Source organism: Curtobacterium sp. ODYSSEY 48 V2 (assembly GCF_023712625.1).
Lineage (GTDB): Bacteria > Actinomycetota > Actinomycetes > Actinomycetales > Microbacteriaceae > Curtobacterium.
This window is the reverse complement of the sequence record NZ_JAMAXX010000001.1, coordinates 1-57,671: the sequence shown is the minus strand read 5'-3', so window position 1 is coordinate 57,671 and position 57,671 is coordinate 1. Positions and strand designations below refer to the sequence as shown.

Sequence of the window (57,671 nt, the reverse complement as noted above, 5' to 3'; positions counted from 1 at the left end):
CCTGGTGTGCGAGGGGCTCGACACGGTCGCCGAGCTGAGCCTCGACGGCGTGGTCGTCGGCACCACCCGCAACATGCACCGGCGGTACCGGTTCGACCTCAACGACGTGCCGGGTGCCGCGGGCGACCGCGAGCTCGAGCTGCTCTTCGAGTCGCCGTACCGCGAGGCCGGCCGGGCCGCCGCACGCGCCGGCTCGATGCCGGGACCGTACGACGAACCGTTCCCGTACATCCGCAAGCAGGCCTCGAACTTCGGCTGGGACTGGGGCCTGACCGCGGTGACGAGCGGTCCGTGGCGTCCGGTCGCGATCGAGCGCTGGTCGACGGCGCGGCTCGCCGAGGTGAAGCCGCTGGTCGACGTCGAGGCCGGCGAGGGCGTCCTCGACGCGCACGTGCGGGTCGAGCGGTCCGGGATGAACGACCTCGACCAGGACGGTGAGGACGACGACCTCGTGCTCGTCGTCACGGTCGCCGGCCCGACCGTGGACGGCGGGACGACCCGACAGCGCTCCCGGGCGCAGCTGACCCCGAAGGACGACGAGACCGTCGTCACGGTGCGCGTGCCCGAGGTGCGGCGCTGGTGGCCGCGCGGCTACGGCGAGCAGCCCCGGTACGACGTGACCGTCGAGCTGCAGACCGTCGACGGCGAGGTCCTGGACCGTCGGACGGCGAAGACGGGCTTCCGCTCGGCCCGGATCGACACCGCGGACGACGCGATCGGCAAGCCCTTCACCGTCGTGGTGAACAGCACCGTCATCGACGTCCGCGGCGTGAACTGGATCCCGGACGACGTCATCGTGTCGCGGGTGGACCGCGCGCGGACCGCGGACCGGCTCGGCGTCGCCGCGGACCTCGGCGTGAACCTCGTCCGTGTGTGGGGCGGCGGGGTCTACGAGTCCGACGACTTCTACGACGTCTGCGACGAGCTCGGCCTGCTCGTCTGGCAGGACTTCGCGTTCGCCTGCGCGGCCTACCCCGAGATCGAGCCGATCCGCAGCGAGGTCGTCGCCGAGGCCCGGGACAACGTCGCACGCCTGGCCGGCCACCCGTCGCTCGTGGTCTGGAACGGCAACAACGAGAACATCTGGTTGCACGACGCGGACGGCTGGGCCGAGGAGCTCGGTGACCGCGGCTGGGGGCTCGACTACTACCTCGACCTCCTCCCGACGATCGTCGACGCGGTCGACCCGTCGCGCTTCTACACGGTCGCCTCGCCCTGGTCGGGTTCCGAGACCCTGCCCGCGAACGACGTCGACCACGAGACGCACCACTCGTGGGACGTCTGGAACCGGCTGTCCGACGACCACTACCGCGACTCCGTCCCGCGGTTCGTGTCCGAGTTCGGGTGGCAGGCACCGCCCGCCTGGCGCACCCTCCGCGACGCGGTCACGGACGAGCCGCTGCGCGTGGACTCGCCCGGTGTCGTGCACCACCAGAAGGCCGACGACGGCATGGGCAAGCTGGCACGGGGGATCGAGCCGCGCTTCGGCGTCGTCGATCCGGCCGAGTTCGACCGCTGGCACTACCTGACGCAGCTGCAGCAGACGCGGGCCGTCGCGACCGGCGTCGAGCACTGGCGGACGCACTGGCCGCGGAACACCGGGGTCGTCGTCTGGCAGCTCAACGACCTGTGGCCGGTGGCGTCGTGGTCCGCGATCGACTCCGCGGGGCGGCTCAAGCCGCTCGCCCACGAGCTGCGTCGGCTGTACGACGACGTCCTGCTGGCGATCCGGCCCGTCGTGCGTCCGTCCGCTGACGACGACGCGGTTCCGACGTCGTCCGGAGACCGGCCTGGAGGCGCGGACCACGACGCGCCGTCGGCTCACGGGGACGGGACGGTCGGGTCCGGTGGACTGGCGGACACGCTGTCGCTCGGGGTGTCGCCCGGGTCGTTCGGGCACTCGCCCGTCGAGATCGCGGTGCGCTCCTCCCGTGGCGGTCGCGACAGCGTGGTACGTGTCCGGCGCATGCACGTGTCCGGCAGGATCCTGGCGGAGGTCACGCTGCCCGTGCGACTGGCGGAGGCCGGTGTCGCCGTCATCGACCTGCCCGAGTCAGTCGGCGTCCTCGACGACCCGACCCGCGAGCTCGTGGTGGCGGACATGGACTGGCGTCGTGCGGTCTGGACCGCCGCACCGGACAAGGACGTGCAGTGGGAGCCGGCGCGGTACGGCACGACGGTCGCCCCCGCGGCCGACGGTGACGGACACGACCTGGTGGTCGAGGCCGAGTCGCTCGTGCGGGACCTGCTCGTCCAGCCGGACCGCATCGCTCCGACCGGCACCGTCGACCGCGGTTTCATGACGCTGCTGCCGGGGGAGCGCGTGGGCTTCCGGGTCCGCGGGCTGTCCGACGCCGAGGCTGCTCGCCTGACGGAGGGCGCGGCGCTCTGGTCGCTCACGGACGCTGTGCTGCCCACGACACCTCACACTCTGCACTGATATACTGGCCGGGTCCGGTGTCACCGGACCCGGCACGGAACGCCCCTGCCGGCCATCGTCCGGAGGTGCTGGATGTCTCTCGCAGTGCGTCGGCCGATGACGAGCACGCCTCGACGAGGTGTCCCTGCGGGAGCATCGCACCGGTTCTCGCTCGTCGTCGGCGCGCTCGACCTCGGGCTGCTCGTCGTCGCGTTCGGCGTCGCGCACGCCCTCCGGTTCCCGTGGGAGGGGCCCTCCCTCACGACCAGCCCCGGCTGGACCGAGGTCGTGACGGCCCCCGCGATCATCCTGCTCTGGACTGCCCTGCTCTCCGGCTTCCGGACGCGCGACCCCCGCATCGCCGGCGTCGGTGGTGAGGAGTACCGACGGCTCGTGACCGCGAGCCTCGCCGCCGCCGCAGCAGTCGCCGTGATCGCCTACGCGGTCCGTCTCGACATCGCGCGGGGGTACGTGGCGATCGCGTTCCCGCTCGGCCTGGTCCTGCTCGCGCTCGGGCGCAAGGCCGTCCGCACGGTCATCGCCCGGCGCCGGGTCCAGGGGCGGCAGCTGCTCGACGTCCTGCTCGTCGGTGACCTGGACGACGTCCGGTACGTCGGACGACGCATCGCCGCAGCCCCCGCCGCGGGCTACCGGGTCGCGGCCGTCGTCACGGACTGCGCCGAGGTCGGCACGGAGGTCTCCCTCGGCGATGACGCCTCGCAGGTCGTCGGCGGGATCGACGACGTGCTCGACGTCGCGACGTCGACCGGGGTCGCCGCCGTCGTGGTCACCGGTGCGATCCGCGGCGGGCACGAGCGGCTGCGTCGTCTCGGCTGGCAGCTCGAGGAGCGCGGCGTCGAACTCGTCGTCTCCTCGCCGCTGGCCGACATCGCGTCGGGTCGTGTCCACGAGCGACCCGTGGACGGCTTGCCGCTGATGCACGTGGAGACGCCCGACTACGGGTGCCGTCGGGGCAAGCGTCTGCTCGACGTGGTCGGGTCCGCCGTCGGCCTGGTCGTGCTCGCGCCGCTGCTCGCGGCGATCGCCGTCGTCATCCGGCTCGACGACGGAGGCCCGGTGTTCTTCCGGCAGCGCCGGGTCGGCCGGGGCGGGCAGGAGTTCTCCATCCTGAAGTTCCGCACGATGTGCGTCGACGCCGAGGCCCGGATCGCCGAACTCGACGCTGCCAACGAGGGCTCGGGGCCCCTGTTCAAGCTCCAGCGAGATCCTCGGGTGACGCGGGTCGGTGCGTTCCTTCGTCGGACGTCGCTCGACGAGCTGCCGCAGCTGTGGAACGTCCTCGCCGGGTCGATGAGCCTCGTCGGCCCCCGCCCCGCGCTGCCGAGTGAGGTCGCGGTGTACGAGGACTTCGCCGACCGGCGCCTGCTCGTCACGCCCGGCATGACCGGACTGTGGCAGGTCAGTGGTCGGTCCGACCTCGACTGGGTCGAGGGCGTGCGGCTCGACCTGCACTACGTCGAGAACTGGTCGTTCGTGCACGACCTCGTGATCCTCGCCAGGACGATCCCGTCCGTCCTGCGGTCCCGCGGCGCCTACTAGCCGCCCCACCGACGCCGGCCGCGCCTTGACCCGCGGCCGGAACGGCGCACCCCCGGAGAGCAGCGGCCTCCGGGGGTGCTGCCATGTCGTCCGGTGCAGCCTGTGCGAACGGTGTCCGTTCCCGCTCCCGCCTGGGCTTCCGGTCGGGTGCGGGTTACGATGATCGGACGACGGACTTCCGCCCTCCCGGTCGACGATGACCGGACGGGCGTCGCCAGACCCAGAACAAGGAGACATGATGCTCGGAAACCTGACGGGGATCCACCTGCTGATCATCCTCGGGATCATCATCCTGCTGTTCGGTGCGACCAAGCTCCCGGCGCTCGCCAAGGGCCTGGGCCAGTCGATCAACATCTTCAAGAAGGAGATGGGCGACGACAAGAAGAAGAACGAAGACGGCACCGTGAACACGGCGACGACCGGTCCGACCGTGCAGAACACGGCGCAGCCGACCGCGCAGCCCGTCGTCAACCCCGGCCCCTCGGTGCAGCCCGACGTGCACTCGACCGCCGAGCCCAAGAACTAGGACACCCAGCCCCGTCCTGTCGGCAGCCCCCGCGACCACTCTGGTCGCGGGGGCTTCGGCGTTCGGGCGACGTCCTGCTCCGGCCCTGGTCCTGGTCGACGTCAGGACGTCGTGGTCGGTGGATCGTCGAGTGCTCGGGCGGCACGTCGGGTGAGCGCCTCGAGGGGACCCCGACGACCGGAGCGGTGGACGAGCAGTGCGGCGACGACGGCGGCCACGAGGAGGACGACGAAGGGTCCCCACCCGCCGAGTGCCGGCAGCGGGTCCGGTTCGCCCGATCGCGACCAGACGCCGACGGCCAGGACGTGCGCGCAGTAGAGCGTCAGCGCGAGACGGCCGACGGCGCTGAGCGGGAGCAGGACCGTCGGGGCGTACCGACCGAGGAGCCCGAGCGCAGCCAGCACCGCGAGGGCGATGCCGAGGGCTCCGACGAGCTCGAAGGTCGACCCGGCGTGCGGGGTGACGTCGAGCAGGCGTGCCCAGTCGATCCGCGGGAAGGTCGGGTTCTGGGCGACGATGCCGGGGCCGCCCTCCGGGACGGCGGGCGCCACCGGCGCGGAGCCGCTGCCGCTGCCGCTGTCCCCGCCTCCGCCGACGGGGATCATCGTCCCGACCGGTCCCGTGATGCCGAGTGCGGTGCCGATCGCGGCTCCGGCTCCGTACCCGGTCGCGGCGAGCCCGACACCCACCAGGAGCACCCGGCGCAGGACGTCGGCGCGGTCGAGCCCGAGTCGAGCCACGAGCACGCCCGCGAGGACGACCCCGAACCACGACACGGCGGGGTACCCGGTGAAGAGCAGCCCCGCGGTGCTGCTGCCGCCGGTCATCTCGACGACGGCCTGTCCGACGAGGGCGAGCACGGGACCGACCACGAGGGCGAGCACGGCGGCGAGGACGACCCAGCGGAGCCGGAGCCGCAGGAACGGCAGCGCGGCGACGAACAGCACGGCGTAGGTCGGCAGGATGACGAGCACGCCTCCGGGCACCAGGGTCAGGAGCCCGCCGATCGCCAGGAGCGTCGCGGCACGGGCGAGGACGTGCCGTCGGTCGCGGACCCGACCGGCCGGCCCCGGACCTGTGGTGAGCAGGACCAGGGAGGCCCCGGCGCAGAGCGCGAACAGGACCGAGGAGCGACCGTTCACGAGGTCGGGCCAGCTCGACGGATCCGTCCAGTCGAAGAGCGTGTCCGCCGCTCCGACGTGGGCGGCGAACATGCCGAGGACGGCGAGCCCGCGAGCGGCGTCGAGGCCGGCGAGACGTGGACGAGTGGGGGCGTTGACATGTTGCATGTCGACGATGCTCGCGAGCGCGCTGTTTCGTCGGCGCAACCGGTCGCCGGATCACTCCGACGAGGAGGATGGGGCGCATGACCGCTCCGGCCGCAACGGCCCCGCTCCGTGACGACCGCCGGGTGGTCCTCCTGGTCGCGATCCTCGCGTCCTTCGTCGTCGGGCTCGACTCGAGCGTCGTCAACGTCGCCCTGCCCGCGATCCGCCGGGAGCTCGGTGGTGGTCTCGTCGTGCAGCAGTGGACCGTCGACGCCTACCTGGTCACGCTCGGCTCGTTGATCCTGGTCGCCGGCTCCCTCTCGGACCTGTTCGGCCGGGTCCGGATCATCCGGTGGGGCCTGGTCGTCTTCGGCGTCGCCTCGGTGGTGTGCGCGATCGCGCCGACGGGCGAGGTCCTGGTCGTCGCCCGGGCGTTCCAGGGTGTCGGTGGGGCGCTCGTGACCCCGAGCGCCCTGGCGCTCATCGTCGCGGCGTTCCGGGGCGCCGCGCAGGCGAAGGCGATCGGGTCGTGGACGGCCTGGTCGAGCGCCGCGTCCATCCTCGGGCCGGTCGTCGGCGGGCTGATCGTCGACGGCATCGGCTGGCGCTGGATCTTCGTGGTGACGGCCGTGCCGATCGCGGTGACCATCCCCCTGGTCCGGCGGATCTCCGGCGACGTGGTCACCGGCGACCGTCCGCGGGTGGACGTGATCGGCGCGGTGCTCGCCGTGGTCGGGGTCGGCGGTGTCGTCCTCGGCCTGATCGAGCAGGAGCGCCTCGGGTGGGGCGCGCCGGTCGTCGTCGCCGCGCTCGTGCTCGGCGCGGCGTCCCTCGTGGCCTTCGTGCCGTGGGAGCTCCGCGTGACCCGGACCGCCGGCTCGCCCCTGGTGCCGCTGGAGCTGTTCCGCGCGCGCAACTTCACGGTCGGCAACCTGGCGACGCTCTCGATCTACGGGGCGCTCGGGATGGTGTTCTTCGTCGTGACCCTGTTCCTGCAGGAGGTGTGGGACTTCCCCGCGTGGGTCGCCGGACTCGCGACGTTGCCGCCGACGCTGATGCTCCTGGCGCTGTCCACCACGGTCGGTTCGTTCTCCGGCCGGTACGGTCCACGGTGGTTCATGGCTGCCGGGCCAGCCGTGGCCGCGGTCGGCGCGCTGCTGATGCTGCTCGCCGGCGACGACCCGGCGGGCTACTGGTGGTCGGTGCTGCCCGGGCTCGTGCTGATCGGCGCGGGGATCGCGACCATGGTGACGCCGTTGACGAGTGCCGTCCTCGGATCGGTGCCGCAGGCGGAGGCCGGTGCCGGGTCCGCCGTGAACAACGCGGTCGCCCGCATCGCCGGGCTGGTGACGGTGGCCCTGGCGGGCGTCGTCCTGGGTGGCGGGGTGAGCGTCGACGGGTTGCACCGCGCGATGGTCGTGATGGCGCTGCTGCTCGCCGCCGGAGCCGTCGTCAGCGCGGTCGGGATCCGGAATGCACCGCTGCGCTCGTAAGTTGAGTGCAGTAGACTCAAGTACACCACCACCGCACGGAAAGGACGGACCGCATGGCGAACCTCCAGGGCGCCCCCGACTCGCAGGAACGGCAGAAGACCGCCCTCGAGCAGTACGGCGTCGACCTCACCGCGATCGCGCGGAGCGGCAAGCTCGACCCGGTGATCGGTCGTGACGCCGAGATCCGCCGTGTCTCCCAGGTGCTGACGCGGCGGACCAAGAACAACCCCGTGCTCATCGGTGAGCCCGGGGTCGGCAAGACCGCCGTGGTCGAGGGTCTCGCGCAGCGCATCGTCGCCGGCGACGTCGCCGACTCGCTGAAGGACAAGCGGCTCGTGTCGCTCGACATGTCCGCCCTCATCGCCGGCGCGAAGTACCGCGGCGAGTTCGAGGAGCGGCTCAAGGCCGTCCTCAAGGAGATCGACGACTCGGACGGTCAGGTCATCACGTTCATCGACGAGCTGCACACGCTGATGGGGGCCGGCGGCGGTGAAGGGTCCGTCGCGGCGTCGAACATGCTCAAGCCGATGCTCGCCCGCGGTGAGCTGCGGCTGATCGGCGCGACGACGCTCGACGAGTACCGCGAGTACATCGAGAAGGACGCCGCGCTCGAGCGCCGCTTCCAGCAGGTGTTCGTGGGGGAGCCGAGCGTCGAGGACACCGTGGCGATCCTCCGCGGACTCAAGGAGCGGTACGAGGCGCACCACAAGGTGACCATCAACGACTCCGCCCTGGTCGCCGCTGCGAGCCTGTCGAACCGGTACATCTCGGGGCGACAGCTCCCCGACAAGGCGATCGACCTCATCGACGAGGCCGCCAGCCGACTGCGCATGGAGATCGACTCGAGCCCGGTCGAGATCGACGAGCTCAAGCGCAGCGTGGACCGTCTGCGTGTCGAGGAGTTCGCGCTGAAGCAGGAGAAGGACGACGCGTCGAAGGCGCGGCTGGCGACCCTGCGCGCGGAGCTCGCCGGGCGCCAGGAGCGGCTCGACGAGCTCGAGCAGCGGTGGCAGGCCGAGCGGGCGAGCCTCAACCGCATCGGTGAGCTCAAGCAGCAGCTCGACGAGCTGAACATGCGCAGCCAGCGCGCGCAGCGGGAGGCGCAGTACGAGACGGTGTCGCGCATCGAGTACGGCGAGAAGCCCCGGATCGAGGCCGAGCTCGCGGCGGCCGAGCAGGCCGAGAGTGCCGACCGCATGGTGAACGACAGCGTCACGGACGAGGACATCGCCGCCGTGATCGCGCAGTGGACGGGCATCCCGATGGGGCGCCTGCTGCAGGGCGAGACCGAGAAGCTCCTGCACCTGGAGACCGAGCTCGGCCGTCGGATCATCGGGCAGCGCGCCGCGGTGTCCACCGTGTCCGAGGCGGTGCGTCGCACCCGCGCCGGCATCTCCGACCCGGACCGCCCGACGGGCTCGTTCCTGTTCCTCGGCCCCACCGGCGTCGGCAAGACCGAGCTCGCCAAGGCGCTCGCCGAGTTCCTGTTCGACGACGAGAAGGCCCTCGTCCGCATCGACATGAGCGAGTACGGCGAGAAGCACTCGGTCGCTCGGCTCATCGGTGCCCCGCCCGGGTACGTCGGGTACGAGGCCGGCGGGCAGCTCACCGAGACCGTCCGGCGCCGCCCGTACTCGGTGGTGCTGCTCGACGAGGTCGAGAAGGCGCACCCCGAGGTGTTCGACGTCCTGCTCCAGGTGCTCGACGACGGACGCCTGACCGACGGGCAGGGGCGCACGGTCGACTTCCGGAACACGATCATGGTCCTGACGTCGAACCTCGGATCGCAGTTCATGACCGACCTGACGCTCACGGACGAGCAACGGGACGAGGCCGTGCGTGAGCTCGTGCAGCAGGCGTTCCGGCCCGAGTTCGTGAACCGTCTCGACGACATCGTCGTGTTCCAGGCGCTCACCACCGACGACCTCGGCCAGATCGTGTCGCTGTACGTCGACCGTCTGGCTCGTCGTCTGTCGGACCGCCGACTCGAGCTGGCCGTGACGCCGGCGGCGCGCAGCTGGCTCGCCGACCGCGGCTACGACCCCGTCTACGGGGCGAGGCCGCTCCGCCGCCTCATGCAGCGGCAGATCGACGACCGGTTGGCGCGGGCGATCCTGTCCGGGGACGTCCGCGACGGGGACACCGTCCGCGTGGACGTCGCCGCGTGCGGCGACGAGCTGACGGTCGAGCCGTTCGAGCTCGCGGAGATCGTCGAGGAGTAGGTCGCGTCCGCCCTGCGGCAGGGTGCGGCCGGGAGGCCCGGTGTCGGTCCGTCGGACCGGCACCGGGCCTCCCGGTCGTTGCGTCGCCCTCGGCAGCGTTACGGCCGCGAAACAGTGCACGCGCGACGGTGGTCGCATGGAACCACAGACCGTCGAAACCGTCCCCCTGTTCATCACCCGATCCGCGGAGACGACCGAGTTCGTCGTGCGGTTCGACGAACGGCGGGGGACCGTCCACCTCGACTCAGCGGATTCATAGACATCGCATGTGAAATGTCGAATGTGCGTGTACTCGTGGTCGACGATGAGACCTCCCTGGCCGATCTCGTCGCGAAGGGACTCTGTCGCCAGGACATGGCCGTCGACGTCGCCCACCGGGGCGACGAGGCGGACGAACTCCTGTCGGTGAACGACTACGACGTCGTCGTGCTCGACCGCGACCTGCCGGGTCTGCACGGGGACGAGGTCGCGCGTCGACTCGCGGCGAGGGGTTCGCTGACCCGGATCCTCATGCTGACCGCCGCGACCACGCTGGCAGACCGCGTGCACGGGCTCGAACTCGGTGCGGACGACTACCTCGCGAAGCCGTTCGAGTACCCGGAGCTCGTCGCCAGGGTCCGTGCGCTCGGGCGGCGGAGCGTCGCGCCGGTCGCGCCGGTGCTCGAGCGGGACGGGATCGTCGTCGACTCGAACCGGCGCATCGCCACCCGCGACGGCCGACCGCTCGACCTGACGTCGAAGGAGCTCGGCGTGCTCGAGGTGCTGCTCCGCGCGGACGGTCGCATCGTCTCGTCCGAGGAGCTGCTCGAGAAGGTCTGGGACATGAACATCGACCCGTTCACGGCGGCCGTCCGGGTGACCCTGTCGAAGCTCCGCAAGAAGCTCGGGCCGCCGGACCCGATCCGGACCGTCCCGGGGTGCGGGTACGCACTGTGACGCGGCTCTGGAGCATCGGCGTCCGGACGACCGTCGGATTCGCGGTCTCCGCGATGGCCCTGACCACGGGCGTGCTCGTGTTCGTCGCGCTCGCGTCCCAGTGGTCGCTCCGCGCAGCCACCGAGTTCCGACCGACGGCGCTGTCCTCGGCCGCGACGCCGTCGGTCGGACGTGATCCGCACGTCGACCCCTCGGCGGTGCCCTCCGGTGCGGTCGCCTTCGTGCAGGTCGCCGCCGAGCAGCAGTGGCAGTGGTCGGCGGTCGGCATCGCCGTCGCGGGGGTGCTCGCCGGTCTGCTCGGCTGGGTCCTGAGCCGCCAGGTCCTGCGCCCGATCGACCGGATGGCGCGCACCGCCGACCGGATCTCGGCGTCGACCCTCCACGAACGCATCGCGCTCGACGGTCCCGACGACGAACTCCGCAGGCTCGCGCGCACGGTGGACGCCCTGCTCGACCGGCTCGAGGCGGCGTTCGCGAGCCAACGGCGGTTCGTGGCGCAGGCCGCGCACGAGTTGCGCACGCCGCTCGCGGTGCAGCGCGCGTCGGTGCAGATCGGGCTGCCCGACGACGCCACCCCCGCCGAGCTCGCGGCGGTCCGGGCGGAGCTCCTCGAGCAGAACCGTCGCACCGAGCACCTCGTCGACTCGCTCCTGGTGCTCGCCGAGGCGGAGCGCGGACTCGAGGACCGGTCGACGGCGGTCGACCTCGGTGCCGTCGCCCGTGACGTCGTCGCGCAGGCCGCCGGTGCTGCGCGTGACGCCGACGTCACGCTCGTCGTCGACGAGCAGGACGTGCCCCGCGGGCTGACCGGCGAACCGCTGCTCGTCCGGCAACTCGTCGGCAACCTGGTCGACAACGCGATCGAGTACAACGAACCGGGCGGCACGGTCCTCGTCCGCACAGGCGTGCACGGGGTGACGGTCGAGAACACCGGGGTGCTCGTCGACCCGGACGAGGTCCAGCACCTCACCGAGCCGTTCCGTCGCGGGGAGCACCCGGGCTCGAAGCGGCACAGCGGCCTCGGACTGTCGATCGTCGCCGCGATCGCGGACGCGCACGGCTGGTCGCTCCGGCTCGAGCCCCTGCCCGACGGCGGGCTCCGCGCCGTCGTCGGTGTTTCGTCGGTGTAATCGGCGGGCAGCCGTCCCCGAAACACCGCGTCCGGTGTCCTGGATGCATGAACCACACCACCACACCGCCTCGCCACCGGCTCCTCCGGTTCGCCGTCGTCGGTGCGCTCGTCCTGGCCGCACCGCTCGCACTCACCGCGTGCTCCGGATCGTCCGGATCGCCCGTGGAGGAGTCCTCCGCCTCCGGTGGTCTCGGCACGAAGTGGGGGTCGTGCATGCGCGACGCCGGCTTCGACGTCGAGGACCCGACGGACGAGACCGTCAGCACCGGCGCGGTCATCACGCCGCCCGGGGTCGACCAGGTCCGCTTCGCACAGGCCGCGCAGACGTGCGGTCGGCAGATCGGGGTCGGCGGCGCCAGCTCGGCCGAGAAGGACAAGTGGAAGCGCCAGTACGCAGCCGTCGACTCCTGCATCCGCGAGACCTACCCCGACGCTCCGGCCCAGGAGCCCGGGAGCCTCGACTACGGCGATCTCTCCCAGGACCCGGCGTTCCAACAGGCCTGGGACGACTGCATGGCGAAGCACGCGCCGGACACGCAGTCCGTCCAGCAGTGACCCTCCGCCGAGACCGATCGACCACGACCGTACGGAGCACGACATGACGACGACGACCATCCGAACCGGGATCGCAGCAGCGGTCCTCCTCCTGACCGGCGTCCTCGCCGGCTGCTCGTCCGCGGACGCGGGCGGTGCCACATCGGCCGCCACCCCACCTGCCGGCAGCACCGACCACGCGGTCGCGTCCTGCATGCGCGACGCCGGCTACGACGTCACCGACGAGGACTTCCGGTTCCTCCCCGCGAAGGGTGACACCGAGGGGCAGCAGGCCGCTCTCACGAAGTGCCTGCAGGAACACGACCCGGCGCAGGCCCGTGACATCGAGGCGAGCGAGAACGATCCGGAGGTCCGGGCGATCGCGGAGAAGGTCGGGAAGTGCATGCGCGCCGCCGGGTACGCCGACTACCCCGACGACGCACGGGACGCTGCCTCCTACGAGGCCCCGGCGGGTGACGCAGCCTTCGGCGACCGTCTCCTCACCTGCTACCAGGACGCGGGCGCAAAGGTGGCGACGAAGTGACCCCCGCCGCGAAGCGCGCGACGATCGCCAGCGCCTGCTTGGCGGCGGTGTTGGCCGCCGGGGTGGGGACGTGGGCGGTCGTCGGTGGCACCACGACGGAGTCCTCGGCTGCCGAGACCCGTCAGCAGCACGTGACGGCACCCGTCACGAAGGGCGACCTGACCGACTCGAAGGTCTTCGCCGGCACCCTCGGGTACGGCGCGTCCACCGGTGTGCCCGGTGCTGCGGCGGGCACGGTGACCTGGTTGCCCGAGCCGGGTCAGGTCATCGAACAGGACCAGCCGCTCTACGCCGTCGACGAGCGCCCGGTCCGGGCGATGTACGGATCGACACCGCTCTGGCGCTCGCTCGAGTACGGCCAGCGCGGCGCGGACGTCCGGCAGCTCAACGAGGACCTCGCCGCACTCGGCTACGACGTGGCGGTCGACGACCGGTTCGGCCGGCGCACCCTCGCCGCCGTGCAGCGCTGGCAGAAGGACCGCGGACTGACGGTGACGGGGACGGTGACGAAGGACGACATCGTGTTCGTCGACGGCCCGGTGCGCGTCGACTCGATCGCAGCGAAGCTCGGACAGCCGGTCGGCGGGGACGTCCTCGAGGTGACGAGCACGAAGCGCGTCGTGAACGCCTCGGTCCCTCAGGCGAACGCCCAGCGGTTGGCGGTCGGCACGAAGGTCCGCATCCGGATCAACGGCAGCGGTGACCCGATCGACGGCGAGGTCGTCGACGCAGAGGCAGCCCAGTCGGACACCGGCGGCAAGAGCGTCGACGCCACCATCGCGTTCGACGCCGGTGACCGCGAGGTCCCCGCCGCGGCCACCGTCCAGGTCGAGGCGCCGGGCCAGACCGAACGGGACGTGCTCTCCGTGCCGGTGCAGGCTCTCACCGCGACCGGGCGCTCCGGGGAGTACGCCGTCGACGTCGCCCGCCGGGACGGCACGACGAAGCGCGTCGCCGTCACGGTCGGACTCGTCGCCGACGGGCGGGCAGCGGTCACGGGAGACCTCCACGAGGGCGACGAGGTCGTGGTGCCCTCGTGAGGGCCACGCTCCTCGACGCCTCGTCGTCCGACGGTCCGGTGCACGCGGACCCGGTCGTGCACCTGCGGGGCGTGTCGAAGTCGTACGGTGACGTCCGGGCGCTCCACGACGTCTCGCTCGACGTCGCGGCGGGCGAACTCGTCGCGGTCGTCGGGCCGTCCGGCTCGGGCAAGTCGACGATGCTGAACACCATCGGCACGCTCGACCGCCCGACGTCGGGCAGCGTGGCCATCGCCGGGCACGACATCGGGGCGATGCGCGACGACGACCTCTCGCGGCTCCGCGCCGACCACATCGGCTTCGTGTTCCAGCACTTCCACCTGCAGGCCGGGGCGACCGCGACCGAGAACGTCGCGGACGGCCTCCTCTACGCGGGCGTCCCCCGACGGCTCCGGACGCGCCGTGCGGTCGACGCCCTGGGTCGCGTCGGGCTCGGCCACCGCGTCGACCACCGTCCGAACCAGCTGTCCGGTGGTGAGAAGCAGCGCGTCGCGATCGCCCGCGCCATCGTCGGCGATCCGACCATCCTGCTCGCCGACGAGCCGACCGGGGCGCTCGACAGTGCGTCCGGGCGGCGGATCCTCGCACTCCTCCGCGAACTGAACGACAGCGGTACGACGGTGCTCGTCATCACGCACGACCTCGCCCTGGCGGCGTCGCTGCCGCGGCAGGTGCGGATGCGCGACGGCTCGGTCGAAGCGGACTCCAGCACGTCCGACGCGGGGCTCCTCGACGAGGCCATCGCCGGGGTCGGACGATGAGCGCGCGGACGGTGGGAGCCGGTGACCTGCTCCGCCTCGGGGTCTTCGGGCTCCGCACCCGGCCGGGGCGCGTGGTGCTCTCGGCCCTCGGCATCGCGATCGGCATCGCCGCGATGATCGCCGTCGTCGGCATCTCGTCGTCGAGCAAGGCCGCACTCGACCGTGTCCTGGACGCGCTGGGCACGAACGTCCTGACCGTGACGAAGTCGGAGGGCTTCGGGGACGTCCCGCCCCTGCCGACCACGGCCGTCGCGTCGGCGCTGCGACAGCCCGTCGTGCAGGAAGCGGCAGCCGTCGGCGAGGCGAAGGACGGACGCGTCCACCGCAGCCCGTTCGTGCCGGCGGCGGAGTCGAAGGGCATCGGGGTGATGGCGGTCTGGGGTGACGTGCCGTCGCTGCTCGGCGGCTCGTTGACCGCAGGTCGGTGGGTCGACCCGTCGCCGCACGCACCGGCGCAGGTGGTCCTCGGCGCGGTCGCGGCCCGGAACCTCGGGATCGACGAGGTGCGCCCCGACTCGAAGGTGTGGATCGGCGGACAATGGGTGCAGGTCGTCGGCATCCTCGCACCGCTGCAGCTCGCCGAGGACCTGGACAACCAGGTGTTCGTTCCGCAGGACCTCGCCGCGTCGCTCGGCTTCGACGGCCACCCGTCTGCCGTCTACACCCGGGTCGATCCGGAGCGCGTCGCACAGGCCCGGGACGTCCTCGCCGATGCCATCCGTCCGGACGCGCCGCAGGAGGTCGGCGTCACCCGCCCGTCCGACGCCCTCGCGGCGAAGAACGCGACGGACGACTCGTTCACCGGGCTCCTGGTCGGGATCGGTGGGGTCGCCCTGCTCGTGGGCGGGATCGGTGTCGCGAACACGATGGTGATCACGGTCCTCGAACGACGGGCAGAAGTGGGTGTCCGGCGTGCACTCGGCGCCCGACGGCGGAACATCCGCGACCAGTTCCTGGTGGAGTCGCTGCTGCTCTCCTTCCTCGGCGGTGTCGCTGGGGTGGTCATCGGGCTGGGCGTCACGATCGCCTTCGCGCTCGCGCAGGGGTGGCCGGTGGCGATCCCGCTGTGGGCGGTCGGGGGCGGACTCGCCGCGACCGTGGTGATCGGCGGCGTCTCGGGTCTGTACCCGGCGGCCCGCGCCGCACGCATCCCGCCCACCTCGGCGCTCGCAGCGGTCTGACCGGTCGCGTGGTCCGCCGGGCGCACCGGTCGGGAAACCCGGTGCCGGTTCCTGGAACCGACACCGGGCCCGGCGGCCTAGCGTCCAGGGCATGCCAGAGCTGCCGATCATCCGTCGCCTCACCGACTCCATCGAGCACGCCAGCGTGCTCGACAAGGCCGTCGACCTCGACACGCGCGTCGTCCGCGCGGTCGCGAAGCCGAAGGCCCTGCGGCAGCTGCTGCACGGCGTGCCGTTCGGACACCCCCTGCACCCGCTGATGGTGCAGGTGCCACTCGGCGCCTGGATCTCGGCAGCCGTCCTCGACCTGATCGGCGGGAAGGGCAACGCGCGCGCGGCGCAGACGCTGACCGGGGTCGGGATCGCATCGGCGGGCAGTGCGTCGATCGCCGGCTACGTCGACTGGGCGGAGCTCTCGCTCGAGCAGCGCCGGACCGGGTGGGTGCACCAGGCGGTGAACTGGGTCGGCATCACGTTCTTCGGCCTGTCGTGGTGGCAGCGACGGAAGGGCAACACCGCGGCAGGCAAGGCGCTCGGCGTCGTCGGGCTCACCGTCGTGAGCGTCGGCGGGTACCTCGGCGGACACCTGTCCTACCGGCAGCGTGCCGGGGTGGGGTCGAGCGACCGGGTCCCCTTCGACGACTGACGCTCCATTCGGCCTCCACAGGAACGCCCGATCTGCACCGGCAGGTCGGGCGTTCCTTCGTTCGTGTTGGTTCTGCCGCGAAACAGTTGCGTTCGTGTTGCTTTCGGACGTACAGTTCCTCGAACCAACGAGAACGAAGGAGTTCCGGCATGTACGCAACCGAGCGGCAGGACGCCATCGCCGCCACGCTGCAGTCGGCCGGGCGGGTGTCCGTCGCCGACCTCGCCGAGCACTTCGACGTCACGACCGAGACCGTGCGCCGCGACCTCGACGCACTCGAGACCGCCGGTGTCCTGCGCCGGGTGCACGGGGGAGCGGTCCCCGTCGGACGCTCCAGCGTGGTCGAGCTCTCCGTCGCCGAGCGCGAGGGGCAGCACGGCACCGCGAAGACGGCGATCGCCCGCGCCGCGATGCGCCTGGTGCCGTCGTCGTTCACCGGGTCCATCGCCCTCGACGCCGGCACCACCTGCGCCGCCGTCGCCGCCGAGCTGGTCCGCTGGGAGCCCGCGACCCCCGGAGCCACCCTGACCGTCGTCACGAACTCGGTCCCGATCGCCGCCACCCTGCAGCACAGCGAGCACGTCGAGCTGCACCTGCTCGGCGGGCGGGTGCGCGGGCTGACGAGCGCGGCCGTCGGTACGGCCACCGTGGAGCAGATCGCGGCGCTCCGCCCGGACATCGCGTTCGTCGGCACGAACGGCCTGTCCGCCGGCTTCGGGCTGAGCACGCCCGACGAGTACGAGGCCGGGGTCAAGGGCGCCTACGTCCTCGCGGCGCGACGGAGCGTCGTCCTCGCCGACGCCGCCAAGCACGGCGTCGAGGCGCTCATGCGCTTCGCCCGACTCGACGAGGTCGACACCCTCGTCACCGACCAGGAGCCCCCGGCGGACCTCGCCGGTGCGCTCGCCGACGCCGACGTGGAGGTCGTGGTCGCATGAACCAGCAGGAGCACACCGTGCACCCCAGCACCCGGATCGTCACCGTGACGCCGAACCCGTCCCTCGACCGCACGATCGAGCTGGGCGGCGAGCTGCAGCGCGGCGCTGTGCAGCGGGCCGTCCGGACCACGGCCGAGCCAGGCGGCAAGGGCGTCAACGTCTCCCGGGTCGTCGTCGCGAGCGGCGGGGACACCCTCGCGGTCCTGCCCGGCGACGAGCTCGACCCCGTCCTGCTCGGCCTGGCGACCCGGGGCATCCCGACCGCCGCACTGCCGATCGGTGCCCCGCTCCGCTCGAACGTCACCGTCACCGAGCCGACCGGCACGACGACGAAGCTCAACGAGCCTGGGCCCTCGCTCGCGGGTCGTCTCGAGGACCTCGCCGCGCTCGTCGCCGACGCCGCCGGACCGACCCCGACCGGGCCGTCCGCCCGCTGGGTGGTGTTCGCCGGGTCCCTGCCGCCGGGCCTGCCCGACGACGCGCTCGCCGTGCTCGTCCGTGCCGTGCGCGAGCGCCACGGCGACGACGTCCGGGTCGCGGTCGACTCGTCGGGCATCCCGTTCACCGCGCTGCTGCAGTCGGGGGAGCGGATCGACCTGGTCAAGCCGAACGCGGAGGAACTCGCCGAGGTCGTCGGCGGTGACCCCGAGGTCTACGAGCAGGACCTCGAGGCAGCCGTCGCCGCCGCCCACCGGCTGCGCGAGAAGCACGTCGACACCGTGCTGCTCACACTCGGCAGCGCCGGCGCCGTCCTCGTCTCCGGCGAGGGCAGCCACGTCGCCGCCGCACCCCGCATCGTCGCCCGCTCGACGGTCGGTGCCGGTGACTCGTCCCTCGCGGGCTACCTGCTCGCCGAGGTCGCCGGAGCCTCGGCGTCCGAGCGCCTCGCCCAGGCCGTCGCCACGGGGGCCGCTGCCGCGGCACTGCCCGGGAGCGACGTGCCCGCCCTCGACCACACCGACCCCGGCAGCGTGACGGTCCGGACCCTGCACACGACGCAGGTCCCGGCGCCGATCGCCTGACCGATCCCGCAGCACCACCCCGCAGCACCACCCCGAACCAGCACTGCCCGCGCCCCCGGCGCCACTGCAAAGGAGCAACCCCATGTCCGCAGACACGACGCAGCGCCTCATCAGCGCCGAGCTCGTCGGCCTCGACGAGGACCTCGGCGCGACGTCGTCCGACGTCATCCGCGTGCTCGCCGACCGCGTCGCCGCGACCGGCCGCGCGGCCGACGGCGCCACCCTGGCCGAGGACGCCATCAAGCGCGAGGCGAGCGTCGGCACCGGTGTGCCCGGCGGCATCGCGATCCCGCACGCCCGGTCGGCCTCGGTGTCGAGCCCGACGCTGGCGTTCTCGCGGCTCGCACGGAAGGTGCCGTTCGGTGCGCCGGACGGCGACGCCGACGTCGTCTTCATGATCGCCGTGCCCGAGGGCGCCGACAAGGACCACCTCACGGTCCTGTCGACCCTCGCCCGGGCACTCATCCGCGAGGACTTCACCGCCGCGCTCCGCGCCGCCTCGACCCCGCAGGAGGTCGTCGACCTGGTGCAGCGTGAAGTGGGCGGCGAGGTCGCCGCAGCCGGTGTCGGGAACGGGAGCAGTGCCTCCCGTCCGACCACGTCGCAGCCCGCGCAGGCCGCAGCAGCCGGCGGCGCGACCGGCGGCGCCACCGGTGCCCGCAAGGTCATCGTCGGCGTCACCGCGTGCCCGACCGGCATCGCGCACACGTACATGGCCGCCGACGCCCTCGTCGCCGCCGCGGAGCGCGCCGGAGCCGAGATGCACGTCGAGACGCAGGGCTCCTCGCAGGTCGAGCCGCTCGACCCCGCGCTCATCGCCCGCGCCGACGCCGTCGTGTTCGCGGTCGACGTGGACGTCCGTGACCGCAGCCGCTTCGCCGGCAAGCCGCTCGTGTCCGGGCCGGTCAAGCGCGGCGTCGACGAGCCCGACGCGATGATCGCCGAGGCCATCCGCGCCGCCGACGACCCGAACGCCGCGCGCGTCCAGGGCGGTGCCGCGACCGCATCCGAGTCGAACAAGGCCGACGAGCACTTCGGGCAGGCGCTGAAGCGCTGGCTGCTCACCGGTGTGAGCTACATGATCCCGTTCGTCGCGGGCGGCGGTCTCCTCATCGCCCTCGGCTTCCTGCTCTCCGGCTACGCCATCGCGCTCCCGCACGGCGACTCCGGTCAGAACAACGCCGTCTACACGCTGACGAACTACACGCTCCTCAACCTGCCGCCGGAGGGCCTCGGCTACTACCTCGGTGCAGCGGCCTTCCAGATCGGCGGGGTGTCCCTCGGGTTCCTCGTCGCCGCCCTGGCCGGGTACATCGCCTACGCCATCGCCGACCGCCCGGGCATCGCGCCGGGCTTCGTCGCCGGGTCGATCGCCGTGTTCATGAACGCCGGCTTCCTCGGCGGGCTCGTCGGTGGTCTCATCGCCGGTGCCGCCGCGTACTGGATCGGCCGCATCCCGACCTGGCGCTGGCTCCGTGGCCTCATGCCGGTGGTGATCATCCCGCTGTTCGCGTCGATCATCGCCTCGGGCCTCATGCTCCTCGTGCTCGGTGGCCCGATCGCCTGGCTGATGACCCAGCTGACCGGGTTCCTCAACTCGCTCTCCGGTGCCTCGGCGATCCTGCTCGGCATCATCCTCGGCCTGATGATGGCGTTCGACCTCGGCGGCCCGGTCAACAAGGTGGCCTACGCGTTCGCCGTCGCCGGCCTCGGTGCGGGCACCGCCACGAACGTGGTGCCGTTCGAGATCATGGCGGCCGTGATGGCAGCCGGCATGGTCCCGCCGCTGGCCCTGGCGCTCGCCTCGACCGTGCTGTACCGCAAGGGCTTCACCAAGCCGGAGCGCGAGAACGGCAAGGCCGCCTGGCTGCTCGGCGCGTCCTTCATCTCCGAGGGGGCGATCCCGTTCGCGGCGGCCGACCCGCTGCGCGTCATCCCCGCCTCGATGATCGGTGCCGCGGTGACGGGTGCGATCTCGATGGGTGCCGGCGTCACGTCGCGCGCACCGCACGGTGGCATCTTCGTCTTCTTCGCCATCGGCGACGTCCTGATGTTCATCGTCGCGATCCTGGCGGGCACGGTCGTCTCCGCGCTGGTCCTGGTCGGGCTGAAGAAGTGGGTGCGCAAGTCGCCCGCCGCCGACTCCGTGGCCGCTGAGCAGGCAGCGGTGGCCGGCGAGACGGTCGGGCAGCGCGCGCCGGCCGCCGTGTAGCGGTCGTCACCACACGACGGACGGGAGGCCCGTGGCGGATCCGCCACGGGCCTCCCGTCCGTCGTCGTGCGGCTCGCGCCGCGGGGTCGTGCCGGGACGCGTCGCCGGGCTGCGAGACGCCGGCGTCTCCGCGAGACGCCGCCCCGCCGCCGAGACGCCGCCGGATGTGGAGGCGTCTCGGCGACGACGAGGCGTCTCGGTCCGACGCCGGCGTCTCGGGAGCGGCACCGATGACGGCGAGACGCCGGCGTCTCCGCGAGACGCCGGCGTCCGGCGCGTGCGCGGGCGGGTGCACCGTGATCTGTCAGGACACTCAGGGAGACTCGGGGCATGACGACCGCCCTCACGCTGCCGCCGACCCTGCCCGCGACGACCACCGCCGCGGGCTCCCGGCCGGAGGGCACCGAGGACCTCGGTGGGCTGTCGGGCTTCGTGCTCCAGCTCATCGACGCGCTGGGGGAGTGGGGCGTCGCACTGATGCTCTTCGTCGAGACGGTGTTCCCGCCGATCCCGTCCGAGGTGATCCTGCCCCTCGCGGGGTTCCTGGCGGGAGCCGGGCAGATGAACCTCGTCCTCGTCCTGGTGCTGGCGACGCTCGGGTCGTACCTCGGTGCACTCGTGCTCTACTGGCTCGGCGCGGTGATCGGGTTCGAACGGACCGTCCGGCTGCTGGGACGACTGCCGCTCGTCGACGAGGACGACTTCCGCAAGGCCGCCGACTGGTTCCACCGGCACGGCAAGAGCGCGGTCTTCTTCGGCCGCTTCGTGCCGATCGTCCGCAGCCTGATCTCGCTGCCCGCCGGCGCCGACCGGATGCACCTCGTGCCGTTCTCGGTCTTCACGATCATCGCCAGCGGCATCTGGAACAGCGCGCTCGTGCTGCTCGGTGCCGCGTTCGGCACGCAGTACGACAAGGTCGAGCAGTACACCGAGTGGATCGACCGCGTGCTCTACGTGGCGATCGCGGTCGTCGTCGTGACGTTCGTGGTCCGGCGCATCCGCCGCGTCCGTGCCGAGCGGGCCGAGCAGCGTGCGGCGGCGCAGGACGGCGCGACGACCGGAGCCGCCCGCGGACGCCGCCGTGCGACGCCCGCGAACGACTGACCGGTCACTTCTTCGTGAGTGCCGACTCCTTGTGGGCGGCCTTGTTGCCGGACTTCTCCGACTCGATGATCCAGTACGGGTCGTCGTCCGTCGGCTTGAAGTCCTGACCGTCGAACGTGAAGTCCTTCGTCTTCTTCTCGACGAGCTTGCCGGTCGTCTTGCCCTGCGAGGTGTTCCAGTGCACCTCGTCGCCCTTCGACAGCGCCACGATGTCCTCCTTGCGTAGTGGGTGTGGTTCCGTGACTCCGGACCGTACCCCCGCAGATCCGCGGATCCACGGGCATCTGTCCCCCATCACGATGTCGTAACGCCCCTGCGGGATCGAGGTGGGACGCGTACCGTTGACGGCGAGTCAGTTCGCGGCGTGTGCCGCGGTCCCCGATGGCTCCAGACGGAACGACGTGCACCATGACCCTGGTCGACAGCGCACGAGCCGACACGGTCCTCTCCGGCCGCTACCGGCTCGTCAAGCTCATCGGTACCGGTGGCATGGGGTCCGTGTACGAGGCCCGCGACGAGCACACCTACCGGCTCGTCGCCGTGAAGCTGTTCGCGACACCGGACTCGATGACCACGGCCGACCGCGTCCGTCAGGAACGCGAGATCCGCCTGCTCAGCATGCTCTCGCACCCGGGCCTCGTCCCGCTCTACGACGCCGGGACCCACGAGTTCGAGGACGGCCCGCACCGCTTCATCGTGATGGAGCTCATCGCCGACACGACGCTGCTCCGTCGGCTCGCCGGCGGTGCGCTGCACAACTACGAGGTCGCCGACCTCGGCGCACAGCTCGCCGACGCCCTGGCCTACGTGCACTCGCGCGGCATCGTGCACCGTGACGTCAAGCCGGCGAACATCCTCATCAACGACGAGGGCGCATCCGGCTTCGTCCGCTCGGTCAAGCTCACCGACTTCGGCGTCGCCCACTTCGTCGACGGCTCCCGCCTGACGAACGACGGCACGATCATCGGTACGGCCGCGTACCTCAGCCCGGAACAGGTGGCCGGTGAGCCGATCGGCTTCGCGACCGACGTGTACTCGCTCGGTCTGGTGCTGCTCGAGTCGCTGACCGGCAAGCAGGAGTACTCCGGCACCCTCATCGAGGCGGCCCTCGCGCGGCTCCGCAACGACCCGCAGGTCCCCGCGGAAGTGGGTGTCGAGTGGAAGGACCTGCTCGCCAAGATGACGCACCGCGACCCGGCGAAGCGCCCGACGGCCGTGGCCGTCGCGAACGCGTTGCGCGGCGGGTCGACGCAGATCACCGGTCCCGTGCCGCTCGGGCCGGACCGCACGAAGCACAAGCGTGACCACAAGCTGCACCGCGCGGCGCACAAGCACGCAAAGCGCGGGACCTTCACGGCGGTGCGCCGCTGGCGTCGCCGGAACGTGCTCGTCGGCTCGTTCGCCACGTTCGGTGTGCTCGCCGCGTGTGCGGCAGCGTACGTCGCGGGCACGCTGCACTGAGCGGGTTCGTCCGCAGCGCAGATCGAGGGCATCGTCCGACGGTCCGCCCTGGCAGGATGGGACCATGACCGACCAGCGCTGGATCAAGATCTGCGGCCTGTCGACGCCCGAGACCGTGGACGCCGCTGTGGACGCCGGTGCGGACGCGGTCGGGTTCGTGTTCGCCGCCGGCAGCCCCCGCACCGTGACGGCCGACCTGGCCAAGGAACTCGTCGAGCGGGTGCCCGACGGCATCGACGCCGTCGGGGTCTTCCGTGACCAGCCGATCGACGAGGTCGTGGGCATCGCGTCCGAGGTCGGGCTCACCACCCTGCAGCTGCACGGCCGCGAGTCGGCCAGCGACTTCGCCCGTGCCCGCGACGCGGGCTTCTTCACCATCCGCGCGGTGTCCGCCGACGACTACCTGCGCGAGACCGCCGAGCAGCGCGCGGCGTTCGACCACGACCTGCTGCTGCTCGACGCCGCGGTGCCCGGCAGCGGCACGCTGGTCGACCCGGCGACGCTCGCCGATCGGGTCGACGAGGCCTGGATCCTCGCGGGCGGTCTGACGCCCGCGAACGTCGTCGCCGCCGTGCAGGCGCTCGACCCGGACGGCGTCGACGTCTCGAGCGGCGTCGAGTCGGAGCGCGGCGTCAAGGACGCCGCGAAGATCCGCTCCTTCGTCGAGGCGGTCCGCAGCATCGCCTGACCGCGGGCGACGTCGCGCCTGACGCCACCACGGGACGGACGGGAGGCCCGGTGCCAGCTGGCACCGGGCCTCCCGTCCGTCCGTGTGCGCGTCAGCGCAGGGTGGGGATCAGGTCCGTGAGGAACGCGTCGGTGTCCTCCCAGCCCTCCACCGCGTGGCAGGGCACGCCGAGCGCCTTCACCGGGTAGTCGTTGCCCTCGGGGTCGAGGCGGTCGCCGACGAACAGCATGTCGTCGAGCGGGATGCCCGACAGCTCGGCGAGGCGACGCATGCCGTACGCCTTGTCGATGCCCTTCCGGGTGATGTCGACGCTGGTCGACCCGCCGGACCGGACCTCGAGGTCCGGGAGCTCCGCCTGGACGAGCCGACGCAGGTGGTCCTTCTTCTCGCCGGTCGGGTCCCAGCGCTTCTTGACGTCCACCGGGGCGGACTGGCCGAGCGCCGAGAACGTGATCTGCGAGCCGCGGTCCTCGAGGATCTCGCCCCAGGTCTCCGACTCCCAGTAGCCGGCGGCCTTCGCCTGCGACTCGACCGCCGCGAGGGCACGGGCCTTCTCGTCGTCCGTCAGGTCCTCGGCGTACTGCAGGGCCCAGTCCGACCCGGACCAGCGGTAGTACGCCGTACCGCACGTCGGGAGCAGGTGCAGGTCGTCGAGCACGAGGCCCTCGCGCTCGCGGAGCGGGTGCACGAGCTGCTGCTCGAACTGCTGGAAGTTGCCGCCCGAGATCACCGCGACGGGCACGGTGGCGAGCAGCGCGGCGAACGTCTCGAGCATGCGCGGGTCGAGCGGGGACTTCGACGGCGCGAGGGTGTCGTCGAGGTCGAAGGCGACGAGGCGGGGCGTGGTCATGACACCGATTCTGTCAGGCCCGGTGGGCAGCGGGGTCCCGGCCGTCGTGGTGCGGTGCCGCGCGTCGTCGTGGAGCGGTGCGCGTCGTCGTGCGCTGCTGCGCGTCGTCGCTACTCCTTGACGAGGACGACCTCGTCGAGGGGCAGGCGGGTGCGCGGAGCGACCTCGCGCTCGGCGGCCTTCTCGTCGAGCTGCGACGGGTCTGCCACGGTGCCGATCGCGGTCACGGTGTAGGGGAGGAAGCGCTCGGGCAGGTCGAAGGCGGCGCGGAGGCCCTCGGCGTCGATGCCGGCCATCTGGTGCACGTGGAGGCCCTCGGCGTGCGCTTGGACGGTCAGCGCGGTGAGGGACTGGCCGAGGTCGTACTGTGCGAAGGGGCGCTCGTCGCCGTCCTCGGTCGTGGTCTCGAGGATGCCGACCACCAGGGCACTGGCACGGAAGGCCCACGCGGCGTTGAAGCCGAGCAGGTTGTCGTTGATCTTCGCGAACGTGTCCGTGCCGCGGCGGCCGGCGACGAAGCGGCGCGGCTGGTGGTTCATCGCGGACGCGGCCCAGCGAGCGGCCTCGAGGACGGCGTCGAGCTGGGCGTCGGTCATCGTCGCGGTGTCGTCGTAGGAGCGCGGGCTCCAGCGCTCCTCGAGCAGCGGCACGAGGGGCTGGCTGGAGTCGGTCGAACGGGAGAGCGTGTCGGGCGTCGAGGTCATGGTGCCTGCAACGGTATTCGATGCGAACGCATTTCCCGGCTGAGTGACGTCACATGTGCGCCGGTCGGCCGCACGCGTTGCCGTCCTGGTCGCCGTCCGTGCCGTCGGGCTGCGAGGATGGGTGCGATGGGTGGCGTGTTGACGGGGTTCGCGATCATCGGCGCGATCATCGCCGCCGGCTACGTGGTCGGGCGCGTCCGCCTGCTCGGTCCGCACGCGCAGTTCGTGATGAGCCGTCTGGCGTTCTTCGTGCTCATGCCGTGCCTGCTCTTCCACACCATCGCCACGGCGCACATCGAGTCCTTGCTCTCCCCGATGCTCTGGGTGTCGCTGGTCAGCGCCGTCACGGTCGGGCTCGTCGCCGTCGCGGTGTTCCGCCTGGTGCTCCGGCGGTCCGTCGCCACGACCACGGTCGGGGCCCTGGCGTCCGGCTACGTGAACGCGAACAACATCGGTCTGCCGGTCGCGGTGTACGTCCTCGGCCAGGCAACCGCGGTCGTCCCGGTCATCCTGCTGCAGCTCGTCGTGCTGGCCCCGCTCGCCCTGACGGTCCTCGACGCGGCGACGGCGGGCGGTGGCGGCTGGCGGTCCCGAGTCGTCGGACCCTTCCGGAACCCGATCATCATCGCCTCGCTCGTCGGGCTCGTGTGCTCCGCGCTCCGCCTCGAGCTGCCGGCGCCCGTGCTCGAACCGTTCTCGTTGGTCGGTGCTGCTGCGGTGCCCGTGGTGCTGCTGTCGTTCGGCATGAGCCTGCACGGCGCGACCCCGCTGCGTGACCGTGCCACACGACCGGACGTGCTCGTGGCCTCGGCGCTCAAGCTGCTCGTCATGCCGGCGGTGGCGTACGTCGTCGCCCGGTTCGTCTTCGGGCTCGACGACCAGGACGTCTTCGTCCTCACCACCCTGGGGGCGCTGCCGGCGGCCCAGAACGTGTTCAACTACGCCCAGCGCTACCAGGCGGCCGTCCCGGTGGCGCGCGACGTGGTGCTCGTCTCGACGATCGGCGCCGTCCCGGTCCTGGTCGTCATCGCCGCGCTCCTGCACCCCTAGCGCGCGGGCGCGCCGACCGCGGGATGCCGGGGCGTGCCCTGCCGGGGCCTGCCGATGTCGACCGGGCCATTCCTGTCACGGTCAGCGGGGTCGGCCGACCGATCGAGCCCGGTCGGTGACCACCGCGCGGCACGTCGTGCACGCTCGCGGTGGTCCGAGCGGGCACAGGGTGGCCTCGAGCGCGCTCGGGGACGACAGGGACGGGCGCGCTCGGAGACGACAGGTACGGGCGCGCTCGGGGACGTCAGCGGCGGGCGCGCTCGGAGATCGCGGGCGCGGGCGCGCTCGGAGATCGCGGGCGCGGCGCCGGCTGTCGGCCGGGACCGGGCCGGCGTCAGAAGATCATCGGACGATCGTCGTCGAGCGAGGTCTCGAGGTCGAGGTCGACCGACACCGGGACGTGGTCGCTCGGGGCGTCGCCCTTGCGCTCGTCGCGGTGGATCGTGGCGCCGACGGTGACGTCCGCGAACGCCTGCGACCCGAGCACGAAGTCGATCCGCATGCCCTCGTTGCGCGGGAAGCGGAGCGACTTGTAGTCCCAGTAGGTGTAGCCCTCGGGCACGAGGGGGCGGACGACGTCCTGCAGCCCGCGGGTCTCGAACTCGCGGAACGCCGCACGCTCCGGCTCGCTGACGTGCGTGGCGCCCTCGAACACCCGGAGGTCCCAGACGTCCTGGTCGAGCGGCGCGACGTTCCAGTCGCCCATCAGCGCGAGCGGGGTGTCCGGTTCGGCGTCGAGCCACTCGGTCGTGCGGTCGGCCAGCTGTGCGAGCCAGTCGAGCTTGTACGTGTAGTGCGGGTCACCGAGCTCCCGGCCGTTCGGGACGTAGAGGCTCCACAGCCGGACACCGTCGACGGTGACGCCCATCGCCCGTGCCTCGACCGGCAGGTCCGGCCCCTCGTGGCCCTTGAGGAAGCCGGGCTGACCGGGGAAGTCGCGGGTGACGTCCTCCATCGGCAGGCGACTGGCGAACGCGACGCCGTTCCACTGGTTCAGCCCGTGCGCCTCGACCTGGTAGCCGGCCGCCTCGAACGCCTCGACCGGGAACTGCTCCGGCTTGCACTTGATCTCCTGCATGCCGAGGACGTCGACGTCCTCGCGCACCAGCCAGTCGACGATCCGGCCCACTCGGGTGCGGACGGAGTTCACGTTCCAGGTCGCCACGCGCATGGGATCGAACCTACCGGTGACGGCTGGCACGCCGCTCGCGCCGGACCAGGAGCTGACACCCGGCGCGTCCGGCCCGACGCCGCTGGCCCGACGATTCTGGCCGGGTGTGCGACATCGCACCCGTCGATCGACAGGTGCGATGTCGGAGTCGCGGCGTGACGCGCGCCGCCCACCGTGCAGCGCCGACGTGCGCCGCCCGCCGTGCGCTCCGGACTAGAGGCGAACGCCCCGCGCCGCCATGAACGGAGCCGGGTCGATCGTGGCGCCGTTGATGTGGACCTCGTAGTGCAGGTGGCAGCCGGTCGAGTTGCCCGTCGAGCCGACCAGGGCGATGAGCTGCCCCGCCGAGACCCGCTGGCCGGGGGAGACCCGGAAGCCACCGTTCACGATGTGGCCGTACGCGGTCGAGACACCGCCGCCGTGGTTGATGCGGACGTAGTTGCCGTACCCGCCGTACCAGCCGACGTACTCGACCGTGCCGGACGAGGCCGCGACGATCGCCGTCGAGCAGCCGCTCGTCAGGTCGAGTCCGTCGTGCTTCGTGACGCGACCGGTGATCGGGTGCACGCGGTACCCGTACGGGCTGATGACGTAGCCACCGCCGGGGCGCACCCAGCCGGTGCCGGAGCCGGAACCGACCCCGCCGCCCCCGCCGCCACCGCCGGCAGCCGGAGCGGGCGCACCGCCGCCGCCACCGCCACCGCGGTTCGCTGCCGCCGCCTGTGCGTCGGCCAGCCGCTGGGCTTCGCGCTGCCGTGCGGCCTCGGCCTCCTGCCGGGCCTTCTCCTCAGCCGCCTTGCGGACCTTCTCACCCTCGGCGAACTCGGCCTCGGTGCGCACACGCCCCGAGGTCAGGGTCGCGAGCTGGGCGTCGAGCCGCGCCTTGTTCTCCTGCTGCTCGTCGTACGCGGCCTGGACCTTGTCGGCGGCTGCCTGGGCCGCCTGCATCTTGCGCTCGGCCTCGGCCGCGAGCTCGTCGAGCGCCTTCGACGCGCGGTCGGCCTGCGCGGTCAGCGACCGGGCGACCGAGGCGTCGGCGCTCGCCGCTGCCTCGACCCGCTCGGCCTGCTCCGACAGCTTGCTCAGGGCGCCGAGGTCGTACAGCAGGTCGCGGGCGTCCTCGCCCTCGGCCAGGACCGACGCCGTCACGTCGGCGCCACCGTGCCGCGCCATCTGCGCCGCGAACTGCCCCGCCTGCGACGCGCTGCGCTCGGCGATCTCGGCGTGCTCGTCGGCCTCGGCACGGAGCTTCTGCTCGGTGGCCGCGGCTTCCTGCGCTTCGCTCTGCGCGTCGAAGAAGTCGTCACCGAGGCGCTTCGCCTCGGCCTCGGCTTCCTGCACCTGGTCCGACAGCCCGGAGATGACCCCGCGGATCTTCGTGATCTGCTCCTGCTTCGCGGACTCCTGCCCCCGGGCCGCCATGACCTCGTCCCACGAGGGGTACTTCGCGGCGCTCGCGCTCGGCGCGTCGACGAGCACCGTCGCGAGCAGGCCGGCGAGGGCCAGGCCGGTGGCGGCGATGCGGAGACGGAGGGCGGGGCGCGGGACGCGGTGGCTTGTGGGACGAGTCACGGGGTCGAGCCTATACATCCGTACAGCCGGCGCGACACGCCGCCGCGCCGCCTGTGGAGAACTCCCGACGGCATCGCGGGCCGCGACCGCGCCTCAGAAGCCCCGCTCGCGACGGATGGCGTCCGCGCTGCCGACCACGTCGCGCTGCAGGACGGCCGCCCCGACCGTGCCCGCGTAGTCGTAGACGTCGAACCCGGTGCAGTGCGTGATGGTCGCCGGCGCCCCGAGCGAGTCCTCGACCGCGGTCGTCCAGACGTCGTTGGCACCGATCACCACGAAGGTCGGTCTGGCGTCCCGGTAGGCGCCGAGGTCGACGAGCCACGGGTAGGTCTCGAACGTGTCCCGGACCTGCAGGAGCTCGACGTCGTCGGACGCGTACGCCGCCAGGGGCCGGACGGTCCAGAACTGCCCGACGCCGGTGACCTGCCGTCCGTCCGCCCAGCGGTCCAGGCAGTCCGCCGGCGCGTACCGGGCCGTCGCGACGGTGCTGACCGTGGTCGGGGCGACGGCCGCCCCACCCAGCAGGACCACCGCCGCGGCGATCGCCGCGGCGAGCTGCACGCCGCGGCGCGGCCGGTGCACCCGGGTCCGACGGACGGCGGAGCGCACGAGCTCGGCGACGGCGACGAGCGCCAGGAGCGGTGCGGTCACGATCGGCTCGAGGTACCGCGGTGTCTCCGACCCGGCGACGACCACCCCGACGGACACCGCCACGACCGTCACGAGCGGCAGCACGGTCGCGACGAGCACGGTCCGCGCGGTCCGCACCCGCCAAGCCCAGACCGTGCCGCCGACGGCCAGCACCACGCCCGCGAAGAGCAGCAGCAGCTCGGCGTCGCCACGGGCCGACCCGGCGCGGTCGTCGGTCAGCGCCGCGAAGAAGGCGAGCGTCCGGCCCGCCTGCTCCGGGTGCACGTAGGTCGACGGGTCGAGCGACACGAACGGGGCGAGCGGGATCCGGAGCAGGTACCCGACGACGGAACCGGCGACGAGGACGGCGGACATCCACCCGGTCGGACGCCAGGGGACGCGTCGCGCGAGCGAGAGCAGCACGAGGGTCACGACGACGGGCGCCGCCGACCACGGGACGTACAACGGGTTCGACGCCGTGGTGCACGCGGCGACGAGGCCGGTCACGACGAGGACGACGACGGAGGCGCGGCCGGTCCGGACCGCGCGGAGCACCAGGACCGCGGTGCCGAGCATGGCGAGCACAGCGCCGTAGTAGTAGGTCGTCGTCAGGAGGAGTGATCCGAGTTCGAGCGAGGTCGCAGTTGCCGTGTACTCCGTGAGCACGATCGCGGTCACGAACCCGAGCGCGACGGCGGACACCGCGATCCTGGCCGACCGGCGTGCGGCCGGCATGAGCTCGTTCGCCGCCGCCCGCACCAGCGCGTACACGGCGAGCAGCACGAGCACGCCGTTCAGCGCCAGCGCCTGCTGCGGGGTCGCGGTGACGAGGGAGCAGAGCAGGTAGACGGGCAGCTCGGGGAAGAAGAACAGGGCCGGTGACATCGCCCAATCGAACGGCTGCCCGAGCCGGATCGACCGTTCGACGAGCGGCAGCAGGACGGAGTCGCCGTCGTACCAGAGCAGGGCGACCCGCTCGGTGACCAGGACGTGGCCGAGGGCGATGACGGCCAGGGCGAGCGCGACGGCGGCGCCCAGTGCCTCCTGGCCGGACGCGACCCACCGGCGGCGCGACGGCGGACCCGCCGGAGCGATCGCGACCGGCTCCGGGACCGCAGCGCGGCCGGACGGGCCGGGCGCGACGGGTGACATGAGCGGAGCGTACCGAGCGAGCCGTGACGCCGCCTGGCGATGGCGTTCCGGGGCCGAGCGACTACCCTTGTGGGCTGTGACCGACACGCGCGACCAGCTGATCCAGCACATCTCCGCAGACGCGGTGTTCCACGGCGACTTCACGCTCACCAGCGGCAAGCAGGCGTCGTACTACATCGACCTGCGCAAGGTGAGCCTCGACCACCGGGTCGCTCCGCTCATCGGCCAGGTGATGACGGACCTGCTGCAGCAGGTGCCGGACGTCGACGCCGTCGGTGGCCTCACCATGGGCGCCGACCCGATCGCGAGTGCCGTGCTGCACCAGGCCGCGGCGCGCGGACTCTCCTACGACGCGTTCGTCGTGCGCAAGGAGCCGAAGGACCACGGCCGCGGCCGCCAGGTCGAGGGTCCGGACGTCCGCGGCAAGCGCGTCGTCGTGCTCGAGGACACCTCCACGACGGGCGGCTCGCCGCTCAAGGCCGCGGAGGCGCTCGAGCGCGAGGGCGCGATCATCGCCGCAGTGGCCGTCGTCGTCGACCGCGACACCGGCGCGAAGGAGCGGATCGAGGCGGCCGGCTACCCCTACTTCGCCGCGATCGGACTGGCCGACCTGGGGCTGAGCGCGTGACCGGGGAGCGTCCGGACGACGCGCGCGATCCCGACCGTCCGTCCGGCCCGACAGAAGGGGCGGACGACCGGGAGGCCCTGCGCGCGTCCGGCTCGGACGCTCCGTTCCGCGGTCTCCGCAGTGCCGCCGATATCTTCGGTGCGCCGCGCGGCGCCGACGAGTGGCCCTCGCGCCGCGAGCGGCGCGAGGCGGAGCGGGCTGCTCGTGAGACCGGCGCGCCGCTGCCGGAGCCGTTCGAGCCGGAGGCCGTCGATCCCGCACCGGTCGATCCCGCACCGGTCGTGCCGGCGCCGGTCGTGCCGGCGCCGCTCGTCGGCGACCGTGAGGCCGGGTCCGGGCCGGGGTCCACGTCCGGCGCTGGGGCCGGATCCGAGTCCGACGAGGATGCCGGGGCGACCCAGGCGATCCACATGGGCGACGAGCTCCGCGAGCCGTCGGAGAACCCGCAGGCGACGGTCGAGCACGAGCGCGAGACGCTCGGGGACCGCATCCCGCCCGCTGCGCCGGTGCCGCCGACGAGCACGGTCTCGCACCCGTCCTCGATCTCGCTGCCGACCGCGATGCGCCACCGGGATGAGCGCGCTGCCGAGAACCGCGCCGTCGACGACGAGCGACGACGTGCCGACCCGTTCGGCCAGGGGCGCAGCGACGTCGACTGGCTCGGGCGGGTCACCGGGTCGCAGCCGGGAACGCCCGCGCCGACGCCGACCGGGCCGGTCGCGCAGCCGCTCGGGGTCGAGAACGTCCTGCCGCCCGCGCCGGCACCCACGAACGAGCCGCCGAGCTTCACCGAGCTGCTGCGCCTGCAGGGAGCGGGTGACGCTGCCCCGGCCGGCGCGACGGAACGGCCGTTCGACTGGGCGATCCGGGACGACGAGACCGGCGAGGTCCCGACGACGCTGACGACCGACAGGTTCGACACCACGGCACTCGGGGCGGGGTCGTGGTCGCTCGCGGACGAGGCGGACGACGACGTGGTCGCGGGCGAGGTCGACACGCCTGCCGGTGGGCTCCCGAGCGGGCTGCTCGCGGCGCCGGTGCCGGCACCGCTGCCGGTACCCGCTCCGGTGCCGACGTCGGCCCCGGCGGATGCGAAGGACGACGACGTGGCACGGACGACGGCGCTGCCGTCGGTGCAGGACGACGACCGGGGCGACCGCGAACACCGCGACGACGATGCACGGACGACGGCGGTGCCGGCCGTGGGCGGTGTCGGACGTGACGACTCCGCTGCGGACGCGCCGATGCCCGTCGCCGCAGCGGCGACCCCCTGGTGGGCGGAGCCCGACGCCACCGTGCCGCCGACCGCGGCGCCGCCGCTGATCGAACCGGCGTCGTCGGACGCCACCGCTGCGTACCCGGCGCACCTCCCGCCGTCCGTCGGCCAGGACCTCCGGGGGCTGGCCGGCGATCGCGACGCCCGCAGCGACCGCCGCGACCGCCGCGACGAGGACGACGTCCACGACGAGCGGTACGACGAGCACCCCGTCGAGCGCCTGCCCGCCGCTGCACCGGACGACCTCGACCAGGACGAGTGGGACGGCCGCGAGACGAGCGACACGAGCGTCATCAAGGACCTGTTCGGCACGGCTGCGGTCGGGCAGCTCGGCGACACCGGGTACGACCCCGAGGACTCGGGGACGCGCATGATGCCCGCGGTCGCCGCTCCGGCCGGCGCTCCCGGTCGTGACGGGACGCCCGGTGCACGCGCAGCAACCCCTGGGACGGCTCCCGACCGCACCGCCTCGGGGAGCACGGCTCCCGGCGACGGCGGCGGACGGGACAACTTCATCAACGAGGGCTTCGGTCGGCTCGCGGGCGAGGGCAAGCGCGGCAAGCAGTTGCTCGTGATCGGCGCCGTCGTGCTCATCGTGGTGCTGCTCGTGGCGGTCTTCGGGCTCACCCGCTGGATCCTCGGGAACTCCATCAGCGAGGAGAGCGCTCCCGCGGCGAGCGCGTCGTCCGCCGCTGCGTCGGCCGCTCCCTCGGACGAGCCCTCGGACGAGCAGTCAACCGAGGCCGCCGCGGCCCCCGCACCGCCGCTGCAGTTCGCGACCACCCAGGCCGCCCCGGGTGAGCACGCCTGGAACGAGCTCGCCGGCGGTGAGTGCCTGTCGCCGTTCACCGACGCCTGGGCGCAGTCCTTCACGGTGGTCGACTGCGCAGCAGCGCACGCCGGGCAGCTGACCGCCCGGATCCAGGTCGAGGCCGGAGCGTGGCCGGGGCCGGACGACCTGGCGGCGCAGGCGGCTCAGGTGTGCCAGACCGCCCAGGCAGTCGACACCGCGGCGGCGGCGCGGTACGGCGACGTGCAGGTGCAGGGCACCTACGCGCCCGACCAGGAGACCTGGGACCGCGGCAACACCTTCATCTCGTGCTTCGCGACGCGCTCGAGCGGCCAGCCGTTGACGGGCTCGCTCGCCCCGAGCGGCACCTGACCCGATCCCCTCTCCGCAAGACGCAACGTCGGCGGTTCCTCGCAGCGTTGTACCGCTGCGAGCAACCGCCGACGTTGCGTTTCGCGAGGGTAGCCGCGCCGCAGGGCCGCGGGCGCGGGGGCGTAGGGCGGGGTGGGCGGCGCCGGTCAGGACGCGGCGGGGACCCGCGCGGACGCCTCGTCCAGGGTGCGGAGCTCCTCGGCGCCCAGCTCGAGGTCCGCGGACGCCAGGAGCGCCGGCAGCTGCTCCATGTTCCGCGCGCTCGCGATCGGTGCGACGACGTCCGGCTGGGCCTGCAGCCAGGCGAGGGCGACCGATGCGATCTCGGCCTCGTGCGCCTCGGCGATGCGGGAGAGCGCGTCGACCACGGCCAGTCCCTCGTCCGAGAAGTAGCCCGACACCTGCCCCTCGCGGTCCTTGCCGGCGAAGTCGTCCTTCGTGCGGTACTTCCCGGTCAGGAACCCGGCGGCGAGGGCGAAGTAGGGCACGACCCCCAGGCCCTCGGACGCTGCGAGCGGGGCGATGTCCGACTCGTAGGGCTCACGGGTGACGAGGTTGTAGTGCGGCTGGATCGCGACGGGCAGCGCCAGCCCGTTCTCCTTGGCGATGCGGATCCACTCCTCGGCACGCGGACGCGAGTAGTTCGAGATCGCCGTGTACCGGACGAGGCCCTCCTGCACGAGCTGGTCGAACGCGCGGACGGTCTCCTCGAGCGGGGTGTCCTGGTCGTCGAAGTGCGCGTAGTACAGGTCGATCCGGTCGGTGCCCAGCCGCTCGAGGCTCGCGCGGGCAGCCGCAGCGACGTTCGACGCGGACAGGCCGCTGTACTGCGGGTGCTGCGAGACCTTCGTCGCGACCACGACGTCGTCGCGCTTCCCGGAGGCGCGGAGCCACGAGCCGATGACGCGCTCCGACTCGCCGCCCTCGTTGCCCGGCGCCCACGCGGAGTAGACGTCCGCGGTGTCGACGAAGTCGCCGCCGGCCGAGGTGTACGCGTCGAGCACCCGGTGCGAGGTCTGCTCGTCGGCGGTCCAGCCGAAGACGTTGCCGCCGAGGGCGAGGGGGAACACGTGCAGGTCACTGGTTCCGATGCGGGGCATGGGGAGTCCTTCCGGTGCGGTACGGGTCTCGTCCACGCTATGCCCCGGCTCCGTGCACGTGACCAGCGGGTACCCGGTGTTGCATGAGGGGATGACCACCCTCGCCGACGACCTCACCGACCCCCGCTCGTCCGTCCGACTCCGTGCCGTGATGGCCGCCGGCACCGAGGCGAGGCCGTCCGACCTCGAGGTGCTCGTCGAACGCTGTGCCGTCGAGCCGGACCTGCAGGTGCGCGAGGCCCTGACCTGGGCGCTCGTCAGGCTGCCGGCGGAGACCGTCGTGCCCCGGCTGACGCACGAGCTGCACCGTCCGGAGGCGCAGGCTCGCTCGCAGGCGCTCCACACCCTGTCGAAGATCCGCGACGGGTCGGTGTACCCCGAGGTGGCCGACCGGCTCGGCGACGACGACCCCGGTGTGCGTCGGACGGCCTGGCGCGCGGCCGTCCTGCTCGCTCCGGCCGAGGAGGGTCCCGCCCTCGCCCGACGCCTCGCCCGCGAACTCGGTCAGGATGACCGGGAGACCCGACTCGCGCTGAGCCGTGCGCTGGTCTCGCTCGGCGAGGACGTCGTCGCCCCCGTCCTGGCAGACGCGTCCGATCGTCGCGGTGAGGCCGTCCGCGCGCACGTCGACGAGACCGAACGACTGCTCGCCGACCCGGACGCCGGGTCGGCGCTCGCACTCGAACGCGCCCGTCGCGAGATGGCGCTCGGACGCGGTAAACGCGCCTCCGGGTGACCACCTGACGGACGGGAGGCCCGTGGCTGCGCCGCCACGGGCCTCCCGTCCGACGCGCGGTGCGCCACGAGCGCGTCCCGCCGTTCCGGGGCGGGCCGCGGAAGACCCGGATTCGGGTCGACGAACAGGTTCGATCGGCTTGCGCACGCGGATCGGAGCGCGCCAAGGTGGACGGCGAAGGGGAGTAGCTCCCAGCGCGTGCATCGACACACTGGCCATCACGACGATCGGCCCGGTGCACCACCTGCCGGTCCCACCCGGCGGGCGAGCGAGACCTTCGGCCGTTCTGCCGTGCCGAAGCGCTCCCCACCCCTGCGCGATCGGTGCGGCCCGACCAAGGGACCATCCCGTGATCGACACCTCACCCGTCCGCGTCGTCGATGCCGACGCACCGCCCGCCCGCATGGGCCGCAGCGCCTGGGGGCGCATCGCGATCTGCATCGTGATCGCCCTGCCCGCCGTGGTCTTCCGCGTCACGGGCTTCGCCCCGAACCCCGTCGTCGACCTGCTGGTCTTCGGCGGTGCGGTGGTCGCCGCCTCGTTCCTGCTCGCCTGGGCCGCCGAGGCCGCGCAGAAGGACATCTCCGGCGCGCTCGCCATCGCGATCCTCGCGCTCATCGCCGTGCTGCCCGAGTACGCCGTCGACCTGTACTACGCGTTCCGCTCCGGGTACGACCCGTCGTACGAGCAGTTCGCCGCCGCGAACATGACCGGCTCGAACCGGCTGCTGCTCGGGTTCGGCTGGCCCCTCGTCGTGGTGATCTCGCTGCTCGTCGCCCGCCGGTACGTCCGCGCCGGCACCCTGCCCCGGTCGGCGACGAAGGTGCTGCAGCTGGAGCAGTCCTCACGGCTGGACATCGGCTTCCTGGCGCTCCTGGCGGTCGTCGCGTTCCTCATCCCGCTGATGGGCTCGATCCCGCTGTGGTTCGGGTTCGTGCTGCTCGCCGCCTTCGTCGCGTACCTGTGGCGGGCATCGCAGGCGCCGGACGACGGCGGCGACGAGGAGATGGTCGGCATGGCCGGGAACATCGCCTCGATGCCGCAGCGTGCGCGCCGCTGGACGATCGTCGCGCTGTTCCTCGTGGCCGCCGCCGTCATCCTGTCGTCGGCGGAGCCGTTCGCGGACGCACTCGTCGAGTCGGGGAGCGCGCTCGGCATCGACAGCTACTTCCTCGTGCAGTGGCTCGCGCCGCTCGCGACCGAGGCGCCCGAGTTCATCGTCGCAGCGCTCTTCGCCCTGCGCGGGATGGGCGGCGCGGCGATCGGGACGCTCATCGCGTCGAAGGTCAACCAGTGGTCGCTGCTCGTCGGGACGCTGCCGATCGCCCACGTGCTCGGTGGCGGGACGACGGGCGGGCTGCCGCTCGACGGTCGGCAGGTCGAGGAGTTCGTGCTCACCGCGTCGCAGACCGTGCTGGGCGTGGCGATCATCATCGCGCTGCGCTTCCACCGGTGGTCGGCGATCGCGCTCGTGGCGCTGTTCGCGGTGCAGTTCGTGGTGACGGACACGAGCGGGCGGTGGGTGCTGAGCGGGGTGCACGTGGTCGCGGCGCTCGTGGTGCTGTGGATCAACCGGAAGGACATCGTGCCGACGTTGCGGGCGCCGTTCCGGCGGGCCGGCGCCGCCGGCGCTCCGGCCGCGTAGGCGGCGGCGTGGCTCCGCCCGCGGCTGCGGCGGCTGCGGTCGGTTCCGGTCGTACGACCTGCCGTCGGCGGCCGTTCCGGTCGCACGACGTGCCGTCGGCGGCGGAGGTGAGCGGCATGTCGTGCGACGGGAATCGTGGGACGGGAGGCTCGGGGCGGGCTGGCACCGGGCCTCCCGTCCGATGGGCGCGCCGGCGGTTCCGGTCGCATGACCTGCCGTCGGCGGCCGTTCCGGTCGCACGACGTGCCGTCGGCGGCGGAGGTGAGCGGCATGTCGTGCGACGGGAATCGTGGGACAGGAGGCTCGGGGCGGGCTGGCACCGGGCCTCCCGTCCGTTCGTGGGCACCAGCCGCATCGAACGGGCAGGACGTGCCGCGCGCGTCCCGTCGGGCGGGCAGGATCCGTCGGCAGGAGCCGCCGAGTGTGACAGGAAGTGCCCGCTCGGCGAGCGGGCGGGCGGCTGGCGTCAGTCGGCGTCGGGGGCGAGCCAGATGGCGGAGGCGGCGGCGGCGGGCAGGTCGACGAGGGACTCCTCGCCGTCGGGAGCCCGCCGGCTGACGGCGATCACACCCGCGTAGTCGCGGACACGCTCGACGCGCAGGTGCGTGCCCAGTGCGACCCCGAGCTCGTCGAAGTACCGGAGCAGGGCCGGGTCGTCGTCGGACACCCGGTCCACGACCCCGCAGGCTCCGGGTTCGACCGAGCCGAGCAGCGTGCCCGCCGACGACGGGACCGACCCGTCCGTCGCCGGGATCGGGTCACCGTGCGGGTCGTGCGTCGGGTGGCCGAGGTCGGCGTCGACCCGCTCGAGGAACGTCTCGGACACCGCGTGCTCGAGCGCCTCGGCCTCGGTGTGGACCTCGTCCCACGAGTAGCCGAGCCGCTGCACCAGGTACGTCTCGATGAGCCGGTGGCGACGGACCATCGCCACGGCGACCTGCTGCCCGAGCGGGGTGAGCACGACGCCGTAGTAGGGGGTGTGCTCGATGAGGCCGTCGCGGTCGAGCTTGCGGAGGTTCCCCGACACCGTCGACGCCGAGACCCCGAGGGCCGCCGCGATGTCCCGCGTCGCGAGCCCCTCGCCGCCGCGCTCGGTCGACTTCCACACGAGCTTCACGTAGTCCTCCGCCATGACGGACAGGGAGGGCAGGCGCATGCGTCAATGGTACAAACGGCGGGTGACCACCACCGCACCCGTCCGACGTCGTCGCTGGCCGGTGCCCCCGTCGCTCCTGCTCGGCCTCGCGCCGCTCGTCGCCTTCGCGGCCGTCAGCGCCTGGCGCTCGCGGCCGAGCGACGACTACAGCACGCTCGGGCAGACCGTCGAGGGCGTCCTCGGGGCACTCGTGGTGCCGGAGGGCATCGCGGTGTTCGTGCTCTGCGTCTACGTCACCGCGCTGGGCTGGTGGCCGATCGCGACCACTGACCGTCGTCGGACGGCACTCCGGTGGACGCTCACGGCCCCGGCGTTGATCGCAGCCGTGTGCGTCGCCCGGCTCCCGCTCGTCGAGTGGGGCGCCCAGCCGGTGCGGTACTTCCTGCTGCTCGCGGTCGGGGTCCTCTTCGTGGGGGTGTTCGAGGAGCTGCTCACCCGCGGCGTGCTGCTCGTCGGGCTCCGGCGGCGGCTGCCCGAGTTCGGCGTGTGGATCGCGTCGTGCGTGCTGTTCGGGCTGCTGCACTTCCTCAACGTCCTCGCCGGCGCTGGGGTCGGTGCGACCGTCGTGCAGGTCGTCTTCGCGGCGTCGTTCGGCTCGACGCTCTACCTCGCCCGCCGGCTCACCGGGAACCTGCTCGCTCCCGTGCTGCTGCACGCCTTCTGGGACTTCGGGTCGATCGCGGTGTCGGCCACCGTGCCGACGCAGGACCTGGTGCGGATGGTGCCCGTCGGGCTCCTCGGACTGTTCGCGTTCGCGGTGCTCGCCCTCGGGGTGGTCGCCGGCGGCGTGGTCGCATGGCGGGACGACCGGGGTCGCCGCCTGCTGCGCCGGTGGCGGTCGGTGCCGCCCGTGGGGGCGCCCGCGGTGCAGGGGGACGAGCCGCGCCTCCCGACCGCCGTCTGACCCGACCGTCCGCGCTCAGGTGCCGGGCCCGGCGGGTGCCGCCGGGCCGACTCGTCCACGAGGGCGACGGGCTGTGAATGCGCACAGCCTGCGGCCCGGTTCACCCCCGGGTGGGGGACCGTTCGCCGTCCGGCAACCACCCGTCCCTAGGTTCGCCCTGTTTCCACACCGGTACAACAGGAAGGGGCGTCGCCCCCGGGCGACCACCACCACATGCGCAGATCCACCGTCCGCGGCGTGACCGTCGCCACCGTCGCGACCGCACTCGTGCTCGGGTCACCGCTCGCCGCGCAGGCCGCGACGTACCCGAGCGACTCCACCGAGCCCGACCTGGTGTCGCTGCTCAGCGGGTACGACCAGTACTGGACGTCGAGCGGGAAGAACGACCTGCACGGCACCGTGGACGACCCGGTGACGCTGGCGAAGAACGACCAGCTGACGTCGTGGATCAACCAGCACGCGACGACGGCGCAACAGTTCCGGGCGCTGCAGGACGCCGAGTACGACAACGCGACGAACACCGCCTACGACCAGTCCTTCACCGTGTCGCAGGGGCTCGGCGAGACGCTGAGCAAGCTGTTCGTGCAGGGGCGCAACGACGGCGACCTGCCGCTCGTCGACGCGCTCATCAACTCGTCGAACGGTACGAGCGGCGCCTACGTCGGCACCGGCGACGCGAAGGCCCACTACAGCTACCCGCGGCCGTACCTGCCGGCCGACACCGCGGCGACGCTGCCCGCCGGTGACGACACGGCCAGCTGCAACCCGGCGACCGTGAACGCGTCGTCGCTCGCCGCGAACCGCACCGGCACGGCCTGGGCGGACGCGAAGGGCAACCTCACGATCACACGGGTGCGGGCCACGACCGACACCACGCACGAGTTCTCGCCGAACGACGTCGTGCTCGACGCCGGCTACGGCCAGAAGGGCATCTGCACCGGCGGCTCGTACCCGTCCGGGCACACCACCACGGCGTACCAGGCGGGCATCACCCTCGCCACGCTCGTGCCCGAACTCGCGCCGGAGATCCTCGCCCGCACGTCCGAGGCCGGCAACGACCGCATCGTCCTCGGCGTCCACTACCCGCTCGACATCATGGGCGGACGCATCGACGGCGAGGCCGCCCTCGCCGCCCGCTGGTCCGACACGCAGTACCGCACCGAGGTCCTCGAGCCGGCCCGCGCCGAGCTCACGGCGTACCTCGAGGCGACGTGCGGCGACACCCTCGCGAACTGCATCGCCGCGGAGCGGCCCTACACCGACGACCCCTACGGCGGCCAGGCGATGCCCGGCGGCACCGCGCAGGTCGTCACCGACCGGGCCTCGGCCGTGCAGGTCTACCGCGAGCGCATGACCTACGGCTTCGCGCAGACCGGCACCGCGGGTCTCGCCCCGTCGGTCCCCACCGGCGCGTCGAACCTGCTCCTGTCGACCTTCCCGACCCTGACCGACGCGCAGCGCACGCAGGTGCTCGCGCAGACCGAGATCGCCTCGGGTCACCCCCTCGACCAGTCCGGCTCCGCGAACGGCTCGTGGGAGCGGCTCGACCTCGCGGCCGCGACGAGCGCGACCGTCGCCGTCGGCGCGGACGGCACCGCGACGGTCGTCTCGACCGGTGGGCAGGCCCGCGTCGTCTCCGGCGTGCTGACCGCCCCCGAGGGCACCTCCGTGCAGGCCGGGAAGACGATCGCGCTCGCCGGCACCGGACTCCCCGCCGGCGCCACCCTGCAGGTCGTCCTGCGGTCCGACCCGGTCACGGTCGGCACGCTCACGGTCGGTCCGGACGGCACCGCGACCGGCTCGGTCGTGATCCCCGCGGACGCTCCGGTCGGCGCGCACACGCTCGACCTCGCCGACGCGTCGGGCGCCTCGGTGCTCGTGACGCCGCTCGCGATCACCGTGACCGCGGCGTCGAACGCGGGCGGCTCGACCGGCGGCGCGGGCACGGCGGGCGGCACCGGCGCCACCGGGACCGTCCCCGCCGGCGTGCACCTGCCGGTCGTCAGCGGCTGACCCACCGGACGGGAGGCGCGCAACCGGACCGTCACGTGCCTCCCGTCCGCACCCACCCGACGGGAGGCGCGGGACCGCCCCGCCCCGCGCCTCCCGTCCGCCGCCCCTGACCGCTCACCCCCCCCCCCCTCGCACCACCGGAGGCCCCCGTGCCGTACCCCAAGACCTGGACCACCGTCGGCATCGCCGCCGTCGTGGTCGCCGCCGCCGCGATCGCCGTCCCGGTGCTGACCGGCGCGACCGGCGGCGACGCCGTCCCCGCCGCGGCGGACCGCACCCCCACGGCCACGGCGCGCACGGTGCCGAGCGTCCCCGACGTCGCCGCAGCGGCGCTCGCCGCGCTGCCCGAAGCGCGCTACTCGGCCGTGGTCGACGGCCTGCTGCCCGTCGACCGGACGGTGTCGTCCGCCGAGGTCTTCCACCTCCGCACCGACGCACCGCTCTTCGGGTCCGATCGGCAGCGCCCTGTCGCGCGCTTCGCGGCCACCGACTTCCTCGGCCAGCCGACGACGGTCGTGGGACTGCGGCACGAGGGGGACTGGGAGCTCGTCCTCACGCCGGCGCGTCGGGAGCTGCCCTCGGCGGCCGACGGACACGCCGCCGCGCAGACGGCCGCGTGGGTGCCGCGGACGGCACTCGTGCAGCAGGTGACACCGACGTCGCACGTGGTCATCTCGACGGCCGACCAGACCGTGTCCATCGAGTCCTCGTCCGGACGGGTCACCCGGAGCTTCCCCGCGGGGGTGGGCACCTCCGACACCCCGACGCCGACCGGCGTGACGGGGTACCTGGAGCAGCGGTACGTCGACCCCTCGCAAGGGACGGGCGACCACGCGATCCAGCTGACGTCGCTGCACTCGAGCGCAGCCGACGAACCGTACGGCGGGTCGGACGGCGGGCTCATCGGCCTGCACTGGAACGCGGCGGCCTCGGGAGCGGTGTCCCACGGGTGCGTGCGGCTCTCCGCTGAGGGGGTCGCGGCGCTCGACGCCCTGCCGCTCGGAACGCTCGTGACGGTGGAGTAGCACGGGCACCGCCGGGTACGCTCGGGCCGGTGACCGACGGGACCGGACAGTTGCCCAGGACCCTGCGGTCCGGGGCCGGTGCGACCGTGCGCCGACTGGTGCACGTCTCGCGTCCGGTCCTGTGGATCAACACGATCGGCTCGGGGCTGGTCGCCGTGTGGCTCACCGGCGCGCTGTTCGACCTGCGGGCGCTGCCGATCCTGATCTGGCTGACGCTGCCGTTCAACCTGCTCATCTACGGCGTCAACGACGTCTTCGACCAGGACACCGACGCGACGAACCCCCGCAAGGGGTCCATCGAGGGTGCCAGGATCCGGCAGTCGGAGGTCCGACTCATCGTCTGGGCGGTCGCCGTGGTCAACGTGCCGTTCCTCGTCGCGTTCCTGCTGACGCTGCCGCCGCTCGCGAACGCCGCGATCCTGCTCTACGCGGTCGTCTTCGTCTGCTACTCCGCGCCACCGGTGCGCTTCAAGGCCCGGCCGTACCTCGACTCGCTGAGCAACGCGGCGTACGCGCTGCCGCTGGTCATCGTGCCGCTCGCCCTCGAGGAGGAGCCGACGTGGCCCGCCGCGCTGGGACTGATGGCCTGGAGCGTCGCCAAGCACGCCTTCGACGCCGTGCAGGACATCGTCGAGGACCGTGACGCGGGCATCACCACGACCGCGGTCCGGCTCGGACCCCGGGGGACCGCGCTGTGGAGCGGCGCCTGGTGGGTGGTGTCGACGGTGTTGTTCGCGGTGGTGAGCATCCCGGTGGCCGCCGTCAACCTGCTCATCGCCGGCATCCTCGTCGTGTGCCTGCTGCGCGCCCCGTCGCCGGAGACCGGTCACCGCCTGTACCGCCTGTCGGTCGCCTTCCCGTACATCGCGGGGTCCTTCGCCGGGGTGCTGCTCCTGGTGTCCATCGTGCTCGGAGGTGCCCGGTGAGTCGTGTCGTCGTCGTCGGAGGCGGGATCGGTGGGCTCACCGCCGCCGCCCTGCTCGCCCGTGCCGGGAACCGTGTGACCCTGCTCGAGGCGTCGGACCGGCTCGGGGGCAAGAGCCGTCGCATCCAGCTCGGGGCGGACCGGATCGACACCGGGCCGTCGCTCGTCACCTTCCCGGCGGTGTGGGACGAGCTGCTGCGGCGACTCGGCGGACGTTCCGGCGAGGACGGGCACCTCGACCTCGTGCGCATGCCCGAGGTCGGCCGGTACTTCCACCGGGGCGAGGAGACCGCGCTGCCGGTCGCGCCCGACCACCCCTGGTACCCGGCGTGGCGACGCTTCGCCGACCTGCACGCGCCGCTCGCCGACGACGTCACGCGGCTCCTGCTCGCCGACCCGCTCGACCGCTCGGCCCTGCCGGCCGTCCGTCGCCTGCTCTCCGTGTACGGCTCGCGGCTCACCACGCGTGCGTACCTCGACGGCCTGGCGTGGCTGCCGGACGGGCTGCGCGAGATCATCGCGATCCACACCCTCAACGCCGGGGTCTCACCCGCACGCACCCCTGCGCTCTACGCGAGCATGCCGGCGATCATGGCGGAGACCGGCGCGTGGGTGCCCCGCGGCGGCGTCTACGAGGTCGTGCTCGCGCTGCAGCGACTCGCCGAGGCCGCCGGCGTCGAGGTCCGCACCGGCGAGGCCGTCACCCGCATCGCGCGCGGTGGCGTCACCACCGAGGCCGCGCACCACCCCGCCGACCTGGTCGTCAGCGCCCTCGACGCCGACCGGCTCGCCGCGCTGACCCGTCCGTCCGGTCCGTCCGGTCCGTCCGCGATGTCCGCGATGTCCGCGCTGCCCCGCCCGCGCTCCCGCCCCAGAGCCTTGTCCTGCTCCGCCGTCGCGCTCTACGGCGTCCTGCGCGAGGAGCTGCCCGAGGACCTCGCGACGCACAGCGTGGTGCTGCCGACGAAGCCGGACGCACTGCACCGGAGCCTCGAGGCGGGCGACGAACCGGCGGACACGATGGTGTTCGTCAACCACTACCGCGCCGGCGAGCTCTCCCCGAACCCGCACGGCACCGTGGGCGTGCTGCTGACCGCACCCGCGGACGGGGCGCACTACGAGATCGACCACCCCTTCGTGCGGCGGGAGGTCGACCGGGTGTCGGCAGCGCTGGGCCTCGACCGACCGATCACCGACCTGCTCGACGACCACGTGGTCCTCGACCCGCAGTACTACGGCACCGGGGGAGAACCGCACGGGGCGCTCTACGGGGCGGCCCGTCCGCCGTGGCAGAGCGGGCCGTTCCACCGCCCCTCGTACAACGACCGCTGGCGGCCGTGGCTGTGGCGGGTGGGGGCGTCGGTGCACCCCGGCGGCGGGATCCCGGCCGTCGTGGGCGGAGCGATGATCGCGACGGAGCGGCTGCTCCGGGCGAACCCGGTCTGAGCGCGCCTTCGCGCCCTCGCTAGAGCTCGACCTCGATCGGCTCCGCGCGGACGAGCTCGTGCACGCCGGCGATGACCTCGCTCGGGCGGAACGGGTACCGGTCGATCTCGGCCTGGTCGCTGATGCCGGTCATCACCAGGACGGTGTGGAGCCCGGCCTCGATGCCCGCCTGCACGTCGGTGTCCATGCGGTCGCCGATCATGCCCGTGTTCTCGGAGTGGGCCCCGATCCGGTTCATCGCCGAGCGGAACATCATCGGGTTCGGCTTGCCGACGACGTACGGCTGCTTCCCGGTGGCCTTCTCGATCATCGCGGCGATGGCCCCGGTCGCCGGCAGGACCCCCTCGGCACTGGGCCCGGTGGCGTCGGGGTTCGTCACGATGAACCGGGCACCGTCGCGGATGAGCCGGACGGCCTTGGTGATCGCCTCGAACGAGTAGTTGCGGGTCTCACCGACGACGACGTAGTCGGGCGCGGTCTCGGTCATGATGAACCCGGCCTCGTGCAGCGCCGTCGTCATGCCGGCCTCGCCGATCACGAACGCGGAGCCCCCCGGCATCTGCGAGCGGCAGAAGTCCGCCGTGGCGAGCGCCGACGTCCAGATGCGCTCCTCGGGGACCTCGAGACCCGACCACCGCAGCCGCGCGCTGAGGTCACGCGGCGTGAAGATCGAGTTGTTCGTCAGGACGAGGAACTCGGTCCCTTCGTCCAGCCACTGCTGGATGAGCTCGGGAGCGCCCGGCAGGGCCTGGTTCTCGTGGACGAGCACACCGTCCATGTCGGTCAGCCAGCACTCGACTTCGTCGCGGGTCGCCATGGGCCCAGCGTACTGTGGCCGCCGCTCGCCGGACCCGGTGGTCACCCGACTGTGGAGGACTGGCCGACCGGACACCGACCGGCGTTCGGCTTTGGGCTACGATTTTCGGGACACGTACCGGATCAAGGAGGCCTCCCCGTGCTCGTCGACCCCGGCAGCCCCACCGCACAGCCGCGCACCACGACCGACGGCCGTACCGGCGCGGGAGCGGCCGACGCCCCCACCGGGACGACACCGGCAGCCGAAACCGCCGCCGCGCCCCGTCGCCGCCGCGGTCGCCCCAACGTCCTGAGCCGACAGCAGGTGGTCGACGCCGCCACCGCCATCGCCAACGAGGAGGGCCTCGACCGCCTGTCCTTCCGCGCCCTCGGCGCGAAGCTCGGCGTCGCACCGATGACCGTGCACCGGACGATCGGCGGCCTCGACGACCTGCACGCCGAGCTCGTCCGTCGTACCGTCGACGAGTTCACGGCCACCTTCGTCTGGCCGGACGACTGGCGTTCGGTCGTCCACGTCTTCGCCTGCACCTTCCGCGACCTCATGCGCACCCACCCCCTCGTGCTCGAGTCGCACAGCCAGCGCGCCCCGCTCGCCTCCACCGAGTCCGACGCCGTCGTGGCGAAGGTCGTCGGGGCCCTGCAGCAGGCAGGTCTGCCGGAGCGCGAGGCCATGTACGCGTTCTTCGTGGTCTACGACTTCGTCGTCGGGCACGCCGGCGTGCAGGTCGGCCGCGGCGACTCCGAGGCCGGGCGCCCCGAGCGGCACCGCGTGGTCGGTGAGATCCTCGGCGAGCACTCGTACGACGACCGCTTCGCCCTGGGCCTCGAGATCATCACCGCCGGCATCGAGGCCCGCGTCCGCACGCACGGCACCACCGCGTCGTGAGCACGGTCGACCCGCAGCAGGCACGCCGCGAACGCGAGGCCCGGTACCGCGGCTCGACCACCGCCCTGACGATGACCGTCGTCGGTGCACTGCTGGTCGTCGCCGCGGGGGTGATCGGTGGACTCGCGGTGTCGGACTTCGTCCTGCGCTTCCGGATGATGACGGTCAACAGCATCTTCTCCGACAGCCCCGACCCGGAGACGCACCTGTGGGCGGCCCCGAGCGCGGTCGTCGGAACCCTGGTGGCCGTCGGCGTGTACACGCGGTGGAACCACCGGTGGTCCGGGCGCACCACCGACCTGGTCGGGCTCGGGCCGCTGCCGCTCTGGCTCGTCGGTGCCACCGCGTGCACCTGGTGGGCCACGACCACGCAGTGGCCCGCCCCGGACCGCGTCGGCGTGGCCGTCGACCCGACGTTCGGGCACGACGAGACGTGGGGCATCGGCAGCTGGATCCTGTACACCGCCGTGTGGTGGCTGCCGGGGCTCCTCACCGTCGTGACCGTCCTCGCGCTCGTGGCCGGCGGTGCCACGCGGGTCGGCCGCGGGAACCGTCGCGCCCGACTCACGGACGTGCTGGCGAACGGCCGTCGTACGACGGGCGAGGTCACCGCGATCAGCGGCGGCACGACCCCGGACGCGTCGCGCACGCTGCTGCGGTGGACGTTCTCGTTCGTGGATCTGCACGGCGTCCGGCGCTGGGTCGAGCGGACCGAGGGCTTCACCCACGGCACCGCCCCGGTGCTCGGTGGGACGGTCACCGTGCTCCACGACCCGGCCCGCCCCGGCGACCGCAAGCGCATCTTCACGACGACCGGCAGCGGTGACGACCCCGAGGACTACCTGCGCCCCGGCACGACCTGAGGCCGGACGAAGATTGGCACTTCTCCACGAAAACGCGGCGCTCCTAGGCTCGTCAGCCGTGTCAGAACAGAACGTCCAGCCCCAGCAGCACCCGTACCAGCCGTACGCGACGGCACCGGCCGCCCCGCAGCGCACGAACACCCTCGCGATCATCGCGCTCGTGGCGGCGTTCGTCGCGCCGATCGTCGGGTTCGTCCTCGGCTTCGTCGCGATGTCCCAGGCGAAGAAGCGTGACGAGGGCGGCCGTGGCCTGGCGCTCGCCGCGGTCATCGTCGGCGGGGTGATCACGGTCTTCTACGCCGTGCTCTTCATCGCGCTCGTCGCGGTCGCGATGTCCGAGCCGTCGGTCACGTACCCGACGTCGTACTGACCGTCGGCTGACGGCGGTCGCCGGACGGGAGGCGCGGGGCACGCGCCCTACGCTGGTCACGTGACCGAGCGCCTCCCGTCCGACCCCCTGGTCCCGTCGACGGGACCGGCGCAGCCGGACGGTCCCACGCTGCCACCGACCCACGAGGCCACGACGAACGGCGTCGGGCCGCACCCCGAGCCCTGGCCGGACGACCCCCGGCTCGACCCGGAGCTGCTCGCCGCCGGGGACACCCGCAACGTCGTCGACCGCTTCCGGTACTGGTCGATGGACGCCATCGTCGCCGAGCTCGACACCCGCCGGCACGCCTTCGACGTCGCGATCGAGAACTGGCAGCACGACCTCAACATCGGGTCGATCGTGCGGAGTGCGAACGCGTTCCTCGCCGGCACCGTGCACGTCATCGGTCGGCGGCGCTGGAACAAGCGCGGGGCGATGGTCACCGACCGGTACCAGCACGTGCGGTACCACCCGGACGTCGCGGCGTTCCTGGCCGCGATGCACGAGGAGGGCCGGCCGGTCGTCGCGATCGACAACACCCCGGGTGCCGAGCGCATCGAGACCGCGGCGATCCCGGAGCGCTGCGTGTTCCTGTTCGGGCAGGAGGGACCCGGGCTCACCGACGAGGCCGTCGCCGGTGCGGACGCCCACCTCGAGATCACGCAGTTCGGGTCGACGCGGAGCATCAACGCCTCGGCCGCGGCGGCGATCGTCATGCACGCGTGGGTCGTCCAGCACGCGGTCCTGCCCACGGACTGACGCGCTCGCCGCGGGGCCGCGGGGCCGCCGGGCCGCCGGGGCCGCCGGGCCGGCGGGGCTGCGCACGAGACTCGGCTCCGCGGACACGTTCGCGACGCCGGGGCCGCGAACGTGTCCGCTCAGACGAGTCTCGTGCGCGCGGGCGGCGCGGGCGGGCTTGCTCGCGTCAGCGCGGAGCGGTCGTGCGGCGGGCGACGAGCCGGGGCTCGACCAGGGTCTCCTGCGCCGGAGCGGTCGGGTCGGCGATCCGGGCGAGCAGGCGCTCCCCGGCGCCACGGCCGATCTCCACGCTGCGGTCGTCGATGCTCGTCAGGCCGACGTAGGACGACGCCGCGAGCGGGGTGTCGTCGTAGCCCATCACCGACACGTCCTCGGGGACGCGCAAGCCCCGTGCGGCGAGCCCCGACATCGCACCGAGCGCCATGACGTCGTTCGCGGCGAACACCGCGGTGACGTCGGGGTGGGCGTCGAGCAGGTGCCCGACGGCCTCGGCGCCGGCCTCCTCGGTGGGTTCCACGGGCATGACGTGGGTGGCGAGCGAGGCGGGCGACGGGGCGGAGGTGATCCGTGCCTCCAGGCCGGTGAGCCGCTCCGCGGACGCAGCCGAGCGCCCGCCGACGAAGCCGATGCGCGTGTGGCCGAGCGCGAGCAGGTGCTCGGCGGCCATCCGACCACCGGCGCGGTCGTCGTTCGCGACGGTGTCGGCGCGGGGGAGCACCGCACGACCGCCGGCGACGACGACGGGCATGCTCGCCGGGATCGCGAGGTCGGTGTCGGGCTCGCCGGCGATGACGATGCCCTCGACGCGCATGGACAGGAAGCCCTCGACGGGTGAGGCGTCGAGCCCGGTGTTGAGGAAGCGGTCGGCGACGACGAGGCGGTGCCCCTGGTCCTGCAGCGCCTCGCGCAGGCCGGTGAGCAGGTCGACGAACCACTGGTTGCGGAAGTCGTCGAGCACGACGCCGATCGTGCGGCTGCGGGTGCCGGCGAGGGACACGGCCGCGGTGCTCGGGCGGTAGTCGAGTTCCTGGATGGCCCGCAGGACGGCCTCGCGGCGCTGGTCGCTGACCTTCGGGGACCGCTGGAGCACGAGCGAGACGAGGGACTTCGAGACCCCTGCGCGGGCGGCGACGTCGTAGATGGTCGCCGGTTTGCCGTCTGCGGTGGCGGACCTGCCGTCTCCCATGATCTCCCTCGACCCGTCGTGGTGTCCCTCGATCGTAGCGGCCCCGACTCGAGCGGTTGTCAGGACATGGTGGGTCGACCGGGGTGGGTGGGGTGCGGTGGGGCGAGCGCGGGGTGTCCGGCGTGCTCGCGGGGCGGAGGTGGCGCGGAGGCGGCGTGTGGTGCTGGGTGCTCGCGCACCACCGGAAGCACGTCGCGCCACGGAACCGCGTGGCGCGACGTGCTTCTCGTTGTGCTGACGGCCGAGCCGCCCCGAGCGCCGAGCGCCGCCCGCGCCGCGCCCGCGCCGCGCCCGCGCCGCCCGCGCCGCCGCGCTCCGCGCCGCGCCCGCGCTACCCGATCAGGCTCGGCCGCAGGTCGCGCAGCGTCCGTGAGCGGGTCTGCCGCGCCGTGACGACGTACGACACGAGCAGCGCGCCGAGCAACCAGCACGCGAGCACCCCCGCGTCCGACCACACCACCGCGAACGACCCGCCGTACATCGTCTGCCGGATCGCGTCGACGGAGTAGGTCATCGGGAGCGCGAAGTGCAGCGCCGCCAACGGCCCCGGCAGCGTCTGCCACGGGAAGGTCCCGCCGGCGGTCACGAGCTGCACGAGCATGAGCACCAGGCCGAGGAACTGCCCGACCGAGCCGAGCAGCACGTTGAGCGCCATGATGATCGCCGCGAAGGTCGCCGAGGCGAGCACCATCACGGCCACCGTCGACCCGGCGTGCACCACGTCGAGGTCGAGCGCGAACCGCACGATCAGGAACAGCGCCGCCATCTGCACGACCCCGAGGAGCGCCGGGGTGAGCCAGCCGCCGAGCACCACGCGCAGCGGCTTCTGCACGGCGGTGATCGCCCGCTTGGAGATCGGCTTGAGGATGAGGAACAGCGCGTACATGCCGATCCAGGCGGCGAGCGAGATGAAGAACGGAGCGAGGCCGGCGCCGTAGTTCGACGCGGCGGCGACGTTGTCGTCGCCGACCTTGACCGGGTCCGAGATCACGGACGCCTGCGACGAGCGCTGGGCGGCGGTCGACGCCGGGATCCTCGTGCGTCCCTGGTCGAGCTTCGCGGCGAGCTCCTTCGAGCCGTCCTCGAGCTGGTCGACACCCGACGAGAGCTGCGAGGCACCGGACGCGGCCGACGCGGCACCGTCCGCGAGCGAGGCCGCACCGGAGGACAGCGTCGGTGCCGCGGCGGCGAGCTTCGACGTGCCCGCGGCGACCTGCGACGAGCCCGATGCGAGCTGCGAGGCGCCGCTCGACGCCGATGCGATGCCGTCCGCGAGCTGCGGCGACGCCGAGGCCAGCGCCGACGTGCCGGCCGCGACCTGGGCCGACCCGTCGCGGAGCTGGTCGACGGCCGACTTGGTCGACGCGTAGGTCTCCTTGGCCGAGGCGCCGGCGGTGTTCACGTCGCCGACCGCCTTCGTGATCGCCTCCTGCTGCGAGGGGGTCAGCGTGACGCCCTCCGGCAGGTTCGCGGTGATCTGCGCGAGCACCGTGGCGGCGTCCACCGGCTGCACCGCGTCGACGTCGGCGCTGACCGAGTCGACCTTCTCGGCGAGCGCGGCGTTCCCCGCGGCGACCCGCTGCGCGCCGTCGTTCAGCTGCGCGGTCTGCGCGGGCAGCGACGCGGTCTGCTGCTGTGCGGACTGCAGCCCGGACGCCAGGGTCGAGGCCCCGGACGCGACCTGCTGTGCGCCGCTGTCGAGCTGCGCGGTCTGCGACGGCAGTGCGGCGGTGCCGGAGGCGAGCTGCGATGCCCCGGCGGACAGCGCGGAGGTGCCGGACGCGAGCGAGGACGCGCCGTCGGCAGCCGTGGTCGCCCCCGATGCGAGCTGTCCCGCACCGTCGACGGCGTCGCCGAGGCTGTCCCGCACGTCGGCGAGTCCGACGAGCAGGGTCGTCGCCGCCTGCTTGCCGACCCGCTCGGCGACGGCCGTGCGCATGGTCTTGCCGGCCTGTTCCGCGATGGTCGAGGCGAGGTACGAGTTCGTGTCCGCGGTCGTCATGACGAGTTCGGCACGCTTCGGGTCGTCGCCCTGCGCCGACGCCAGGGCCTCGGAGAAGTCGTGCGGGATAGTCACGACGAAGTCGTACTTGCCGTTCCGCACGCCCGAGCGCGCGTCGGCCGCGGTCGTCTCGGTCCACTTGAAGTCGGCGCCGTCGATCGCCTCCTTCGTGACGTCCTCGCCGTAGTCGACCCGGTCGCCGTCGAGCGTCGCGCCGGCGTCCTGGTCGACGATCGCGGCCGGGATCTGGTCGAGCTTGGCGTACGGGTCGCGGTTCGCCCAGAGGTACGCGCCGCCGTAGAGCAGCGGCACCACCATGAGGGCGACGAACGCGAGCCGGGCGAGCGGCGTTGCGGTGAGGCGCGCCAGTTCGGCGCGGATGAGCGAGGGGATGGTCACGCGGGTGCCTCCGTCGGGACGGTTGCGGGAGTTTCGGGGTCGGAGGGGCCGGACGGGAGGCCCTGGTCGCCCCCGTCGGTCGAGGTCGCGTCGTCGGGACCCTCGGTGCGGATCGTGTCGAGCAGCTGCTCGACGGTGGCTGCGGCGGCCTTCGACGTCACGAGGACGACGGTGACGCCGCGCCGGGCGACGTCGCGCACGACCGCGAACCAGTCGGCCACGGCGCCGCCGTGCCGCTCGGGCGAGGTGAGCACGATGCCCGTGACCCCGTCCCGCAGCAGCGCGAGCTCGACGAGCAGCCGCACCCGCACGTCGGTCGGGACCCGCTGCACGTGCGTGTCGGCGTGGTCCCGCATGCCGAGCTCGTCGAGCACGGTGTCGACGTGGTCGCGCGAGGGGCGCTGCCCGGCGAACGCGAGTTCTTCGCGCACGACCTTCCGGAGCGTCATGACGGGGAACGGTTCGGCGACGCCCGGGGTGTCCACGAGCGCGAAGGCCGCGCGCACCGCTGCGGCGTCCTCGTGTCCGTCGAGCAGCACCCGCCCGGACTCGGGACGCATCCGCCCGCCGGCGATCAGGGACGCGAGCACCGGGGCCTGCTCGGTCTCGACGGCGACGACACCGGGGCGACCGGGAGCGGCGACGGCGGACACGACGGGCAGCGCGGCGCCGGGCTCGTCGCCGATGCCGACGTGGTCGAGTTCGAGCGTCATGCGCGGGTCTCCTGCTCGGTACGGGGTGCGGGTGCGGCGGGTTCGGACAGCAGCGCGGTGCGCCAGTCGATTCCGGCGGTGCCGAGCGCCGACAGCACGACCGTGCGGCGACCGGCTTCGTCGCTCGTGCCGGACCGGGTGGCCTCGTCGAGGACGGCGATGCACGCGGCCTCGACCAGGCGGGCGAGCGTGTCCGCGTCGACGTCGTCGCGCATCGAGCCCTCGTCGATGCCGAGCGCGCAGGCCGTGCGGACCTGTGCCCGCAGCGGCGCGAACACCTCGGCCACGGACTCGGCGAACGGGCTGCGCAGGGCGACGCGGGCCATGGAGCGCACGTGCGAGACCTCGGCCCAGAGCGTCACGGCGATCGCCGCGAGCCGTGCGGCGGGCGGGAGGTCGGCGAGCTCGGACGACGACGGCATCGCGCCGGCGATCCGTGCGGCGCCGCCGGTCACGACCTCGCGCACGAGGTCGTCGCGGGAGGGGAAGTGTCCGTAGACCGCACGGCGCGACAGGCCCGCGGCGGACGCGATGGTCTCGAGCGAGGCATCGGGGTCCTGCTGCAGGACGCTCCGTGCGGCCTCGATCAGGGCGGCCCGGTTCGCCGTCGCGTCCCGTCGGGGCGCGCGTCCGGGCTGGTCGGTGGTGGTCACGAGCACCATCGTAATAACGTGCACACGGCTGTGCAAGTTACGAGGTGGTGTACCCCCGAACGAGGGCCAGTCCTCCAAAGTGCGGACTGTTCCGCCTGTGAACGAACGCATAACTTCACAGGAATTCCCACCACGGACAGAGCCGAGGAGTGCGCCCTGTGACACGTGCAACACCGAACCGTGCAGTACCCGAGCAACCACCCACCACGGAGCGCACCACGCGGTCACGCGTCGCACGCATCCTGACCGCCGGCATCGCCGCCGTCGCCCTGTCGTGCGGCGGTCTCGCCGTGGGCGGCGCAGCGAACGCCGCGCCGAGCGGTCTCTCCGCCGCCGACCTCAAGCTCGCGGCGCCCCTGCGCGACGCCAAGCCCCAGAAGACGGTCGCGGCGTTCGTCCGCACGACCGGCCAGGGGGCCCTCGAGGTCGACGCGAAGGCGAAGGGCGGCGACCTGACGAAGTCGAAGACCCCGTCGTCCGCCGCGAAGGAGCGCGTGCAGGCGATCACGTCGACCGTCGACGCCGTCCGCGCCGCCGTCAAGCGGTCCGACGCGACGGCGACGGAGCTGTACTCGACCGAGTACACCGTCCCCGGTGTCGCCGTCGTCGCCGACGTCGACGCCCTGCGCGACATCGCCAGCCGGTCGGACGTCGAGAGCATCATCCCGCTCACGCCGAAGAAGATCGTCGACCCGACCCCGGGTGACGCGTCGAAGGCCCCGAGCGGCGTCGACCCCGACCTCGTGCAGCCGGGCGCGGACGGCGTCAGCCCGAAGAACGCCGCGAGCGACGTCTACACGCGCTCGCTCGACGCGTGGCAGCAGACCGGCCGCACCGGCAAGGGCGTCAACGTCGCCGTCCTCGACACCGGTCTCGACTACACCCAGGCCGACTTCGGCGGCCCCGGCACGACGGCCGCGTACGAGCAGGCCCTCGCGAGCACGAGCGCGCCGGACCCGAGCTGGTTCGACGCGAAGAAGTACCTCGGTGGCTACGACTTCGCCGGCCCCACCTACAACGCCGACTCCTCGAGCGCGGGCTACGACCCGACCCCGAAGCCGGACGCGAACCCGATCGACGGCAAGGGCGGCGACCACGGCACGCACGTGTCCGGCACCGCCGCGGGCTACGGCCTGACCGCGGACAAGAAGACGTTCCGCGGCGACTACACGAAGCTGACCAACCAGTCCGTCCAGGACATGTGGATCGGCCCGGGCACCGCGCCGGACGCCGGCCTCTACGCCCTCAAGGTGTTCGGTGACGGCGGCGGCTCGACCGACCTGACCGGTGCCGCGCTCGACTGGGTCGGCCAGGCCCTGACCGAGGGCAAGGACATCAACGTCCTCAACCTGTCGCTCGGTTCCGACTACGGCGCACCGGACGACCCCGACAACGCGAAGATCGACGCGCTCACCGCCCGCGGTGTCCTGCCCGTCATCGCCTCGGGCAACGCCGACGACTTCACCGACATCGGTGGCTCGCCGGGCAACGCCGAGGGTGCCCTCACCGTCGCCGCGAGCGCCACCGGGCAGTCGCTGTTCGACGGTGTCAAGGCCACCGCGCCGTCCGACGTCGCCGGCACCTACCGAGCGCAGTACTCGCAGAACTACCAGGGCACGCTGCCGGTGGAGGGCGACGTCGTCGTCCCGACCACGAACATCGACGGCTGCGCAGCGTTCAGCGCCGACGAGGCCGCGAAGATCAAGGGCAAGGTCGTCTGGCTGAAGTGGACCGACGGGGCGCTCGAGTGCGGCTCCGGTGTGCGCTTCACCAACGTGCAGGCAGCCGGCGGTGTCGGCGTCCTGCTGGCCGGGACGGTGACCAGCTTCGACTCGGGCATCGCGGGGAACGCGACCATCCCGGGTGCCGAGCTGACCTCGGACAGTGCTGCGAGCCTCCAGGCCGCCGCGACGGCCGGGACCCTGCACGTGCAGTTCGCCCAGGAGCTCAAGGGCTTCCAGCTGGCGACCGACCAGGCGAACGTGAACACGCTCGCCCCGTTCACCAGCCGTGGCGTGCACGGCTCGTTCGACGACATCGTCAAGCCGGACGTCGCCGGCCCCGGGGTCAACGTGATCTCCGCGGCCAACGGCACCGGTGACGGCCGCATGTCGATGAGCGGCACCTCGATGGCGACCCCGCACGTGGCCGGCATCGTCGCGCTGACGTTCCAGTCGCACCCGTCGTGGACGGCCCCGCAGGTCAAGGCTGCCGTGATGAACACCGCGACGCACGACGTTCGTCAGGGTGACCAGAACGCCACGCTGCTGCGCCAGGGCGCCGGCCGCGTCGACGCGCTGCAGGCGGTCACCGCGGGCACCACGGTGCGCAGCATCGAGAACGACCAGCTCGTCACCGCCTCGTACGGTGTCGTCGAGGTCAGCGGGAAGACCACCGAGTCCCGCACCCTGCAGATCCAGAACACCGACGGCCGTCCGCACACGTACGACGTGGCGTACCAGGCCCAGGTGGACCAGCCGGGTGTCGCGTTCTCGCTGAGCACGAAGCGGGTCACCGCTCCGGCGCACGGCACCGCGACCGTCAAGCTGACGTACACGATCGCCGACCCGACGCAGCTGCGTCGCGTCATCGACCCCACGCAGGAGTCGGTGCAGTCCGGCTACCAGCGTGAGTTCGTCGCCGCCGAGTCCGGTGTCGTGTCCTTCACGCCGACGGACGCGAAGCTGAACCCGATGCGCCTCGGTGCGTACGTCGCGCCGAAGCCGGTCAGCGCCGTGCACGGCAAGGACATCGCGTTCTCGGGCTCGACCACGACCGCGGAGCTCGCGCTCACCGGCCGCTCGGTCGACCAGGGCGACGCCGTGACCGGGTACCACTCGTCCGTCGCACCGTTCGTCCTGGGCGGGACCGACCCGCAGGAGCCGCTGCCCGCCGGTTCGGCGAAGCAGTCGCTGCAGGCCGCCGACGTCCGGGCCTACGGCGCGAACTACGACGAGGCATCCGACACGCTCGCCTTCGGCGTCCAGACCGCGGGTGCCGACGCGAACCCCGGCGCGGTGACCAACGTCGAGGTCCTCATCGACACGGACCGCGACGGTGAGCCGGACTACCTGGTCTACGACGCCAAGTCGGCCACGGTCGACGCGACGCTCGCCACCACGGTGGACCTCGCGACGGGCAAGACGGTCGACGCGCAGCCGCTCAACGGCGGCACCGCGGGACAGGACGTCAACACGTTCGACAGCGCCGTCAAGGTGCTGACGGTGTCGGCGTCGACCATCGGTGCGACCGGTCCGTTCGACTACTCGGTCCTGACCGAGTCGGCGTACGCCCCGGCCCTCGCCACCAGCGGCTCCAACGTCGTGGACGAGACCGACCCGGCGACGTACGACCCGTCGGCACCGGCGCTCACCTTCGCGCAGGGCACCCCAACCGGTGTGCTCTACGCGGACAAGGGCGCGCTGCAGGTCACGCGACAGGCCGACGCCACGAACGCCCGGGTCCTGCTGCTCCACCTCGGCAACGCGGTGGGCGACCAGGCCGACGTGCTCCAGGCGGCGCAGACCGCGCCGACGCTCACCCTCCGCGAGGGCAGCGCCGTCACGATCTCCGGCACCCCGAAGGTCGGCAAGACGCTCAAGGCGAAGCCCGGCTCGTGGGACGGCAAGAAGGTCTCGTACTCGTACCAGTGGCTCCGTGACGGCGTCGCGGTGCAGGGTGCGACGGACCAGCGCTACACGCTCGGCACGACGGACGCGGGGCACCGCTTCTCCGTCGAGGTGACGGCGAAGGCGACGGGCTACCAGGACGGCTCGGCGACCTCCGCCGAGACCGCGAAGGTGGCACCCCGCAAGTAGTTCTCGACACGAACGCCCCGTCGCCGGTCCGGTGGCGGGGCGTTCGCCGTTCCCGGTCGTCGAGCGGAGTGGTCCCGAGTGCGGCAATGGGACATGTAGTTAGGCAAACTAGGCAATAGATGGGAGAGTGAGGTCATGCGATCCCACACCTCCCTGATGCAGCTCCGGGCGAACCCGATGGAGTGGCGCCGCCGTGGGCTGACCCCGCCCGACGCGCTCCAGGCCATGGTCGAGGAGCGGCTCGCGCAGCCCGGTCACGCCCAGCCGGTGGGCGACCCGTCGTACCAGGACTTCTTCCGCGCCTGATCGCGGAACGCCACCACCACGACGGACGGGAGGCGGGGGGGCCCCGCCCTCGCCGCCCCCCGGGCCGT

50 protein-coding genes (1 of these 50 running past the window's edge) are annotated in these 57,671 nt (G+C 72.9%); 36 read left to right on the top strand and 14 right to left on the bottom strand.

What is annotated here, in order from left to right:
* The 3 genes from M3666_RS00245 to tatA form a co-directional block, all read left to right on the top strand.
* Nucleotides 1–2,440, top strand: partial view of a glycoside hydrolase family 2 protein gene (locus M3666_RS00245; protein WP_251154140.1) — the 3' portion only. The gene continues 266 nt to the left of window position 1, outside the view; only the last 2,440 of its 2,706 coding nucleotides appear in the window; its start codon lies beyond the left edge, outside the window; its stop codon occupies nt 2,438–2,440.
* A gap of 96 nt (nt 2,441–2,536) precedes the next feature.
* Nucleotides 2,537–3,979 carry a sugar transferase gene (locus M3666_RS00240; RefSeq protein ID WP_251154139.1) on the top strand — a complete coding sequence of 481 codons (1,443 nt, stop codon included), beginning with the start codon at nt 2,537–2,539 and terminating at the stop codon, nt 3,977–3,979.
* Nucleotides 3,980–4,214: 235 nt separating this feature from the next.
* Nucleotides 4,215–4,505 carry a twin-arginine translocase TatA/TatE family subunit gene (tatA, locus tag M3666_RS00235; RefSeq protein WP_374109562.1) on the top strand — a complete coding sequence of 97 codons (291 nt, stop codon included), beginning with the start codon at nt 4,215–4,217 and terminating at the stop codon, nt 4,503–4,505.
* A 101-nt stretch (nt 4,506–4,606) separates the two neighbouring features.
* Here the strand turns inward: tatA and M3666_RS00230 are convergent, their stop codons facing one another.
* A complete protein-coding gene (locus M3666_RS00230; RefSeq protein ID WP_209684133.1) occupies nt 4,607–5,794 on the bottom strand; it encodes a heparan-alpha-glucosaminide N-acetyltransferase domain-containing protein in 1,188 nt (395 codons plus the stop codon).
* A 77-nt stretch (nt 5,795–5,871) separates the two neighbouring features.
* Between M3666_RS00230 and M3666_RS00225 the strand changes: the two genes are divergently transcribed.
* The 15 genes from M3666_RS00225 (at nt 5,872) to M3666_RS00160 (ending at nt 21,538) form a co-directional block, all read left to right on the top strand.
* The gene (locus M3666_RS00225) at nt 5,872–7,266 is read left to right on the top strand and encodes an MFS transporter (protein WP_251154138.1); all 1,395 of its coding nucleotides are present in this window, start codon (nt 5,872–5,874) and stop codon (nt 7,264–7,266) included.
* A 53-nt stretch (nt 7,267–7,319) separates the two neighbouring features.
* Nucleotides 7,320–9,488 (top strand): ATP-dependent Clp protease ATP-binding subunit, encoded by a 2,169-nt coding sequence (locus M3666_RS00220; RefSeq protein WP_251154137.1) that lies wholly within the window; start codon nt 7,320–7,322, stop codon nt 9,486–9,488.
* Between the two features lie 136 nt (nt 9,489–9,624).
* Nucleotides 9,625–9,747 (top strand): hypothetical protein, encoded by a 123-nt coding sequence (locus tag M3666_RS16550; protein WP_271826999.1) that lies wholly within the window; start codon nt 9,625–9,627, stop codon nt 9,745–9,747.
* A gap of 23 nt (nt 9,748–9,770) precedes the next feature.
* Nucleotides 9,771–10,424, top strand: a complete 654-nt coding sequence (locus M3666_RS00215) for a response regulator transcription factor (RefSeq protein ID WP_200884151.1) — start codon at nt 9,771–9,773, stop codon at nt 10,422–10,424.
* Complete coding sequence (locus tag M3666_RS00210) at nt 10,406–11,554, top strand: HAMP domain-containing sensor histidine kinase (RefSeq protein WP_251154136.1); 1,149 nt, start codon at nt 10,406–10,408, stop codon at nt 11,552–11,554. The genes M3666_RS00215 and M3666_RS00210 overlap by 19 nt, the downstream gene beginning before the upstream one ends.
* A gap of 47 nt (nt 11,555–11,601) precedes the next feature.
* Nucleotides 11,602–12,111 (top strand): hypothetical protein, encoded by a 510-nt coding sequence (locus M3666_RS00205; RefSeq protein WP_251154135.1) that lies wholly within the window; start codon nt 11,602–11,604, stop codon nt 12,109–12,111.
* A 43-nt stretch (nt 12,112–12,154) separates the two neighbouring features.
* A complete protein-coding gene (locus M3666_RS00200) occupies nt 12,155–12,634 on the top strand; it encodes a hypothetical protein (protein ID WP_251154134.1) in 480 nt (159 codons plus the stop codon).
* Nucleotides 12,631–13,674, top strand: coding sequence for an efflux RND transporter periplasmic adaptor subunit (locus M3666_RS00195; protein WP_251154133.1), 1,044 nt, complete (start codon nt 12,631–12,633; stop codon nt 13,672–13,674). Before M3666_RS00200 ends, M3666_RS00195 begins: the two co-directional genes overlap by 4 nt.
* On the top strand, nt 13,671–14,435 hold the full coding sequence (locus tag M3666_RS00190; RefSeq protein WP_251154132.1) for an ABC transporter ATP-binding protein: 765 nt from the start codon (nt 13,671–13,673) through the stop codon (nt 14,433–14,435). The genes M3666_RS00195 and M3666_RS00190 overlap by 4 nt, the downstream gene beginning before the upstream one ends.
* The gene (locus tag M3666_RS00185; RefSeq protein ID WP_251154131.1) at nt 14,432–15,616 is read left to right on the top strand and encodes an ABC transporter permease; all 1,185 of its coding nucleotides are present in this window, start codon (nt 14,432–14,434) and stop codon (nt 15,614–15,616) included. The genes M3666_RS00190 and M3666_RS00185 overlap by 4 nt, the downstream gene beginning before the upstream one ends.
* 91 nt (nt 15,617–15,707) lie before the next feature.
* Nucleotides 15,708–16,262: a DUF2231 domain-containing protein gene (locus M3666_RS00180; RefSeq protein WP_066652001.1), complete on the top strand. Its 555-nt coding sequence runs from the start codon at nt 15,708–15,710 to the stop codon at nt 16,260–16,262.
* Nucleotides 16,263–16,411: 149 nt separating this feature from the next.
* Complete coding sequence (locus tag M3666_RS00175) at nt 16,412–17,200, top strand: DeoR/GlpR family DNA-binding transcription regulator (protein WP_066652003.1); 789 nt, start codon at nt 16,412–16,414, stop codon at nt 17,198–17,200.
* Between the two features lie 17 nt (nt 17,201–17,217).
* Nucleotides 17,218–18,222 carry a 1-phosphofructokinase family hexose kinase gene (locus M3666_RS00170; protein ID WP_235426453.1) on the top strand — a complete coding sequence of 335 codons (1,005 nt, stop codon included), beginning with the start codon at nt 17,218–17,220 and terminating at the stop codon, nt 18,220–18,222.
* Nucleotides 18,223–18,304: 82 nt separating this feature from the next.
* Nucleotides 18,305–20,434: a fructose-specific PTS transporter subunit EIIC gene (locus M3666_RS00165; protein ID WP_251154130.1), complete on the top strand. Its 2,130-nt coding sequence runs from the start codon at nt 18,305–18,307 to the stop codon at nt 20,432–20,434.
* Nucleotides 20,435–20,764: 330 nt separating this feature from the next.
* The gene (locus M3666_RS00160) at nt 20,765–21,538 is read left to right on the top strand and encodes a DedA family protein (RefSeq protein WP_081984594.1); all 774 of its coding nucleotides are present in this window, start codon (nt 20,765–20,767) and stop codon (nt 21,536–21,538) included.
* Between the two features lie 4 nt (nt 21,539–21,542).
* Here M3666_RS00160 and M3666_RS00155 read toward each other — a convergent pair whose 3' ends face one another.
* Complete coding sequence (locus M3666_RS00155; protein ID WP_058729617.1) at nt 21,543–21,746, bottom strand: DUF2945 domain-containing protein; 204 nt, start codon at nt 21,744–21,746, stop codon at nt 21,543–21,545.
* 200 nt (nt 21,747–21,946) lie between these two features.
* Here M3666_RS00155 and M3666_RS00150 point away from each other — a divergent pair, with 200 nt between their 5' ends.
* Both M3666_RS00150 and M3666_RS00145 read left to right on the top strand, forming a co-directional pair.
* On the top strand, nt 21,947–22,999 hold the full coding sequence (locus tag M3666_RS00150; protein ID WP_066652012.1) for a serine/threonine-protein kinase: 1,053 nt from the start codon (nt 21,947–21,949) through the stop codon (nt 22,997–22,999).
* Between the two features lie 64 nt (nt 23,000–23,063).
* A complete protein-coding gene (locus tag M3666_RS00145; protein WP_251154129.1) occupies nt 23,064–23,687 on the top strand; it encodes a phosphoribosylanthranilate isomerase in 624 nt (207 codons plus the stop codon).
* Between the two features lie 91 nt (nt 23,688–23,778).
* On the opposite strand, the gene M3666_RS00140 is transcribed toward M3666_RS00145, so the two are convergent.
* Both M3666_RS00140 and M3666_RS00135 read right to left on the bottom strand, forming a co-directional pair.
* Nucleotides 23,779–24,537, bottom strand: coding sequence for an HAD-IIB family hydrolase (locus M3666_RS00140; protein WP_251154128.1), 759 nt, complete (start codon nt 24,535–24,537; stop codon nt 23,779–23,781).
* A gap of 110 nt (nt 24,538–24,647) precedes the next feature.
* Entirely contained in the window at nt 24,648–25,241 is a 594-nt protein-coding gene (locus M3666_RS00135) for a nitroreductase family protein (RefSeq protein ID WP_066652018.1), read from the bottom strand.
* Between the two features lie 126 nt (nt 25,242–25,367).
* On the opposite strand from M3666_RS00135, the gene M3666_RS00130 reads away from it, so the two are divergent.
* On the top strand, nt 25,368–26,291 hold the full coding sequence (locus M3666_RS00130) for an AEC family transporter (protein ID WP_066652019.1): 924 nt from the start codon (nt 25,368–25,370) through the stop codon (nt 26,289–26,291).
* Between the two features lie 334 nt (nt 26,292–26,625).
* Here the strand turns inward: M3666_RS00130 and M3666_RS00125 are convergent, their stop codons facing one another.
* The 3 genes from M3666_RS00125 to M3666_RS00115 form a co-directional block, all read right to left on the bottom strand.
* Nucleotides 26,626–27,462, bottom strand: coding sequence for an exodeoxyribonuclease III (locus tag M3666_RS00125; RefSeq protein WP_066652020.1), 837 nt, complete (start codon nt 27,460–27,462; stop codon nt 26,626–26,628).
* A 213-nt stretch (nt 27,463–27,675) separates the two neighbouring features.
* Entirely contained in the window at nt 27,676–29,034 is a 1,359-nt protein-coding gene (locus M3666_RS16950; RefSeq protein ID WP_251154127.1) for a M23 family metallopeptidase, read from the bottom strand.
* A 93-nt stretch (nt 29,035–29,127) separates the two neighbouring features.
* Nucleotides 29,128–30,816: a hypothetical protein gene (locus M3666_RS00115; protein ID WP_251154126.1), complete on the bottom strand. Its 1,689-nt coding sequence runs from the start codon at nt 30,814–30,816 to the stop codon at nt 29,128–29,130.
* A 76-nt stretch (nt 30,817–30,892) separates the two neighbouring features.
* Here M3666_RS00115 and pyrE point away from each other — a divergent pair, with 76 nt between their 5' ends.
* Both pyrE and M3666_RS00105 read left to right on the top strand, forming a co-directional pair.
* Nucleotides 30,893–31,444 (top strand): orotate phosphoribosyltransferase, encoded by a 552-nt coding sequence (pyrE, locus tag M3666_RS00110; protein ID WP_066652024.1) that lies wholly within the window; start codon nt 30,893–30,895, stop codon nt 31,442–31,444.
* On the top strand, nt 31,441–33,882 hold the full coding sequence (locus M3666_RS00105) for a hypothetical protein (protein ID WP_251154125.1): 2,442 nt from the start codon (nt 31,441–31,443) through the stop codon (nt 33,880–33,882). Before pyrE ends, M3666_RS00105 begins: the two co-directional genes overlap by 4 nt.
* 146 nt (nt 33,883–34,028) lie before the next feature.
* Here the strand turns inward: M3666_RS00105 and M3666_RS00100 are convergent, their stop codons facing one another.
* On the bottom strand, nt 34,029–34,982 hold the full coding sequence (locus M3666_RS00100; protein ID WP_251154124.1) for an aldo/keto reductase: 954 nt from the start codon (nt 34,980–34,982) through the stop codon (nt 34,029–34,031).
* Between the two features lie 91 nt (nt 34,983–35,073).
* On the opposite strand from M3666_RS00100, the gene M3666_RS00095 reads away from it, so the two are divergent.
* Nucleotides 35,074–35,718, top strand: a complete 645-nt coding sequence (locus tag M3666_RS00095) for a HEAT repeat domain-containing protein (protein WP_251154123.1) — start codon at nt 35,074–35,076, stop codon at nt 35,716–35,718.
* 349 nt (nt 35,719–36,067) lie between these two features.
* Nucleotides 36,068–37,363 (top strand): sodium:proton exchanger, encoded by a 1,296-nt coding sequence (locus M3666_RS00090; protein ID WP_251154122.1) that lies wholly within the window; start codon nt 36,068–36,070, stop codon nt 37,361–37,363.
* A gap of 466 nt (nt 37,364–37,829) precedes the next feature.
* On the opposite strand, the gene M3666_RS00085 is transcribed toward M3666_RS00090, so the two are convergent.
* Complete coding sequence (locus M3666_RS00085; RefSeq protein ID WP_066652032.1) at nt 37,830–38,519, bottom strand: metal-dependent transcriptional regulator; 690 nt, start codon at nt 38,517–38,519, stop codon at nt 37,830–37,832.
* A 22-nt stretch (nt 38,520–38,541) separates the two neighbouring features.
* Between M3666_RS00085 and M3666_RS00080 the strand changes: the two genes are divergently transcribed.
* The 5 genes from M3666_RS00080 (at nt 38,542) to M3666_RS00060 (ending at nt 44,832) form a co-directional block, all read left to right on the top strand.
* Nucleotides 38,542–39,423, top strand: a complete 882-nt coding sequence (locus M3666_RS00080) for a CPBP family intramembrane glutamic endopeptidase (RefSeq protein WP_251154121.1) — start codon at nt 38,542–38,544, stop codon at nt 39,421–39,423.
* A gap of 213 nt (nt 39,424–39,636) precedes the next feature.
* Nucleotides 39,637–41,436, top strand: coding sequence for a phosphatase PAP2 family protein (locus M3666_RS00075; RefSeq protein ID WP_251154120.1), 1,800 nt, complete (start codon nt 39,637–39,639; stop codon nt 41,434–41,436).
* A 149-nt stretch (nt 41,437–41,585) separates the two neighbouring features.
* On the top strand, nt 41,586–42,461 hold the full coding sequence (locus M3666_RS16945) for a L,D-transpeptidase (RefSeq protein WP_251154119.1): 876 nt from the start codon (nt 41,586–41,588) through the stop codon (nt 42,459–42,461).
* A 29-nt stretch (nt 42,462–42,490) separates the two neighbouring features.
* The gene (locus M3666_RS00065; RefSeq protein ID WP_251154118.1) at nt 42,491–43,387 is read left to right on the top strand and encodes a UbiA family prenyltransferase; all 897 of its coding nucleotides are present in this window, start codon (nt 42,491–42,493) and stop codon (nt 43,385–43,387) included.
* Nucleotides 43,384–44,832 carry an FAD-dependent oxidoreductase gene (locus tag M3666_RS00060; protein WP_251154117.1) on the top strand — a complete coding sequence of 483 codons (1,449 nt, stop codon included), beginning with the start codon at nt 43,384–43,386 and terminating at the stop codon, nt 44,830–44,832. Before M3666_RS00065 ends, M3666_RS00060 begins: the two co-directional genes overlap by 4 nt.
* Nucleotides 44,833–44,851: 19 nt before the next feature.
* Here the strand turns inward: M3666_RS00060 and M3666_RS00055 are convergent, their stop codons facing one another.
* Nucleotides 44,852–45,649, bottom strand: coding sequence for an HAD-IIA family hydrolase (locus M3666_RS00055; RefSeq protein ID WP_058730132.1), 798 nt, complete (start codon nt 45,647–45,649; stop codon nt 44,852–44,854).
* 138 nt (nt 45,650–45,787) lie between these two features.
* On the opposite strand from M3666_RS00055, the gene M3666_RS00050 reads away from it, so the two are divergent.
* From M3666_RS00050 to M3666_RS00035, 4 genes are all read left to right on the top strand, one after another.
* A complete protein-coding gene (locus M3666_RS00050) occupies nt 45,788–46,534 on the top strand; it encodes a TetR/AcrR family transcriptional regulator (RefSeq protein ID WP_209684094.1) in 747 nt (248 codons plus the stop codon).
* Nucleotides 46,531–47,397 carry a DUF3592 domain-containing protein gene (locus tag M3666_RS00045; protein ID WP_251154116.1) on the top strand — a complete coding sequence of 289 codons (867 nt, stop codon included), beginning with the start codon at nt 46,531–46,533 and terminating at the stop codon, nt 47,395–47,397. Before M3666_RS00050 ends, M3666_RS00045 begins: the two co-directional genes overlap by 4 nt.
* 58 nt (nt 47,398–47,455) lie before the next feature.
* Nucleotides 47,456–47,767: a DUF4190 domain-containing protein gene (locus M3666_RS00040; protein ID WP_066652049.1), complete on the top strand. Its 312-nt coding sequence runs from the start codon at nt 47,456–47,458 to the stop codon at nt 47,765–47,767.
* Between the two features lie 87 nt (nt 47,768–47,854).
* On the top strand, nt 47,855–48,526 hold the full coding sequence (locus M3666_RS00035; protein WP_374109564.1) for a TrmH family RNA methyltransferase: 672 nt from the start codon (nt 47,855–47,857) through the stop codon (nt 48,524–48,526).
* A 166-nt stretch (nt 48,527–48,692) separates the two neighbouring features.
* Here the strand turns inward: M3666_RS00035 and M3666_RS00030 are convergent, their stop codons facing one another.
* The 4 genes from M3666_RS00030 to M3666_RS00015 form a co-directional block, all read right to left on the bottom strand.
* Nucleotides 48,693–49,712, bottom strand: a complete 1,020-nt coding sequence (locus M3666_RS00030) for a LacI family DNA-binding transcriptional regulator (RefSeq protein ID WP_251154115.1) — start codon at nt 49,710–49,712, stop codon at nt 48,693–48,695.
* 331 nt (nt 49,713–50,043) lie between these two features.
* A complete protein-coding gene (locus M3666_RS00025; RefSeq protein ID WP_251154114.1) occupies nt 50,044–52,113 on the bottom strand; it encodes a YhgE/Pip domain-containing protein in 2,070 nt (689 codons plus the stop codon).
* Entirely contained in the window at nt 52,110–52,826 is a 717-nt protein-coding gene (locus M3666_RS00020) for a hypothetical protein (protein WP_251154113.1), read from the bottom strand. Before M3666_RS00020 ends, M3666_RS00025 begins: the two co-directional genes overlap by 4 nt.
* Nucleotides 52,823–53,479, bottom strand: coding sequence for a TetR/AcrR family transcriptional regulator (locus tag M3666_RS00015; RefSeq protein ID WP_066657692.1), 657 nt, complete (start codon nt 53,477–53,479; stop codon nt 52,823–52,825). The genes M3666_RS00020 and M3666_RS00015 overlap by 4 nt, the downstream gene beginning before the upstream one ends.
* A gap of 158 nt (nt 53,480–53,637) precedes the next feature.
* On the opposite strand from M3666_RS00015, the gene M3666_RS00010 reads away from it, so the two are divergent.
* Nucleotides 53,638–57,297, top strand: coding sequence for a S8 family serine peptidase (locus M3666_RS00010; protein WP_251154112.1), 3,660 nt, complete (start codon nt 53,638–53,640; stop codon nt 57,295–57,297).
* Nucleotides 57,298–57,432: 135 nt separating this feature from the next.
* Entirely contained in the window at nt 57,433–57,603 is a 171-nt protein-coding gene (locus tag M3666_RS00005; RefSeq protein ID WP_153257418.1) for a hypothetical protein, read from the top strand.
* Nucleotides 57,604–57,671 lie beyond the last annotated feature (68 nt).

Excerpts from the sequence above, each read along its gene's own strand:
- M3666_RS00130 (WP_066652019.1), top strand. The coding sequence starts at position 25,368 with ATGGGTGGCGTGTTGACGGGGTTCGCGATCATCGGCGCGATCATCGCC.
- M3666_RS00165 (WP_251154130.1), top strand. The coding sequence starts at position 18,305 with ATGTCCGCAGACACGACGCAGCGCCTCATCAGCGCCGAGCTCGTCGGC.
- M3666_RS00175 (WP_066652003.1), top strand. The coding sequence starts at position 16,412 with ATGTACGCAACCGAGCGGCAGGACGCCATCGCCGCCACGCTGCAGTCG.
- M3666_RS00135 (WP_066652018.1), bottom strand. The coding sequence starts at position 25,241 with ATGACCTCGACGCCCGACACGCTCTCCCGTTCGACCGACTCCAGCCAG.
- M3666_RS00125 (WP_066652020.1), bottom strand. The coding sequence starts at position 27,462 with ATGCGCGTGGCGACCTGGAACGTGAACTCCGTCCGCACCCGAGTGGGC.
- M3666_RS00180 (WP_066652001.1), top strand. The coding sequence starts at position 15,708 with ATGCCAGAGCTGCCGATCATCCGTCGCCTCACCGACTCCATCGAGCAC.
- M3666_RS00225 (WP_251154138.1), top strand. The coding sequence starts at position 5,872 with ATGACCGCTCCGGCCGCAACGGCCCCGCTCCGTGACGACCGCCGGGTG.
- M3666_RS00020 (WP_251154113.1), bottom strand. The coding sequence starts at position 52,826 with ATGACGCTCGAACTCGACCACGTCGGCATCGGCGACGAGCCCGGCGCC.
- M3666_RS16550 (WP_271826999.1), top strand. The coding sequence starts at position 9,625 with ATGGAACCACAGACCGTCGAAACCGTCCCCCTGTTCATCACCCGATCC.
- M3666_RS00055 (WP_058730132.1), bottom strand. The coding sequence starts at position 45,649 with ATGGCGACCCGCGACGAAGTCGAGTGCTGGCTGACCGACATGGACGGT.
- M3666_RS00145 (WP_251154129.1), top strand. The coding sequence starts at position 23,064 with ATGACCGACCAGCGCTGGATCAAGATCTGCGGCCTGTCGACGCCCGAG.
- M3666_RS00140 (WP_251154128.1), bottom strand. The coding sequence starts at position 24,537 with ATGACCACGCCCCGCCTCGTCGCCTTCGACCTCGACGACACCCTCGCG.
- M3666_RS00085 (WP_066652032.1), bottom strand. The coding sequence starts at position 38,519 with ATGCGCCTGCCCTCCCTGTCCGTCATGGCGGAGGACTACGTGAAGCTC.
- M3666_RS00220 (WP_251154137.1), top strand. The coding sequence starts at position 7,320 with ATGGCGAACCTCCAGGGCGCCCCCGACTCGCAGGAACGGCAGAAGACC.
- M3666_RS00205 (WP_251154135.1), top strand. The coding sequence starts at position 11,602 with ATGAACCACACCACCACACCGCCTCGCCACCGGCTCCTCCGGTTCGCC.
- M3666_RS00005 (WP_153257418.1), top strand. The coding sequence starts at position 57,433 with ATGCGATCCCACACCTCCCTGATGCAGCTCCGGGCGAACCCGATGGAG.
- M3666_RS00030 (WP_251154115.1), bottom strand. The coding sequence starts at position 49,712 with ATGGGAGACGGCAGGTCCGCCACCGCAGACGGCAAACCGGCGACCATC.
- M3666_RS00240 (WP_251154139.1), top strand. The coding sequence starts at position 2,537 with ATGACGAGCACGCCTCGACGAGGTGTCCCTGCGGGAGCATCGCACCGG.
- M3666_RS00095 (WP_251154123.1), top strand. The coding sequence starts at position 35,074 with ATGACCACCCTCGCCGACGACCTCACCGACCCCCGCTCGTCCGTCCGA.
- M3666_RS00100 (WP_251154124.1), bottom strand. The coding sequence starts at position 34,982 with ATGCCCCGCATCGGAACCAGTGACCTGCACGTGTTCCCCCTCGCCCTC.
- M3666_RS00160 (WP_081984594.1), top strand. The coding sequence starts at position 20,765 with ATGACGACCGCCCTCACGCTGCCGCCGACCCTGCCCGCGACGACCACC.
- M3666_RS00185 (WP_251154131.1), top strand. The coding sequence starts at position 14,432 with ATGAGCGCGCGGACGGTGGGAGCCGGTGACCTGCTCCGCCTCGGGGTC.
- tatA (WP_374109562.1), top strand. The coding sequence starts at position 4,215 with ATGATGCTCGGAAACCTGACGGGGATCCACCTGCTGATCATCCTCGGG.
- M3666_RS00115 (WP_251154126.1), bottom strand. The coding sequence starts at position 30,816 with ATGTCACCCGTCGCGCCCGGCCCGTCCGGCCGCGCTGCGGTCCCGGAG.
- M3666_RS00150 (WP_066652012.1), top strand. The coding sequence starts at position 21,947 with ATGACCCTGGTCGACAGCGCACGAGCCGACACGGTCCTCTCCGGCCGC.
- M3666_RS00200 (WP_251154134.1), top strand. The coding sequence starts at position 12,155 with ATGACGACGACGACCATCCGAACCGGGATCGCAGCAGCGGTCCTCCTC.
- M3666_RS00230 (WP_209684133.1), bottom strand. The coding sequence starts at position 5,794 with ATGCAACATGTCAACGCCCCCACTCGTCCACGTCTCGCCGGCCTCGAC.
- M3666_RS00075 (WP_251154120.1), top strand. The coding sequence starts at position 39,637 with ATGCGCAGATCCACCGTCCGCGGCGTGACCGTCGCCACCGTCGCGACC.